This is a genomic window from Megasphaera sp. NM10, from assembly GCF_000417505.1.
Taxonomy (GTDB): Bacteria; Bacillota; Negativicutes; order Veillonellales; family Megasphaeraceae; genus Megasphaera; species Megasphaera intestinihominis.
In genome coordinates this window covers 1-56,116 of the sequence record NZ_APHY01000020.1, presented here as the reverse complement: position 1 = coordinate 56,116, position 56,116 = coordinate 1, and the positions used below count along the sequence as shown (strand labels likewise).

General features: G+C 55.0%; 58 protein-coding genes, 4 tRNA genes, 1 pseudogene and 1 other annotated feature (1 of these 64 cut by a window edge). Of the genes and pseudogenes, 14 read left to right on the top strand and 49 right to left on the bottom strand.

Annotated elements, in window-relative coordinates; all coding sequences use genetic code 11:
• On the top strand, positions 1-501 hold the 3' end of the coding sequence (locus NM10_RS04500; protein WP_020310413.1) for a hypothetical protein. The gene continues 978 nt to the left of window position 1, outside the view; only the last 501 of its 1,479 coding nucleotides appear in the window; the start codon falls outside the window, past its left edge; its stop codon occupies positions 499-501.
• Here NM10_RS04500 and NM10_RS04495 read toward each other — a convergent pair.
• From NM10_RS04495 to NM10_RS04485, 3 genes are read right to left on the bottom strand one after another with little or no spacing between them, the layout of a single operon-like run.
• Positions 498-1,331 (bottom strand): Asp23/Gls24 family envelope stress response protein, encoded by an 834-nt coding sequence (locus NM10_RS04495; RefSeq protein ID WP_020310412.1) that lies wholly within the window; start codon positions 1,329-1,331, stop codon positions 498-500. The two genes, NM10_RS04500 and NM10_RS04495, sit on opposite strands and share 4 nt — an antisense overlap.
• A gap of 4 nt (positions 1,332-1,335) precedes the next feature.
• Positions 1,336-2,160: a PHP domain-containing protein gene (locus tag NM10_RS04490; RefSeq protein ID WP_020310411.1), complete on the bottom strand. Its 825-nt coding sequence runs from the start codon at positions 2,158-2,160 to the stop codon at positions 1,336-1,338.
• Entirely contained in the window at positions 2,150-3,613 is a 1,464-nt protein-coding gene (locus NM10_RS04485) for a leucyl aminopeptidase (RefSeq protein ID WP_020310410.1), read from the bottom strand. Before NM10_RS04485 ends, NM10_RS04490 begins: the two co-directional genes overlap by 11 nt.
• A 213-nt stretch (positions 3,614-3,826) precedes the next feature.
• On the opposite strand from NM10_RS04485, the gene NM10_RS04480 reads away from it, so the two are divergent.
• Positions 3,827-3,902, top strand: a tRNA-Lys gene (locus NM10_RS04480).
• 290 nt (positions 3,903-4,192) lie between these two features.
• On the opposite strand, the gene rlmH is transcribed toward NM10_RS04480, so the two are convergent.
• From rlmH to NM10_RS04450, 6 genes are all read right to left on the bottom strand, one after another.
• The gene (rlmH, locus tag NM10_RS04475) at positions 4,193-4,672 is read right to left on the bottom strand and encodes a 23S rRNA (pseudouridine(1915)-N(3))-methyltransferase RlmH (RefSeq protein WP_020310409.1); all 480 of its coding nucleotides are present in this window, start codon (positions 4,670-4,672) and stop codon (positions 4,193-4,195) included.
• A complete protein-coding gene (locus NM10_RS04470) occupies positions 4,672-5,805 on the bottom strand; it encodes a S1C family serine protease (RefSeq protein WP_020310408.1) in 1,134 nt (377 codons plus the stop codon). Before NM10_RS04470 ends, rlmH begins: the two co-directional genes overlap by 1 nt.
• Positions 5,802-6,740, bottom strand: coding sequence for an MBL fold metallo-hydrolase (locus NM10_RS04465; RefSeq protein WP_020310407.1), 939 nt, complete (start codon positions 6,738-6,740; stop codon positions 5,802-5,804). Before NM10_RS04465 ends, NM10_RS04470 begins: the two co-directional genes overlap by 4 nt.
• A 65-nt stretch (positions 6,741-6,805) precedes the next feature.
• Positions 6,806-6,882 (bottom strand) — tRNA-Ile (locus NM10_RS04460).
• Between the two features lie 55 nt (positions 6,883-6,937).
• A tRNA-Ile gene (locus NM10_RS04455) sits at positions 6,938-7,014 on the bottom strand.
• A 75-nt stretch (positions 7,015-7,089) separates the two neighbouring features.
• Entirely contained in the window at positions 7,090-8,277 is a 1,188-nt protein-coding gene (locus tag NM10_RS04450; protein WP_020310406.1) for a pyridoxal phosphate-dependent aminotransferase, read from the bottom strand.
• Between the two features lie 119 nt (positions 8,278-8,396).
• Between NM10_RS04450 and NM10_RS04445 the strand changes: the two genes are divergently transcribed.
• Complete coding sequence (locus tag NM10_RS04445) at positions 8,397-9,566, top strand: MFS transporter (protein ID WP_020310405.1); 1,170 nt, start codon at positions 8,397-8,399, stop codon at positions 9,564-9,566.
• A gap of 123 nt (positions 9,567-9,689) precedes the next feature.
• Here the strand turns inward: NM10_RS04445 and rplT are convergent, their stop codons facing one another.
• The 5 genes from rplT to NM10_RS04420 all read right to left on the bottom strand — a co-directional run bounded on the left by rplT (position 9,690) and on the right by NM10_RS04420 (position 11,898).
• The gene (gene rplT / locus NM10_RS04440) at positions 9,690-10,040 is read right to left on the bottom strand and encodes a 50S ribosomal protein L20 (protein ID WP_014015987.1); all 351 of its coding nucleotides are present in this window, start codon (positions 10,038-10,040) and stop codon (positions 9,690-9,692) included.
• A 43-nt stretch (positions 10,041-10,083) separates the two neighbouring features.
• Positions 10,084-10,281 carry a 50S ribosomal protein L35 gene (gene rpmI, locus NM10_RS04435; protein ID WP_014015986.1) on the bottom strand — a complete coding sequence of 66 codons (198 nt, stop codon included), beginning with the start codon at positions 10,279-10,281 and terminating at the stop codon, positions 10,084-10,086.
• 16 nt (positions 10,282-10,297) lie between these two features.
• Entirely contained in the window at positions 10,298-10,810 is a 513-nt protein-coding gene (gene infC / locus NM10_RS04430; protein WP_071601828.1) for a translation initiation factor IF-3, read from the bottom strand.
• A gap of 13 nt (positions 10,811-10,823) precedes the next feature.
• Positions 10,824-10,933 (bottom strand) — a sequence feature (ribosomal protein L20 leader region).
• A 42-nt stretch (positions 10,934-10,975) separates the two neighbouring features.
• Entirely contained in the window at positions 10,976-11,206 is a 231-nt protein-coding gene (locus NM10_RS04425) for a DUF1653 domain-containing protein (protein WP_020310403.1), read from the bottom strand.
• 59 nt (positions 11,207-11,265) lie between these two features.
• Entirely contained in the window at positions 11,266-11,898 is a 633-nt protein-coding gene (locus NM10_RS04420; protein WP_020310402.1) for a hypothetical protein, read from the bottom strand.
• A 1,123-nt stretch (positions 11,899-13,021) separates the two neighbouring features.
• Between NM10_RS04420 and NM10_RS04415 the strand changes: the two are divergent.
• From NM10_RS04415 to potE, 3 genes and pseudogenes are all read left to right on the top strand, one after another.
• Positions 13,022-14,217: pseudogene (locus NM10_RS04415) on the top strand (acetyl-CoA C-acetyltransferase).
• Positions 14,218-14,429: 212 nt separating this feature from the next.
• Positions 14,430-15,611 carry an acetyl-CoA C-acetyltransferase gene (locus NM10_RS04410; protein ID WP_020310399.1) on the top strand — a complete coding sequence of 394 codons (1,182 nt, stop codon included), beginning with the start codon at positions 14,430-14,432 and terminating at the stop codon, positions 15,609-15,611.
• A 375-nt stretch (positions 15,612-15,986) separates the two neighbouring features.
• Positions 15,987-17,312: a putrescine-ornithine antiporter gene (gene potE, locus NM10_RS04405; protein WP_020310398.1), complete on the top strand. Its 1,326-nt coding sequence runs from the start codon at positions 15,987-15,989 to the stop codon at positions 17,310-17,312.
• 154 nt (positions 17,313-17,466) lie between these two features.
• Here potE and NM10_RS04400 read toward each other — a convergent pair whose 3' ends face one another.
• Both NM10_RS04400 and NM10_RS04395 read right to left on the bottom strand, forming a co-directional pair.
• On the bottom strand, positions 17,467-18,345 hold the full coding sequence (locus NM10_RS04400) for a hypothetical protein (protein WP_020310397.1): 879 nt from the start codon (positions 18,343-18,345) through the stop codon (positions 17,467-17,469).
• Positions 18,345-18,767, bottom strand: a complete 423-nt coding sequence (locus tag NM10_RS04395; RefSeq protein WP_020310396.1) for a hypothetical protein — start codon at positions 18,765-18,767, stop codon at positions 18,345-18,347. Before NM10_RS04395 ends, NM10_RS04400 begins: the two co-directional genes overlap by 1 nt.
• A 147-nt stretch (positions 18,768-18,914) precedes the next feature.
• Between NM10_RS04395 and NM10_RS04390 the strand changes: the two genes are divergently transcribed.
• Entirely contained in the window at positions 18,915-20,174 is a 1,260-nt protein-coding gene (locus tag NM10_RS04390; RefSeq protein ID WP_020310395.1) for a DEAD/DEAH box helicase, read from the top strand.
• Positions 20,175-20,187: 13 nt separating this feature from the next.
• Entirely contained in the window at positions 20,188-20,739 is a 552-nt protein-coding gene (locus tag NM10_RS04385; protein ID WP_020310394.1) for a hypothetical protein, read from the top strand.
• Positions 20,740-20,987: 248 nt separating this feature from the next.
• On the opposite strand, the gene NM10_RS04380 is transcribed toward NM10_RS04385, so the two are convergent.
• The 24 genes from NM10_RS04380 to NM10_RS04265 all read right to left on the bottom strand — a co-directional run bounded on the left by NM10_RS04380 (position 20,988) and on the right by NM10_RS04265 (position 38,655).
• Positions 20,988-21,064 (bottom strand) — tRNA-Arg (locus tag NM10_RS04380).
• 229 nt (positions 21,065-21,293) lie between these two features.
• Positions 21,294-22,112 carry a 4-hydroxy-tetrahydrodipicolinate synthase gene (gene dapA, locus NM10_RS04375; RefSeq protein ID WP_020310393.1) on the bottom strand — a complete coding sequence of 273 codons (819 nt, stop codon included), beginning with the start codon at positions 22,110-22,112 and terminating at the stop codon, positions 21,294-21,296.
• 24 nt (positions 22,113-22,136) lie between these two features.
• Positions 22,137-23,174 (bottom strand): aspartate-semialdehyde dehydrogenase, encoded by a 1,038-nt coding sequence (locus NM10_RS04370; RefSeq protein WP_020310392.1) that lies wholly within the window; start codon positions 23,172-23,174, stop codon positions 22,137-22,139.
• Between the two features lie 27 nt (positions 23,175-23,201).
• Positions 23,202-23,999, bottom strand: a complete 798-nt coding sequence (gene dapB / locus NM10_RS04365; RefSeq protein WP_020310391.1) for a 4-hydroxy-tetrahydrodipicolinate reductase — start codon at positions 23,997-23,999, stop codon at positions 23,202-23,204.
• 122 nt (positions 24,000-24,121) lie between these two features.
• The gene (recN, locus tag NM10_RS04360) at positions 24,122-25,804 is read right to left on the bottom strand and encodes a DNA repair protein RecN (RefSeq protein ID WP_020310390.1); all 1,683 of its coding nucleotides are present in this window, start codon (positions 25,802-25,804) and stop codon (positions 24,122-24,124) included.
• Positions 25,805-25,811: 7 nt separating this feature from the next.
• The gene (argR, locus tag NM10_RS04355) at positions 25,812-26,267 is read right to left on the bottom strand and encodes an arginine repressor (RefSeq protein WP_014015971.1); all 456 of its coding nucleotides are present in this window, start codon (positions 26,265-26,267) and stop codon (positions 25,812-25,814) included.
• Entirely contained in the window at positions 26,239-26,853 is a 615-nt protein-coding gene (locus NM10_RS04350) for a class I SAM-dependent methyltransferase (protein ID WP_020310389.1), read from the bottom strand. The genes argR and NM10_RS04350 overlap by 29 nt, the downstream gene beginning before the upstream one ends.
• Positions 26,846-27,718 carry an NAD(+)/NADH kinase gene (locus NM10_RS04345; protein ID WP_020310388.1) on the bottom strand — a complete coding sequence of 291 codons (873 nt, stop codon included), beginning with the start codon at positions 27,716-27,718 and terminating at the stop codon, positions 26,846-26,848. Before NM10_RS04345 ends, NM10_RS04350 begins: the two co-directional genes overlap by 8 nt.
• 9 nt (positions 27,719-27,727) lie before the next feature.
• Entirely contained in the window at positions 27,728-28,531 is an 804-nt protein-coding gene (locus NM10_RS04340; RefSeq protein WP_020310387.1) for a TlyA family RNA methyltransferase, read from the bottom strand.
• 21 nt (positions 28,532-28,552) lie between these two features.
• Positions 28,553-29,437: a polyprenyl synthetase family protein gene (locus NM10_RS04335; protein ID WP_020310386.1), complete on the bottom strand. Its 885-nt coding sequence runs from the start codon at positions 29,435-29,437 to the stop codon at positions 28,553-28,555.
• The gene (xseB, locus tag NM10_RS04330) at positions 29,434-29,688 is read right to left on the bottom strand and encodes an exodeoxyribonuclease VII small subunit (protein ID WP_020310385.1); all 255 of its coding nucleotides are present in this window, start codon (positions 29,686-29,688) and stop codon (positions 29,434-29,436) included. The genes NM10_RS04335 and xseB overlap by 4 nt, the downstream gene beginning before the upstream one ends.
• Positions 29,689-29,742: 54 nt before the next feature.
• Positions 29,743-30,879: an exodeoxyribonuclease VII large subunit gene (gene xseA / locus NM10_RS04325; protein WP_020310383.1), complete on the bottom strand. Its 1,137-nt coding sequence runs from the start codon at positions 30,877-30,879 to the stop codon at positions 29,743-29,745.
• Positions 30,876-31,829 (bottom strand): metallohydrolase, encoded by a 954-nt coding sequence (locus NM10_RS04320; RefSeq protein ID WP_020310382.1) that lies wholly within the window; start codon positions 31,827-31,829, stop codon positions 30,876-30,878. The genes xseA and NM10_RS04320 overlap by 4 nt, the downstream gene beginning before the upstream one ends.
• The gene (gene nusB / locus NM10_RS04315) at positions 31,829-32,275 is read right to left on the bottom strand and encodes a transcription antitermination factor NusB (protein ID WP_020310381.1); all 447 of its coding nucleotides are present in this window, start codon (positions 32,273-32,275) and stop codon (positions 31,829-31,831) included. Before nusB ends, NM10_RS04320 begins: the two co-directional genes overlap by 1 nt.
• A 21-nt stretch (positions 32,276-32,296) precedes the next feature.
• A complete protein-coding gene (locus NM10_RS04310; RefSeq protein ID WP_020310380.1) occupies positions 32,297-32,593 on the bottom strand; it encodes a hypothetical protein in 297 nt (98 codons plus the stop codon).
• A complete protein-coding gene (locus NM10_RS04305; RefSeq protein ID WP_020310379.1) occupies positions 32,586-32,954 on the bottom strand; it encodes an Asp23/Gls24 family envelope stress response protein in 369 nt (122 codons plus the stop codon). The genes NM10_RS04310 and NM10_RS04305 overlap by 8 nt, the downstream gene beginning before the upstream one ends.
• A 98-nt stretch (positions 32,955-33,052) precedes the next feature.
• Positions 33,053-33,610 carry an elongation factor P gene (efp, locus tag NM10_RS04300; protein ID WP_020310378.1) on the bottom strand — a complete coding sequence of 186 codons (558 nt, stop codon included), beginning with the start codon at positions 33,608-33,610 and terminating at the stop codon, positions 33,053-33,055.
• Positions 33,611-33,623: 13 nt separating this feature from the next.
• Complete coding sequence (locus tag NM10_RS04295) at positions 33,624-34,691, bottom strand: M24 family metallopeptidase (RefSeq protein WP_020310377.1); 1,068 nt, start codon at positions 34,689-34,691, stop codon at positions 33,624-33,626.
• A gap of 92 nt (positions 34,692-34,783) precedes the next feature.
• Positions 34,784-35,494 carry a pseudouridine synthase gene (locus NM10_RS04290; RefSeq protein WP_020723808.1) on the bottom strand — a complete coding sequence of 237 codons (711 nt, stop codon included), beginning with the start codon at positions 35,492-35,494 and terminating at the stop codon, positions 34,784-34,786.
• Positions 35,495-35,503: 9 nt separating this feature from the next.
• Positions 35,504-36,157, bottom strand: a complete 654-nt coding sequence (locus NM10_RS04285) for a histidine phosphatase family protein (RefSeq protein ID WP_020310375.1) — start codon at positions 36,155-36,157, stop codon at positions 35,504-35,506.
• A gap of 51 nt (positions 36,158-36,208) precedes the next feature.
• A complete protein-coding gene (gene cobS, locus NM10_RS04280) occupies positions 36,209-36,961 on the bottom strand; it encodes an adenosylcobinamide-GDP ribazoletransferase (protein ID WP_020310374.1) in 753 nt (250 codons plus the stop codon).
• Entirely contained in the window at positions 36,958-37,533 is a 576-nt protein-coding gene (gene cobU / locus NM10_RS04275) for a bifunctional adenosylcobinamide kinase/adenosylcobinamide-phosphate guanylyltransferase (protein ID WP_020310373.1), read from the bottom strand. The genes cobS and cobU overlap by 4 nt, the downstream gene beginning before the upstream one ends.
• Positions 37,534-38,010 carry a MogA/MoaB family molybdenum cofactor biosynthesis protein gene (locus tag NM10_RS04270; protein WP_020310372.1) on the bottom strand — a complete coding sequence of 159 codons (477 nt, stop codon included), beginning with the start codon at positions 38,008-38,010 and terminating at the stop codon, positions 37,534-37,536.
• Between the two features lie 33 nt (positions 38,011-38,043).
• Positions 38,044-38,655 carry a hypothetical protein gene (locus NM10_RS04265; protein WP_239639607.1) on the bottom strand — a complete coding sequence of 204 codons (612 nt, stop codon included), beginning with the start codon at positions 38,653-38,655 and terminating at the stop codon, positions 38,044-38,046.
• A 163-nt stretch (positions 38,656-38,818) separates the two neighbouring features.
• Between NM10_RS04265 and NM10_RS04260 the strand changes: the two genes are divergently transcribed.
• The gene (locus NM10_RS04260; RefSeq protein WP_020310370.1) at positions 38,819-39,259 is read left to right on the top strand and encodes a hypothetical protein; all 441 of its coding nucleotides are present in this window, start codon (positions 38,819-38,821) and stop codon (positions 39,257-39,259) included.
• A 34-nt stretch (positions 39,260-39,293) separates the two neighbouring features.
• Entirely contained in the window at positions 39,294-40,250 is a 957-nt protein-coding gene (locus NM10_RS04255; protein ID WP_020310369.1) for an exonuclease domain-containing protein, read from the top strand.
• Positions 40,251-40,528: 278 nt separating this feature from the next.
• Here NM10_RS04255 and rpsD read toward each other — a convergent pair whose 3' ends face one another.
• Complete coding sequence (rpsD, locus tag NM10_RS04250; protein ID WP_014015950.1) at positions 40,529-41,116, bottom strand: 30S ribosomal protein S4; 588 nt, start codon at positions 41,114-41,116, stop codon at positions 40,529-40,531.
• Positions 41,117-41,509: 393 nt separating this feature from the next.
• On the opposite strand from rpsD, the gene NM10_RS04245 reads away from it, so the two are divergent.
• Positions 41,510-41,911: a nitroreductase family protein gene (locus tag NM10_RS04245; RefSeq protein ID WP_020310368.1), complete on the top strand. Its 402-nt coding sequence runs from the start codon at positions 41,510-41,512 to the stop codon at positions 41,909-41,911.
• A gap of 201 nt (positions 41,912-42,112) precedes the next feature.
• On the opposite strand, the gene NM10_RS04240 is transcribed toward NM10_RS04245, so the two are convergent.
• The 8 genes from NM10_RS04240 to NM10_RS04205 all read right to left on the bottom strand — a co-directional run bounded on the left by NM10_RS04240 (position 42,113) and on the right by NM10_RS04205 (position 53,250).
• Positions 42,113-42,385 carry a GNAT family N-acetyltransferase gene (locus NM10_RS04240; RefSeq protein WP_020310367.1) on the bottom strand — a complete coding sequence of 91 codons (273 nt, stop codon included), beginning with the start codon at positions 42,383-42,385 and terminating at the stop codon, positions 42,113-42,115.
• 13 nt (positions 42,386-42,398) lie between these two features.
• The gene (locus NM10_RS04235) at positions 42,399-42,974 is read right to left on the bottom strand and encodes a histidine phosphatase family protein (RefSeq protein ID WP_020310366.1); all 576 of its coding nucleotides are present in this window, start codon (positions 42,972-42,974) and stop codon (positions 42,399-42,401) included.
• Positions 42,975-43,136: 162 nt separating this feature from the next.
• Positions 43,137-43,508, bottom strand: coding sequence for an endonuclease domain-containing protein (locus tag NM10_RS04230; protein WP_020310365.1), 372 nt, complete (start codon positions 43,506-43,508; stop codon positions 43,137-43,139).
• Positions 43,509-43,845: 337 nt separating this feature from the next.
• Positions 43,846-47,376, bottom strand: a complete 3,531-nt coding sequence (gene nifJ, locus NM10_RS04225; protein ID WP_020310364.1) for a pyruvate:ferredoxin (flavodoxin) oxidoreductase — start codon at positions 47,374-47,376, stop codon at positions 43,846-43,848.
• A 418-nt stretch (positions 47,377-47,794) separates the two neighbouring features.
• On the bottom strand, positions 47,795-48,961 hold the full coding sequence (locus NM10_RS04220; RefSeq protein WP_020310363.1) for a class I SAM-dependent methyltransferase: 1,167 nt from the start codon (positions 48,959-48,961) through the stop codon (positions 47,795-47,797).
• 17 nt (positions 48,962-48,978) lie between these two features.
• Positions 48,979-49,830: a bifunctional 5,10-methylenetetrahydrofolate dehydrogenase/5,10-methenyltetrahydrofolate cyclohydrolase gene (locus NM10_RS04215; RefSeq protein WP_020310362.1), complete on the bottom strand. Its 852-nt coding sequence runs from the start codon at positions 49,828-49,830 to the stop codon at positions 48,979-48,981.
• Between the two features lie 20 nt (positions 49,831-49,850).
• Positions 49,851-51,845: a penicillin-binding protein gene (locus tag NM10_RS04210; protein WP_020310361.1), complete on the bottom strand. Its 1,995-nt coding sequence runs from the start codon at positions 51,843-51,845 to the stop codon at positions 49,851-49,853.
• Positions 51,820-53,250 (bottom strand): CCA tRNA nucleotidyltransferase, encoded by a 1,431-nt coding sequence (locus tag NM10_RS04205; protein WP_020310360.1) that lies wholly within the window; start codon positions 53,248-53,250, stop codon positions 51,820-51,822. Before NM10_RS04205 ends, NM10_RS04210 begins: the two co-directional genes overlap by 26 nt.
• A gap of 176 nt (positions 53,251-53,426) precedes the next feature.
• On the opposite strand from NM10_RS04205, the gene NM10_RS04200 reads away from it, so the two are divergent.
• The 3 genes from NM10_RS04200 to NM10_RS13765 form a co-directional block, all read left to right on the top strand.
• Positions 53,427-53,954 carry a cob(I)yrinic acid a,c-diamide adenosyltransferase gene (locus tag NM10_RS04200; protein WP_020310359.1) on the top strand — a complete coding sequence of 176 codons (528 nt, stop codon included), beginning with the start codon at positions 53,427-53,429 and terminating at the stop codon, positions 53,952-53,954.
• 19 nt (positions 53,955-53,973) lie between these two features.
• Positions 53,974-55,233: a M20 metallopeptidase family protein gene (locus NM10_RS04195; RefSeq protein WP_020310358.1), complete on the top strand. Its 1,260-nt coding sequence runs from the start codon at positions 53,974-53,976 to the stop codon at positions 55,231-55,233.
• 573 nt (positions 55,234-55,806) lie between these two features.
• A partial coding sequence (locus tag NM10_RS13765; protein WP_192813545.1) for a transposase occupies positions 55,807-56,116 on the top strand: 310 nt, incomplete at its 3' end.

The following is a 56,116-nucleotide window of genomic DNA, read 5'->3' as shown; positions in this document are numbered from 1 at the left end:
TGGGTCCGGCGCATCCAGTACATCTGGTACCGCATCATCGAACAGGGGCGCATGAAAATCATCATGCCCAAGAATTCCATCATCCGCTACCTGGAAACGGGCTGCTTCTACCTGACCGACATGAACTACCAGATGACGCCAGACGAAAGAAAGGCCCAGCTCAACCTCATCGTCGAAAAGATGAAGCAGAACCCGGCCATTACTTACGGGATTCTCCTCCCGGCATCGGGAGAAAGCAGTTATACGAATTTTTCTAATCTCGCTTTTTACGGCAATCACACGTCAGCTTTCTTCAAAAAGAACACGCACCACATATTGCCCCAGACCAAGCCCATTTACTTGCTCAATAATTCCCAGCTCATCGGCTGTATGCATGATTTCTTCGACGGCCTGAGCCATTCTCCTCAGTACAAGGGCTTCTCGGCGGAAAATGTCGACGCCCTGCGGGGCCTGATTACGCCGCTCATGATGGTCCTGACCGAAGAAAACGGCGACGCCTAGTCTTCAGGCTGGGAAATGCTACGGACCGTGATTTTGAGGATCTCGACGGACATGCCCGTCGTGTATTCCACTTCCTGCTGGATGTCCCGGCGGATACGGCTCATGAGCTTCTTGATGTTCTGGCCATAGGCGATGGTCAGGGACAGGATGATGGCCAGGCCATTGCGCGTCGAGTTGTAATTGATGGCCACCCGCAGGCGGTTGATCTTGGTGACGCCGTCGTTCTTGGCCAGGGCATGGCGCACCAGGGCTTCCAAGACGTCGTTGGAAAAGGTCAGTTTCCCGTAATAACTGAAGACGGGCCGGACGACGGACCGTTCAAAAGGCGATATCTTCTTGCCGTTGCGGCCATAGAAGAAGGAACGGATCGGGTCCAGGAGATAGCCCTGGAAATGGGGCTTCAGTTCCATCGTCGGCACGGGGATGATGTGCTTGCCCTCTTTGATGCGGATGGCCCGGGCCTTGGCGATTTCCGACGGGCACGACACATCTTCGATGCGGATGAACTGCGACGCTTCCGGCAGGTGCAGGGACTCACAGATGCGGTGTATCATGTGCTTCGACGTGCCCAGGATGAGCAATTTATCGGGATGTATCTTCTCCAGCGCCGCCCGCATGGCCGCTGCGTCTTCGGGCTTGTTGAAGATAGCTCGGCGCACGGCTTTCAGGCGGTTCGTCTCTTCTTTGGCCGACCGGCCGGCGACGATGCGGTTGTGGTCGATGAGCAGGCCGTCGTCGATGATGGCCTGGATATCGTGGTCATAGGCGACGACCAGGGCGTGATGGCTCTTGCCCGTGCCGCTGGCGCCGATAAAACCGAAAACCTCCATAATCTCACCTGCTTTTCTTTAGGTTCCCTTCTACATGGTCGAGCAGAGCTTTTACCGCCTTGGCATCGACGGTAAAGACGCCGACCTTTTCGGGGAAACGGCCTGTCGTGCCGTGGAAATCTGAGCCGCCGCTGACGTACCCATGGCGGTCCTCAGCCAGTTTCAAGAATTCTTTATAGCGGCCGCGGTTCTTGGGATGATAGACTTCGACGCCGTCAAAGTCATGGGCCAGGACCTGGTCCAGCGTCCGCTTGAGCAGGCCCGGATGGGCCAGGATGGCCGTACCGCCGGCCTGGCGGATGAGGGCCACGCAGTCGTCGATGCTGCGGCGGTGATAAGGGACGTAAGCCGGACCGCCGCGGTAGAGCAGTTTATCGAAGACCGTCTTGACGTCGGGGAAATAGCCCTTGGCCACGAGCAGGCGGGCAATGTGGGGCCGGCCGACAGTCCCGCCCTGGCGCAGTGTCGCTTCGATGCCGCTGCGATTGATGTCATAGCCTAAGCTGCGGCAGCGGTCGACGATTTCCAGGGCCCTGTTGAAGCGCCGTTCCTTGAATTGTGCGCAGTAAGCCTGCAAGCCGGCGTCAGCCGTGTCGATGCCGTAGCCCAGGATGTGCACATCTTCGCCGTCACATTCCGAGCTGATTTCAATAGCCGGGATGACGCGGACGCCTGCGGCGAAACGATGGCTGCCGTCATAAGCCGCTACCGTATCGTGGTCGGAAATAGCCATGACGCTGAGCCCGGCGTCGACGGCCATCTGTGTTAGTTGTTCCGGTGTATATACGCCGTCTGAACAAGTCGTATGCATATGTAAATCAACGATCATGGGACGCCACGCCTCCCTGCAATAAGTGAAGAATGGATTTGATGCCGACGCCGGTCGCCCCGATGAGGCCCGTTTCGTCGGCCTTTTCATTGAAGGCCGGGCCGGCGATGTCCAAGTGGATCCACGGCGTGCCGTCGTGGACGAACTGCTTGAGGAAGAGGCCTGCCGTGATGGCTCCCGCTTCGGAGCCGCCGACGTTCTTCAAATCGGCGACGTCGCTTTCCAGGAACTTTTCATATTCTTCATCAGCCGGCAGCTGCCATATCTTTTCGTGAACTTCCGTCGCAGCGCTGAAGAAACGGTTCATCCATTCCTGGTCGTTGCCGATCATGCCCGTCCGCACGGTCCCCAGGGCCGTCACGCAGGCACCGGTCAAAGTCGCCAGGTCGATGAGACGCGTCGCCCCCTTTTCCTGAGCATACGTCAGGGCATCGGCCAGGATGAGCCGCCCTTCGGCATCGGTGTTCTTGACTTCGACCGTCTTGCCGTTGTACATGGTCAGGATGTCGTCGACGTGATAAGCCATGCCGGAGGGAATATTTTCGACCAGCGGGAGGACGGCCAGGACGTTGACGGGATATTTGAGCAGCATCAAAGCCCGCATGACGCCGACAGCCGCTGCGGCACCGGCCATGTCGTCCTTCATGAATTCCAGATTGGCATGGCTCTTGAGGGACAGGCCGCCGCTGTCATAAGTGACGCCCTTGCCGACGATGCCCAGGACTTCCCGGCTGTTAGGGTCGCCCTGGTAGGCAATGGACAGGAGCTGGGGCGGGTTCATGCTGCCCTTGCCGACGGCGACGATGCCGCCCATATGGCGTTTTTCCAGGGCCCATTTATTGAGATTCTCTATGAGGATGTTGTCGCCTTTGAGCATGGCCCCGACGATATCGGCAAACTTGCGCGGCGTCAAATCATTGGACGGCATGTTGACCAGGTCCCGCGCCGCGTAGATGCCTTCATAGATGGATGTATACATGTAGCACATGGAATTGAATTCCTTCGGGCGCAGGCTGTGGGTCAGGATATTGATATTCCCGATAGTCCGGCTCTTGGCCTGGCGTTTATAGTGATTGAATTCGTAATTACGGTAGAGCAGGCCATCGATGAGGGACCCCAGGTCCATATCCAGGGTATCGGCCATGACAGCCAGTTCGCTGACGCCTTCTTTCATGGCTGCGGCCATGAGGCGCCGGGCCATGCGGAAATCTTCATACGTCGAATAGCGGATGGGCTTCCCTTCCAAGCCGATGAGGAAATAGGTCCTGGCCCGGCCGTCAGACAGGCAGTGGAAGACGTGAAGGGACGTATGCTGCAAAATCTCCGGGTGCTGTCCGGCATAGGCCCGGATGAGCTGGACATCCCCTTCGGGCAGCTGGCGCAGCGTCGACCCCCGTTCATTCAGGCCGACAGCGACAGTGTCCATGCCGCCATTGCCATTATAAGTAATCATACACATCGCTCACTTTCAATCTATCAACAAACGAGTAGTTTTTGTAAAATATCACTTCTTTCATTATACATTCGCCGTGTCGCCAAAATCAAGAATCGGGGGAAATTCAAGATTCTGTAAATTTTCTTAAAAAAGCGCTTGCATTTCTCTGAGGTTTAGTGTATTATATTACATGTGCTCAGGAAACAGCGAGTACGAAGGACAACAAAATATGGACCATTAGCTCAGCTGGCAGAGCACCTGACTCTTAATCAGGGTGTCCAGGGTTCGATCCCCTGATGGTCCACCAGAATGAAAAAGGCTTGTCGCATGTGCGGCAAGCCTTTTTTAAGCTGTAGGGGCTCGCACGTGGCGAGCCCGCTCTAGAAATATATACGATTTACCGCCCAGTTTGCTAGAATAATCATCCAAATCCAACGGGTCGCCCACGCGGCGACCCCTACGAACTATAAAACAACAGGGACCACGCATGATGACATAAGTCTTCGTGCGTAGTCCCTGTTTAAGTTATTCATTGTTAGCAGTTCGTAAAAACCAGACGCCCAAGCTGCTAACGGCTAACTGCTAGCTGCCAGCCCCTTACAAATGATAGGGTTCGTGCCGGTCGATTTTGATGGCGCGGTAGATTTGTTCTAATAAGAGGAGGCGTATCATCTGATGGGTCAGGGTGATGCGGCCAAAGGAGATACAGCTGTCGGCTCTGCGGCGGACGAGGTCGCTCAGGCCGAAGGGGCCGCCGATGATGAAGGAGATTTCGCTGCAGCCGTACAGGGCCAGTTTGGCAAAGGACGCCGCCAGGTCTTCAGACGACACGAGCTTGCCCTGCACGTCCAGAGCGAAGAGGTGCGAGCCCTGGCGGACGTGGCGCAGCATCTTCTCCCCTTCCCTGTCGAGGACCTGGGTCTTCTGGGCCGGCGACGGGTTGTCGGGCATCTTCTCTTCGGGCAGGACGGTGAGCTCGACCTGGCCGTACGGGCGCAGGCGCTTCAAGAACTCATCGATGCCGGCCGTGAGGTATTTCTCCTTGATCTTGCCGATGGTAATGACGTGGTACTTCATCAGTTGGTCCCGTCTTCCTGGTCGGACGAATCATTCTGCGGGCTTTCCTGGAGGACGACGGTGACTTCGTGGTCCGAGCCGTTGCGCGTGTAGTCGAGGCTGACCGAATCGCCGACGTTGTGTTTATCCATGACGCTCTGGAGAGCGCTGAAGTCTTTGACATCCGTGCCGTCGAGTTTCAGGATGACGTCGCCATGGCGGAGGCCTGCCTGGTCGAGAGGACCGCCGGCAGCGACTTTATAGACGTAGATGCCGGCTACGTTCAGCTTCATGCCGAAACGGGCTGCCATCTGCTGGTCCAGACCGTATAAGCCGAGGTACGGGCGGACGACTTTGCCGTTCTTGATGAGGTCCTGCAAAATCGGACGGGCTGCGTTGATAGGAATGGCAAAGCCCAGGCCTTCGACGCCTTCCTTGGAAATCTTGGCGCTGTTGATGCCGATGACCTTGCCGTCGGCGTCGACGAGGGCGCCGCCAGAATTGCCCGGATTGATGGCTGCGTCGGTCTGGATGAGCTTCATGCTCTGGCCTTCAGCCCCGATGGTCCGATTGAGGGAGCTGATGACGCCGACTGTGACTGTGCCCTGGAATTCCAGGCCCAGGGGGTTGCCGATAGCAATGGCCGGTTCGCCGACCTGGAGGGAATCGCTGTCGCCGAATTCAGCGACGGGCAGGTTGTCCATCTTGATCTTGACGACGGCCAGGTCCGTCTTTTCATCGCGGCCGACGACAGTCCCTTCGGTACTCTGGCCATCGGCCAAAGAAACGATGACCGTCTTGGCCGTGCCGACGACGTGGTTATTAGTGACGATATAGCCGGCCTTGTCGAAGATGACGCCAGAGCCGACGCCTTCACCGACCAGGACTTTGCGGTTGAACATATCGCGGTTATAGACTTTCGTCGTAATGCCGACGACAGCCGGGTTGACTTTCTTAGCAGCCTGGACGACGGCCGTATTGCGGGCATCGGAAATGGAATCCGATTTCGACGGTTCCTGGAGCTGGTTCACCGTCCCGTTATAGGTACCGCTCGGCGTAAAAAAGGCATCGTGGATCTTGAAACCGCCGAAGACGCCGACGGCGATGAGGACGACGGCGGCTGCCGCCGTAATGACATGTTTGCGTTGCATCATAATTCATGACTCCTTTCCTGGAAGCGGACGCTGCCCTTCTGGCAGGCCAACCGCAATAAAATATCCTGGCCGATGACCCGTCCGGCCTGAGACAGGATAGTGCGCATCGTGTGCAGCGCCAGGGCCGGCGTGTTATTCTTTTCGCTGCGGTGTGCCAGGAGGACCCGCATGACGCCCTTCGTCGGCAGACCGGCCAGGAAAGCGGCTGCCGTCTTGTTGGACAGATGGCCCCAGCGGCCGAGGATGCGCTGCTGGAGCGGATAGGGATAGGGCCCGTTGCGGACCATGCCTTCGTCGTGATTGGCTTCTAAAATGAGGATGTCCGCATAAGCCGCTGCCGCCGCGACGTCAGGGCTGACACAGCCTAAATCTGTCGCCAGGGTGATCTTCGATTCGCCGTGGCAGACCGTATAGCCGACGGGCCGCACGGCATCGTGGGATATGGCAAAGGGAATGACCTGGATATCCTTCAGGCCGACGCGGCGTGTCAGGCGGACGAAGCGGTCCTGGAAGCCTTCCACTTTCCGGCCTATGGCCTGCCAGGTCTCGGCTGTCGTATAGACGGGCATGTCCGTCCGCTTGAGGAGCGTCGCCAGGCCGTTGACGTGGTCCGAATGTTCATGGGTGATGAAGACGGCATCGAGGTCCCCTAAAGCGCAGCCGTAGCGCTTCAATCCCTGTTCGATGCGGCGGCAGCTGATGCCGGCATCGATGAGGATATTCGTCTTGCCACAACGGATATAAGCGGCATTGCCCTTGCTGCCGCTGGCCAGCATGCTGACCAGGCAGTCTCCTGCCCGAGCTTCACCGCCGAGATTGGGAATCGTATCGGCCGCTGTCGGTGGTGCCGTGACGGCCGCCCTGCACCCGGCCTGCTGCCGGGCCGCCTGGATAGACAGGGCCATTTCCTGGAGCTGCCTTTCACTTTCCGTCATGGTCTTCCCTCCTTCTGTTGAAAAAAAAAACCATCGTTCCGGAATAATCCAAACGATGGTCTGTGTGGTGGGCCTAGGTGGACTCGAACCACCGACCTCACGCTTATCAGGCGTGCGCTCTAACCAGCTGAGCTATAGGCCCATGTCATGGGACTTGCTTAGTATAACATACCGCAGGAAATTGTCAAGTGAAAAATTGGTGGGCCTAGGTGGACTTGAACCACCGACCTCACGCTTATCAGGCGTGCGCTCTAACCAGCTGAGCTATAGGCCCATTTCCTAACGACTCGTTTAGTATACCACAGATACAGGACGTGTCAAGGAAATTTTTCCAATTTCTTACATCTTTTTACTTATACTGTTCCATCAGTTTCTTAAAGGCAGCAAAGGACCGTTTAATCATATCCGGATCGACGCAGTACGATACGCGGACATAGCCAGGGCAGCCAAAGCTGTCGGCCGGTACGATGAGCAGATTCAGCTTCTTGGCCTTGTCGGAGAAAGCCTTGGCATCGGCTTCAGGCGATTTGACGAAGAGGTAGAAAGCGCCGCTCGGATAGACGCAGTCGTAGCCCATTTCTCTTAAACCATTATATAAGAGCTTGCGGTTTTCGTCGTAAATGTTCATGTCGCCAGTCTGGCCCAGGCATTTGAGGACGACGTCCTGGAAAAGATGAGGTGCGCAGACAAAGCCCATGGAACGGGCGGCACCGCAGACAGCTGTATAGACTTCCTGGGCATCGGCAGCGCAGTCCGGAACCAGGACATAGCCGATACGTTCGCCCGGCAGGCTCAGGGATTTACTGTACGAATAGCAGATGATCGTGTCTTTGTAGAATTTCGGGACATAGAGGATGGGAAGGCCATCGTAAATGATTTCCCGGTACGGTTCATCTGAAATGATATAGATAGGATGGCCGATTTCCTGGGACTTCCGCGTCAGCAGGGCCGCCAATTTTTCATAGGTATCAGCCGAGTAGACGACGCCAGACGGGTTATTCGGCGAATTGATGATGATTGCCCGTGTATGCGGTGTAATGGCCTTTTCCAGGGCGTCCAGAGAAATCTGGAAGTGTTCCGTATCCGGCGGCAGGACGACGGCTTTGGCATTGGCATTGTGGACAAAGACCGTATATTCCGGGAAGAACGGCGCAATGAGGATGATTTTGTCATCCGGGCCTTCGACGAGGGCTTTGAGGCTGATGGTCAGCGAAGCTGCAGCCCCGCAGGTCATGTAGAAATTATCGGCCCGTACCTGGGCGTCATAAGTCTGGTTCATGTAATCGGCCAGGCCCTGGCGGACAGACGCATCACCGGAAGCTGCCGTATAGCCGTGGATGGCCACGGATTCCCGCGTTTCCAAGATGTCTTCAATGGCTTCTTTGACACAGGCCGGGGCCGGGACGGTCGGATTGCCGATGCTGAAATCGAAGACATTTTCCTTACCGACGATAGCCGCTTGTTCCTGTCCATAAGCGAAGAGGTCACGGATGACCGAAGCCTGGGAGCCCAAGGCGTACATTTCTTTTGATGCCATAATAACAACTCCTTTTAATATATATTGATTAGTTTGTTATTATTATAACACCAATATGAAAAGGAAAACAGCCTATGCTATAATAGATATGATTTCAACTTCCTGAAAGGAGAATTTGCATGAAGAAACTGAGTCCTTATGTATACCTATTCGCTACGGGCCATTTTTCCGTAGACTGGGCGCAAGGCGCCATTCCGGCCCTCCTGCCCTATTTCATCTCGTCGTGCAACCTGAACTATCAGGACGCAGCGACGCTCATCTTTGCCAACATGCTCTTATCATCGGTTTCCCAGCCTATTTTCGGTTATTATTCCGACAAGGTGTCCAAGCCCTGGTTCGCTCCGCTCGGCCCCATCCTCTGCGGCCTCTGCCTGACGATGCTGGCCTTTACGCAGAACTACTGGCTCATCTTCCTCTGCTCCATGTTCAGCGGCTTCGGCTCTTCCATCTATCATCCCGAAGCGGCCCGCATGGTCAATAACATCGCCGGCGACCGCAAGGGACAGGCTATGGGGACCTTTTCCGTCGGCGGCAATGCCGGCTTCGCCATCGGCCCCATGGTTGCCGGAGCCTGTGCCTATGCCTTCGACATCCACGGTCTGGTCGTCTTCGGCATCGTCAACGCCCTCATCGCCTTCGTCCTCTACCATCAGATGCCGCACATCTTATCTCTGGTCAGCGAAGCGGCGACGGCCGAAAAGAAAGCCCATCCCGGGGAAGTCCGGACCAACGACTGGAGTGCCTTCGCCCGCCTGTCCGTCGTCATCTTCGTTCGTTCCATCGGCTTTACGGTCTGCAATACCTTCATTCCCCTCTACTGGATCCACGTCCTCCATGCCTCGCCGGCAACGGGCAGTCTGGCCCTGTCCATCCTCTTTTCCATGGGCGTCGTCATCACCTTCATCGGCGGCGTCCTGGCAGACCGCTTCGGCTTCCTCCGCGTCCTTCGCGGCTCTATGGTGATCATGATTCCGTCCATGTTCTTCCTGGTCAACAGTACGGACATCGTCACGGCGACGCTGCTGCTCCTTCCCGTCGCCTTCTCGCTCTTCGCCGCCTACAGCCCCATCGTCGTCCTCGGCCAGACTTACCTCGGCAAGAACGTCGGCTTCGCTTCTGGCGTCACCCTGGGCCTGACGACGACCATCGGCGGCCTCATCTCGCCCATCGTTGGCTGGGGTGCCGACCAGTGGGGCATCTCCCCGGCCCTGCAATGCCTCTGGATCAGCGCCATCTTCGGCGCCATCTTCGCCTTCCTCATCCCCGTGCCCAAAGCCTGGCGGCATTGATTGTAGGGGTTAGTGGCTAGTGGTTAGTGGTTAGTGGCTAACTGCTGACCGCTGACTGCTGCAAAGCAAAAATCCCCTGCATGATGGTGGAAACCTTCATGCAGGGGATTTTATTTGCATAGATTACTGTGCTTTTGCGACTTCTACGAGTTTTGCGAAAGCAGCTGCGTCGTTGACAGCGAGGTCAGCGAGCATTTTGCGGTTTACGATGACGCCAGCTTTGGTCAGGCCGCAGATGAAGCGGCTGTAGCTGAGGCCGTTAGCACGGGTTGCGGCGTTGATACGGGCAATCCACAATTTACGGAATTCGCGTTTCTTGGCGCGGCGGTCACGACGAGCGTAGTAGAGCGCTTTCATGACGCTTTCGTTAGCTTTTTTGAAGAGACGGCTGCGGGTACCGCGGTAGCCTTTAGCCATTTTTAAGATTTTTTTATGACGAGCGTGTGCTGTAACGCCAACTTTAATTCTTGCCATTAGTCTATTCCTCCGAATCTATATCAAAAAGTATATTACGCTATTAGATGAACGGGCACATCTTGCGGACGGCTTCGGTCATGGTCTTGGAAACGAGCGTAGCTTTTCTCAGGTTACGTTTACGTTTCGGGCTCTTGCTTTCCAGGATGTGGCTCTTATACGGTTTCATGCGTTTGATTTTACCTGTACCAGTTGTGTTAAAGCGTTTTGCCGCAGCACGGCGAGTTTTCAATTTCGGCATAATAATTGTCCTCCTGTTACTTCTTGTTGACAGCGATGACCATGGTCATGTTTCTGCCTTCAATTTTAGGTTCTTTTTCTACATGGGCGGTGTCTTTCAATTCATCAGCGAATCGAACCAGCAAATCACGGCCCAGTTCCGGATGGCTCATTTCGCGGCCGCGGAACATGATCGTAACTTTGACTTTGCTGCCTTCACCCAGGAAACGCTGCGCAGCTTTCATCTTAACGTAGAAGTCATGGTCTTCGATATTGGGACGAAGTTTTACTTCTTTCAATGTCAAGACTTTCTGTTTTTTCTTGGCTTCCTTTTCACGCTTCTGCTGTTCATAACGGTATTTACCGTAGTTCATGATGCGGCAGACAGGCGGTTTGCCATTCGGTGCGACTTCTACCAGGTCTAAATGCCGTTCTTCCGCAATCTGGCGGGCCGAACGGAGAGACATAACACCGAGCTGTTCGTTAGAATCACTGACCACGCGTACTTCACGGGCTCTGATTTGATCGTTGATACGTAATTCCTTACTAATCGTCTTTCACCTCCGAAATAAAAAAGAACGGATAGCATCGCTATCCGCTCTACGTTTCCGTCATAGACCTTAGTGACTCCAGCGCCTTGTAAGGTGAGAAGCGGATAGCTTCTGCTTTATTTTCAACAGTACATATTATATCAGCCTTCACAGGCCTTGTCAAGATTATTTAACTTTGACGAAGCGGTAATCCTGTTCGGCACGGGGATATTTTTCCTTATCGACTTCGCTCATGAAATCCTTCAGCGGACGGGCATAGGTCTTCATCGTGTCGTGCAAGGCTTTGTAAATGACGAATTTTTCACCTGTCTCCGTATGTTCGGCAATGGTAATAATTTCATAGGTATTCTTCTTGAAGTGGCGCCAAATTTCATGTGCTTTCGGTAATTCTCTCATCGATAACCCTCCTAATAATCTACATTACTAACCTGGTGTAATTATACCATAGTTTCTCTTTATTTCAATGGCTTCATGATGGGAGCCGCCGGCCTTTTCTGCCGCAGCTGGTCCAAAGCAGCCTGTACGGCCGGCACATCGATGCAGTCGCTTTCCTTTTCAGCGACGTCGATGCCCAGGCGCAGCTTGGCTTCCTTCTTGATGGCCTTATAGAGGCCTTTGGGGAAATCGGCCAACGTCGTCGTCACGCCCCGCGGGAAGACGGCTTCCCGTTCCAGCGTATAGCCGTCGGGATAACGGCGGGAACAGCGGGGATGATACATGTCGACATACAGGCGGTCGACGAACTTGCCACTGACATTGGTCAATTCAAAGACGTCCAGGTTCCCGACCTGACCGGCCTTGTGGAAAAAGACCATGGAACCCGTCCGGCGCAGGCGCAGGCGCGACAAATAGACGAATTCACCGCTCGGTCCGTTGACGGGGATGGGATTGGTCGCATCATGGCCAAAACGGCCGTAAGCTCCGGGAAGGACATCGCAGTCTTCCCCATGCCGTACCTTGTCGGCCAGCTCTCCCGATAAAGCCTGGTTCTGCAATTCCGGTGAATTAAAGATCTGCAAGGCATTGTCATAGATCTCCTCGCTCTTCGTCCGCTGATGTTCTTTAAAAAAGGCATCAAAAAATCCCATAGTCTTCCTCCTAATATATATAATACATTAATAATAGCATCTTTAATGGATATCATCCGCCAAACACTCAACCTGTCATCTGGCAGATATACTTATTATAAGGCATTTCACGCCATGCCGCTAGTGCCGAGAAAAGCGTCTTTTACTAAGTTTTAAGTTCTTCCTTTATTTAAACATAAATTTTAATATTTTTCTGTTATGAATAAATATCTATTTTACAGTGCTTTATACTTCCTGTTTTTTACCTCATCTTTCTTCTTTTTAAAAAATCAGCTCCCCCATTTTCTTGATTTTATATCGTCATTTAGCCATTTATTGCCTTTAAATCATTTATCAGCCTGTCGTTGCATTTTTCAGCCATTGATTTTATTTACTCGTATGTTATTATATTTATAGATAAAGAGTTCTCCTACAGGTAGAACGAATATCTGGTAATCATTTAAAATTATTAAGTATCGTCATATAATAAGGAAGAAAAGAGGTAAGAACTATGAACTTAAGTGCCAATGCAAAAATCATCATCTCCATGAGTGCTTTACTTTCATACAGTTTCATCGCTCATCTTCTTTAAGAGGGATAGGAAAAGGGCTTGCCGCGACGCGGCAAGCCCTTTTTTAGTGGCTCGTGGCTAGGGGCTAGGGGTTCGTAGGGGCCGTCCCAAAGGGCGGCCCGCCTAGGAAATGTGCGATTTCCCACTCCGTTTGCTGAGAGAATTTCCAAAATTCATAACGGGCTCCCCACGTGGCGCCCCTACAAACTCCGTACTACAAACTATGTTGAAAGAGCAACCTCTCAGTCAGCTTCGCTGACAGCTCTCCTATGAGGAGAGCCGGGCCGCCCGCTGGGACGGCCCTTACATAACTATACGCATAGCGAATTATTCGTCCACTTTATTCTTTTCGCATCTGCTTCTTCCTTTAGCATGAGTATCTAGCATAAGAAAAATTCATTTTCCTCTTGCATTTCATTGTGAAAAAATGTACTATATAGACATGGAGATTGTGAAATTTAGAACTCAAGTTCTTCATTTCAGCGTAACCCCCAAGGAGCTGCGTAAGCGGCGGCTCCGTCAAAAAAGTCTTATATACTATATTATTCTATACTCTGTTCCACATCAGAAAGGATGGTTTTTCTAATGAGAGATGCTGTTATCGTAAGTGCTTGCCGTACGGCCATCGGCAGTTTCAATGGCCAGTTCGCAGACGTCACCGCTATAGACCTCGGTGTCGCTGCTGTTACTGAAGCAATCAAACGCGCAGGTATTCCTGTAGATCAGATCGACGAAGTATCATGGGCCACGTACTCCAGGCTGGCTGCGGTGAAAACACGGCCCGTCAGGTAGCCCTCCATTCGGGTATTCCTCAGGAAGTTCCTGCTTTCACATTGAATAAACTCTGCGGTTCCGGTATGCGTGCCATTTCCCTCGCATCCCAGCAGATCAAACTCGGCGATGCCGACATCATCGTAGCCGGCGGTATGGAATCCATGTCCAACGCCCCCTACTCCATCGCTAAAGGCCGCCGCGGCTACCGTATGGGTAACGGCGTCCTCGAAGACTTGCTCATGCGCGATGGCCTGTTCTGCACAGAAAACAATTACCACATGGGCGTAACGGCTGAAAACGTCGCTGCCCGCTTTGGCGTAACCCGTGAAGATCAGGATAAATTGGCTTGCCGTTCTGAAAACCTGGCTTACAAAGCTCAGCAGGAAGGCAAATTCGACAGCCAGATCGTTCCGGTAACGGTTCATAAGAGAAAAGGCGATGTCATCGTCGACAAAGACGAATTCATCCGCCCGAACTGCACCATGGAAACCTTGGCTAAACTCCGTCCGGCCTTCATCAAAAACGGCACGGTTACCGCTGGTAACGCCTCCGGCATCAACGACGGCGCAGCTGCTGTTGTCGTAATGTCCGCTGAAAAAGCTAAAGAACTCGGCATCAAACCGCTGGCTCGCATCATCGACTGGGCTTCGGCTGGTGTTGAACCGGCTATCATGGGTACCGGCCCGGTTCCGGCAGTCCGCAAAGTCATGAAGAAGACCGGCATGAACGTCGACCAGATGGACCTCATCGAATTGAACGAAGCTTTCGCAGCTCAGTCCGTATACTGCTGCCGCGAACTCGGCCTCAACATGGACAAAGTCAACATCCACGGCGGCGCTATCGCCCTCGGCCATCCGATCGGCTGCTCCGGCGCTCGTATCGTCGTCACCTTGCTCTACGCATTGGCTGAACCGGAAATCAACGGTAAATATGGTCTGGCTTCCCTCTGCATCGGCGGCGGCCAGGGCACGGCTATCATCGTAGAACGTCTGTAATTTAACAAAATTCCCTATTCCCTAGCAATAAGTAATGGAGATGTATAGAGTACGTAATTTTTGGAACGTTCTCTATACATTTTCTTTAAAATGGTGTATGATAGCAATATCAGAGTGTCATTTATAATATGACGCTTTCGCACGGTGCATCCTCTCATACTGATACACCGGCATCTATTTCAATACGTAAAAATTTTCAAGGAGTGATTCCAATGAAAGAAGTAGTTATCGTAAGTGCTTGCCGTACGGCAATTGGTAAATTCGGCGGCGGTTTCAAAAACACACCGGCTGTAGAACTCGGTGCTGTCGTCATTAAAGAAGCGCTCAAACGCGCTGGTATCGAAGGCAAAGATGTCGACGAAGTCGTAATGGGCAACGTCCTCCAGGCTGCTCAGGGTCAGAACCCGGCTCGTCAGGCTATGATCAAAGCTGGTATGCCGATTGAAGTCCCGGCTCTTACGGTCAATAAAGTTTGCGGTTCCGGTCTCCGCTGCGTATCCTTGGCAGCTCAGATGATCAAAGCCGGCGACGCTGACGTCATCGTAGCAGGCGGCATGGAAAACATGTCCATGGCTCCCTTCGCCGTTCCGAAAGCTCGTTATGGCTATCGCATGGGCAATGGTGTCCTCGTCGATACGATGATCAAAGATGGCCTCTGGGACGCATTCAACGACTATCATATGGGCATCACGGCTGAAAACGTTGCTGAACGTTTCGGCATCACTCGTGAAGACCAGGACGCACTCGGTGTCCGTTCTCAGGTCAAAGCTTGCGAAGCTATCAAGAGCGGCGCATTCAAATCCCAGATCGTTCCGGTAACGGTTCATCAGAAGAAACAGGACGTCGTCATCGACACGGACGAATTCCCGCGTGAAGGCACGACCCTGGAAGGCCTTGCTAAATTGAAACCGGCCTTCAAAAAAGGCGGCACCGTTACGGCTGGTAACGCTTCCGGCATCAACGACGGCGCAGCTGCCTTCGTAGTTATGTCCGCTGATAAAGCTAAAGAACTCGGCCTCAAACCGATGGCTAAGATTGTAAGCTATGCTTCTGCTGGCGTAGATCCCGCTATCATGGGTACCGGCCCTGTTCCTTCTTCCCGTAAAGCATTGGCTAAAGCAGGCCTGGAAGTCAAAGACCTCGACCTCGTCGAAGCTAACGAAGCATTCGCAGCTCAGGCTGTATACTGCTGCCGTGAACTCGGTTTCGATATGGACAAAGTCAACATCCATGGCGGCGCTATCGCCCTCGGCCATCCGATTGGTGCATCGGGCGCTCGTATCCTCGTAACCTTGCTCTATGGCTTGAAAGAAGTCGGCGGCAAATACGGTTTGGCTACACTGTGCATCGGTGGCGGCCAGGGTACGGCTTGCGTCGTAGAAAACATCGACTAATTTCATCTCTCATGTGTAAAAAGGCTTGTCGCTTCGGCGGCAAGCCTTTTTTAGCAGTCAGCTGATATTTTTAAATTTCTGTAGGGGCAACCACGTAGCGCCCGCTTCAGGATTATGCAATCTTCCATTCAGATTGCTGGGAAACTCATTCAAATTCCCAACGGTCCCCACGTACGATTCCTACAGTGCTACGAGCCACGAAACACGAACCACTAAACTCTATTCCCATTTGGAATATAGAGCGTGAAAAGTGGCCCAAATACATATAACGTTTTTTCAAAAAGTATTTAATTTTCCCGGCAAAAATGATAGAATTAATTTGCTAAAAATTTCAAGCCATGCTTATACGCATCACTAACGAAAGAAGGACTGATAATGAAAACTACATGTCGTAAAATGTCTGTGGTACAGTTGACCTTTGTCACTGCTGCCAACATGCTTGGCGCCGGTATCATCATGCTGCCGACCAAGCTCGCCGAAGTCGGTACGATCTCGATTATTTCCTGGATTATTACCTCACTAGGCTCTTTAGCCCTGGCCATGGCTTTTGCCCGATGTGGCATGTTCACGACAAAGCCAGGTGGTATGGGCGGTTACTCCGAATACGCTTTCGGGCGTGTAGGACATTTTATGGCTAATTACGCCTACTCTGTTTCCATCGTAATTGCAAACGTCGCTATCGCCATTACGGCGGTCGGCTACGGCGCCGGTTTCCTTGAGACAACCTTTACGCCGTTACAGACGTGTTTATATACGATCGCTTTATTGTGGATCGCGGCAGCCCTCAACTTCAGCGGCTCCCGTTATTCCGGCAAGCTCAGTGCCATCACCATCTGGGGTGCCATCATCCCGGTCCTGGGCATTTCCATCATCGGCTGGCATTGGTTCAGCCCGGCTACCTGGCTGGCTTCGTGGAACCCCAATAACCTGGGACTCAGCGATGCCGTCGGCAATTCCATCGCCCTGACCTTGTGGTCCTTCTTGGGACTCGAATCGGCAGCAGTCAACATGGATGCCGTTGAAAATCCGAAGAAATCCGTTCCTATTGCCACTTTCGTCAGCACCCTCGGCGTCGCCATCATCTACGTCGCCTCGACGAACGTCATTGCAGGCATCGTCCCCAATGCGGAAATCCTGGCATCGAGCGCTCCCTTCGGCCTGGCCTTCTCGTACATGCTCGGCGATACGGCCGGCAAAGCCGTCATGGGCCTGATGGTGTTCTCCTGTGCCGGTTCCCTCTTGTCCTGGCAGTTCACCCTGGCCCGCGTCTTCAAGACCAGCGCCCAGCGCGGCCTGTTCCCCAAGATTTTCGCCAAAGTCACAAGCGCTGACGTCCCGGTCAAAGGCATGTTGTGCATCCTCTGCATGCAGAGCCTCCTGGCCCTCATGACCATCAGCCCGACCCTGGCCGCCCAGTTCGAACTCCTGGCCAACCTGGCCGTCGTCACCAACGTCATCCCCTACATGCTCTGTGCCGGGGCCCTGACGACGATCCTCACCAAGGAACATATCCCCAATGAAGTCTGTAACAGAAATACGTCGATATTCCTGGCAGGCGTATCCATTATCTATTGCGTATATGCATTGACCACCACCGATGCCACGACCTTCCTCGGCGGCTGTTTCGCCGTCTTCCTGGGATGGCTGGTATACGTCATCCGCTTCACCATCATGAAGCAGACCATCGTGGAAATTAAATAAAAAAAAAGGCTTGTCGCCGTGCGACAAGCCTTTTTACTGTAGGGGTCGCCACGTGGGCGACCCGCTGGATATCAGGCGACGTTCTCCTTGAACCGGAAAATCATTCATATTCTGAGACGGGCTTGCCACGGCAAGCCCCTACAATTTCTACAAACTACAAACTCCTCTTCCCCTCAAAGGCCGCCAGGACGACGTTGCGCATGGCTACGCAGCCGATGATGGTCAGGGCGGCTACGACGAAGGGCGTGACGAAGACCAGGGGATTGTTCTGGAGGATCGGCATGGCCTTGAAGATGTACGTAAAGACGTGTATCTGGCTGTCGAAGAGGATGTGCTGGACCAGGGCCCACATGAGGACCATGACGACGATGGCGGCAATGTGGACCAGCCGCTTTTTCCCCTGATAACCATAGCGCTTATACGGGAAGAAATAGAAGGCGAAGGTGGCAATGACGAAGATGCTCATGCCGATGAAGCAGAAGCCCATGATGGCCATGATGCCGACGACCAGGCTCTGCGTCACGGACGAGTCGCTGACGGCTGGGAAGAGGAACATGCCCAGCACGGCACACGGCAGGGGCAGGCTGTAGACGATGGGATCGATGAACTGGGAGTACCAGTATTTCCGCCGGCGCCCTTTCCAGAAATCGACGGCCCGTGCCGCCAGATACTGTATGGCGACGGTCAGGAACATCCACAGGGCGAATAATCCGACCCGGACGGGATAAGAATGCCAGCAGTCCAGGCCGGTCAGGCCGTTGAGCAGGCCGACAGCGACGAGCAGGACGACGGCGCCGCCATACAGAGTCGCCCCGGATGACGCATAATCGCCGTCCCTGCCCGCACGACGGCGGCGATAGCCCAGCCACAGGGGAATGGCAAAGGATAAGATAAAAAAGGCCAGAATCGACGCTGAGGCGATATATGGCCTATCTGAAGCAAAGGCACCAAGGGGCAGCGGCAGGATGCCGCACGACGCCCAGACGACGGCCAGCAGCCGATCGTGCCATGTCTGTTTTTGTAAGTTGTCCATTAACCTACTTCCTTTCGGCCCGGCAGGAGCTGGGATATGGCGTAAGCCAGGAGCATGGTCAGGCTGATTTCTGCGTACATGCCGACGATGAATACGATATCACGGCCAATGGTCGGCCATTCCCAGAAAGGCGCAGCCTTCCAATAGACACCCATGAAGGCCGTAAAGGCCCCGATAGCCGCAAAGACGATGAACCACATGAGGGCCATGACCCAGCGGCGGATACGCCCGCCCTTGGGGCCAAACGTCGCATCGCGGCAGCCCACGTAGGCTACGGGGATGACCAGCGATAAAAAGACATAACTTACCATGGCTACGACGGCACTGGAGCCGCTGTGGATCGTATAGGCACCGATGGGAATGGGAATGATAAAGAAACACATGAAGACACATTGCCGCAAGATATCGCGCCACCAACTCATTTTCTGCAAGACCTCCTAAAATAATGCAAATGAAATCACTTTAGTATACCATATCCCTAAAAGAAAAAAAAGTTTGCACAAGGCCTGGCTTTTGTGTACAATAGAAATTATAGCAAGTGATTTTAGTCCGCACAGAAAGGAACATACATGACAAAGAATTTTGAAATCCTCGGCATTACGCCGAAGATTTGTGAACTCCTCCATAAGCAGGGCGTCGACGAACCGACGGCCATCCAGGCCCAGGCCATTCCGCCGCTGTTCAAGGGCCGCGACATCCTGGCCCAGGCCCAGACCGGCACGGGCAAGACCTTTGCCTTCCTCCTGCCGTCGCTGCAGCAGATCAAGACGGATATCCACGCCGAACAGGTCCTGGTCATGGCACCGACACGGGAATTGGCCCGTCAAATTGCCGACGTCGCCGATACGCTGGCACCGGAACTGGGCATCGACGTCCTCAGCCTCATCGGCGGCAAGACCATCGAGAATCAGCTGCAGAAACTGCACCGCCATCCGCACGTCATCATCGGCACACCAGGCCGGCTTCTCGACCACTGCCGCCGCCATTCCCTCGACCTCAGCGGCGTCCGCCGGGTCATCGTCGACGAAGCGGACCAGATGCTCCAGGCCGGCTTCCTGGAAGACGTCGATACCCTCATCGGCCTGACGCCGAAACGGCGGCAGCTCCTCTTCTTCTCGGCCACTGTCCCGGATAAGATCAAAGGCCTGGCCAAGAAGCACATGCAGAGCCCGCTGGTCCTGAATATTCTCGAAGGCCAGACCATCGCCCTGGAAAACATCGAACAGCGCATCTACATGATGACAGAAGAACAGAAACTGCCGAAGCTCTGCCAGATGCTGACCGACATGAACCCCTACCTGGCCATCGTCTTCTGCAACACCCAGGAATGGACTTCCCTCCTGGCAGGCAAACTTATCGCCAAGGGCTTCAACATCGGCGAACTCCACGGCGACATGTCCCAGAGCCGCCGTAACCAGGTCCTGCGCGACTTTGCCAAAGCCAAGACGCAGATCCTGGTCGCCACGGACATCGCCGCCCGCGGCATCGATATCGAAGGCATTACCCACGTCTTCAACTTCGATGTCCCCCACGACGTCGACTACTACATCCACCGCATCGGCCGCACGGGCCGGGCCGGCAGCGAAGGCTTGTCCATCATGTTCGCCACGGCAGCCGATGAAAACTGGGTCCGCCGCATCGAACACAACATCCACGCGACGATCACCAAATATACCCTGACCGGTCAGGTGAAGGTCAAGGCCAGCAGCCGTCCGCCGAAAAAGAAAAAGACCTACAAGGACAAGCTGCCTGCCAGCACCTACCAGACGACCAAGGAAAAACGCCATAAACAGCGCCATAAGGGCGGAGACAACCGCCGGCGCCGCTAAGGAGGTCTTACTCATGAAAAGTTATCTCACGATAGTCCTCATGCTCTTCACGCTCATAGCCGCAGGTTGTACGCCGGCGACGCCGACCAATTCCCAGCCGCAGAAACAGCAGACCCAGACCCAGCAGCAACAGCCTGGCGAAAGCAAGCAGAGTCAGGATACGAAGAGCCAGGCCGACACGAAAGAAACGCCGGTCGCCAACTTGCCGACCATCGGCGATACCCAGGCCGATTGGGAAAATGAATGGGGCCATCCCTACTCCCAGGGCGACACGATCCGCGTCTTCCATAATGGCCGCTACCAGGTCGTCTTCCAGAACGGCCGGGCCGTTACAGTGACTATCAAAGTCCAAGACGGTGAAAACGTCAATATCAGTGACCTCCTGCCGGAAGATGCCCAGAAACAATCGGCATCGTCAAAAAATATCGGCGGTTCCCAGATGGGCGTCGAAAAATGGCACAGCAAGACCCTGGAAAAAGCCTTATCCTCGACAAAAGGCAACTTCACGGTCATGAAACAACCGGGCAGCATCATCATCGACTGCACTCCGGATTTAAAAAAATAATCAATGTAGGGGCGCCACGTGGGGCGCCCGCTTCTGAAAAATAGTGTAAAAAAAGCTGTCGCCTCAAGGTGCGGCAGCTTTTTTTGTGCTGTAAGGATCGCCACGTGGACCCCATTAGGAATGTGAATGACTTTCTTAGCAATCTGGCTGGGAAATCCTACAACTTCTGAAACGGGCTCGCCACGTGCGAGCCACGAACAACGGGCCACAACAAAAAAGCTCACGCAAAATGCGTGAGCTTTTTTCTATGGTGACCCGGTAGGGATTCGAACCCTAGACCTACTGATTCGTAGTCAGTCACTCTATCCAGCTGAGCTACCGAGTCATATCTTGTCGTTCCTGACGACTCATATATAATAACAAGAAATCGGGGATATGTCAAGGCTTTTTTTAATATAAAACCAAGTTTATAGAAATCTCTCCGGCCCACTGGGCCACCTCCCTATAAGGGAGGCTTGAGTACAGGTCGGAGAGGTTTCCGTTTATCAGCACTTATAATCTGCCGATGTCTTTCAGGTATTGTTCGCACTTGGCCTTTATTTCCGGTGTGGCGTCTACCAGGGCAGGCGGAACGGGCCGGCCGGGAAGCCGAGCATGTTGAGCATAGTTTTGACCGGGACCGGGCTGACCGTGCAGAAGCAGCCTTTCATGAAGGGCAGGTACTTCTGATGGAGGGCCGCTGCCTTCTTGACGTCGCCGTCTTTGTGGGCCTGGATCATTTCGTTCATTTCCTTGCCGATGACGTGAGCAGCGACGGAAATGACGCCTTCGCCGCCGACAGCGACGATAGGCAGGGTCAGGTTGTCATCACCGCTGTAGAGATGGAACCCTTCCGGTGCATTGGCTGCGACGTAACCGGCGTAGTCCAGGTCGCCGCTGGCATCTTTGAGACCGATGATGTTCGGGAAGTCATGAGCCAGCTGGCAGACCGTCTGCGGTTCGATTTTGCCGCCTGTACGGCCCGGTACGTTGTAAATGAAGATAGGCATGTCCGTCGACTTGGCGATAGCTGCAAAGTGGGCGTAACAGCCTTCCTGGTTCGGTTTATTGTAATACGGGACGATGCACAGCAGGGCATCGATGCCCGTATCTTTCGCTTTCTGAATCATGGCGATGGTCTGAGCCGTATTGTTGGTCCCGACATTGCCCATGACCAGGGTCTGGCCTTTCAGGGCATCGGCTGTGACTTTGAAGAGCTTGAGTTTTTCTTCTTCCGTCATGACAGCCCCTTCACCTGTAGTAGCACCGACGAGGATGGCCGATCCTTCGTCAGCATATTTCTTAGCCAGTTCGACGGCAGCTTCGTAATTGACGGAGCCATCCTGATGGAACGGCGTAATCATAGCGACAATAACATTGGGAAACGTTAACATAAAGGATTCTCTCCCCTCTTCGTACTAGTGGATCATGTCGTGGGCCAGCATGTATTCGGCAATCTGCAGGGCATTGAGCGCAGCGCCTTTGCGGATCTGGTCACCCGATACCCAGAGGTTGATGGCTTTCGGGTTGTAAAGATCCTTGCGGATACGGCCGACGTAGCAGTCATATTTTTCCGACGTGAACAAAGGCATAGGATATTCCATTTCAGCCGGATTATCCTGGACCTGGGCACCCGGGAAAGCATCGATGGCTTTGCGGACGGCATCAACTGTCAGTTCATCGGCCGTTTCGACATAGACCGATTCGGCATGGCTGCGGAAGACCGGGACGCGGACCGTCGTAGCCGTAATGGCGATGGAGTCATCGTGGAGCATCTTGTGCGTTTCGTTGACCATCTTCATTTCTTCTTTGGTGTAATCTTTTTCTACGAATTTATCGATCTGCGGAATGAGGTTGAAGGCGATGGGATAATGCTTGGGCAGGCTCTTGCTGGGCAGGATCTTGGGCTGCATTTCTTCGCCTTTGAGGTACGCTTCCGTTTCATCGCGCAGTTCGTCGATACCTTCTTTGCCGGCACCGGATACAGCCTGATAGGTGCTGACGATGATGCGTTTGATCGGCGACAAGTCGTGAATCGGCTTGAGTGCCATGAGCATGATGATCGTCGAGCAGTTCGGGTTGGCAATGATGCCCTTGTGCCAGGCAATATCTTCAGGGTTGACTTCCGGTACGACCAGGGGGACATCCGGGTCCATACGGAACGTGCTGGAGTTGTCGATGACGACGCAGCCCCGTTTAGCAGCTTCGGGTCCCAATTCCTTACTGATCGAGCCGCCGGCGAACAAGCCGATATCAACACCGTCGAAAGATTCTGGTTTGGCTTCTTCAACCGTATATTCCTGGCCGTTGACGGTCAATTTCTTGCCAGCCGAACGGTACGATGCTAATAACTTCAACTTGCTGTACGGGAATTTGCGTTCTCCGATCAAGCGGATAAATTCCTGGCCTACGGCACCTGTGGCACCTAAAATCGCTACTACCGGTTCTTTTGTCATAACAAACTTCCTCCCCTAATGGTTCTTTTATAAATAGTTTTCCAGTCCAAAGGTCAAGCCCGGACGGGAGCTTACTTTTTTGACGGCTAAGACGACGCCGGGCATGAAGGACTTGCGGTCCATCGAGTCGTGGCGGATTGTCAGCAGTTCGCCGTACCCCCCAAATAAGACTTGCTGATGTGCGACGTACCCCGGCAGGCGGACGCTGTGGATAGGGATCCCGGCGACAGAGGCACCGCGGGCGCCGTCGAGGCTTTCATGGGTCTTGTCCGGAGCCGGTTTAGCACCAGCGGCCTTGCGGGCAGCTTCGATTTTATCAGCTGTCATGATGGCCGTACCAGACGGCGCATCCAGTTTATTGTTGTGATGGAGTTCGATGATTTCGACATCCGGCAGATACGGAGCGACTTCTGTCGAGAGCTTCATCATCAGGACGGCACCGATGGAAAAGTTCGGCGCAATGAAGATGCTGGTCTTCTTTTCCAGTGCCAGGGCGTTGAGTTCATCGCGCTGGTCTGCCGTCAGGCCCGTCGTACCGACGACCATGTTGATACCGTGTTCGATGCAGGTCTTGGCGTTGTTGAAGATGACTTTCGGCGTCGTGAAATCGACGACGACATCCGGTTTGATGTCGTCCAGGGCGGCGCCCAGGTCATTGCGGATGGCCAGGCCTAAGTGGCCGACACCGGCGATATCGCCGACATCTTCACCGACATGAGTGATGCTGATACCGCCAGCGACTTCCAATTCCGGATCTTCAAAGACAGCTTTGACGACCTGGCTGCCCATGCGGCCATCGGCACCATTGACTAATACACGAAGCATATCTATCCCTCCTATGGGTTCGTTTTCGTAGAACTTCTATTTTTTGAAATTATAATTAACTATATACCTATCACGGACATTCGTCAACCCGTAAAGCAATGTCGAATCGCAAGTCAAGGGCATTACATGCCCTTGACTTGTTTTACGATCTGGCGGGCGGCTTCGATGCTGGCCTTGGTCGTATCGTTGCCGGCGAACATGCGGGCGATTTCCAGGACGTGTTCCCCTTCCGAGAGGCCCCGGACCTGGGTGACCGTGCGGCCGTCCATTTCTTTCTTATATATGAAATAATGGTGGTCGGCAATGGCCGCCGTCTGCGGCAGGTGGGTAATGCAGAAGACCTGGCCCTGGCCGGAGAGCTGGCGGATGTGGTCGGCGACCTGCAGGCCCGTCTGGCCGCTGATGCCGACGTCGATTTCGTCGAAGATCATCGTCTTGCCCGTCGTCCGTTCCGGACCGGCCGTCTTCAGGGCCAGGGCAATACGCGATACTTCGCCGCCCGATGCTATCTTGGCCAGGGGCTGCATATCTTCGCCCGTATTGGCCGAGAAATAGAGCTCGATACCGGCTGAACCATCCGCTGTGATGTCCTTCATCGGTTCGATGTGGAAGGCGATACGGCTGTTCAGCATGCCCAGCTTGTTGAGCGTCGCCGTCATGGTCTGGCTGAACTGGCTGTCGGCGTCACGGCGCGCGGCCGCCAGGACCTGGGCCTGCTGGCGCACAGCCGCGGCCTGACGGGCCAATTTCTCTTCCAGCTTGGCCAGGTGGCTTTCGGACTGGTCGAGCCGTTCGTAATCGGCCTTGGCCTTGGCCAGGAATTGCAGAATATCGGCGACGGTGAAGCCGTATTTGCGCTTAAGCTTTTCAATCGACGCCAGGCGGGACTGCATGGCATCCAGGGCCCGTTCATCGAAGTCGAAAGAATCGGCATAGCTCAGGAGGCCGTCGTGGACGTCTTCGATTTCATAGGACAGAGTCTCGACTTTGCCGGCCAGGGCACTGAAAGCTTCATCGTAAGCCGACGCCTTTTCCAGGCTGCGGTGGATGGTCTCGATCTGTTCGATGACGCCGGGCTGGCGTTCGCCCCCTTCCAGGGCAAACATGGCTTCTTTCAGGTTATCCTTGATGTGTTCGGCATGGGAAGCCTTGTTGATTTTCTGTTCCAGTTCGTCGTCTTCCCCTTCTTTCAGGGCGGCCCCTTCGATTTCCTTGATCTGGAAGGCCAGGATACTGAGCCTCCGCGCCTTTTCGCTTTCATCGTGGCGCAGGGCCTTGATTTCGCCTTCCGTCTGATGCCACTGGCGATATAGTTCGTCATAGTCCTGGCGGGCCTGACGGACGTCGGCCGTGAGGCCGTCGAGGATGGCCACGTGGTAAGACGAGTTGAAAATCAGGCTGTTGTCGAACTGGCCGTGGATATCCAGGAGGTATGCGCCGAGGCGCCGCAGGACTGTCGTCGGCACCAGCGTGCCGTTGACCAGGATCGTCCCGCGGCCGCTGCGCTGGAACTGGCGGGAAATGATGAGCTGGCCTTCATCGACTTCGATGTGATTATCGGTCAGCAGCTGTTCCAGCCCTTCTGGCAGGGGAGAAAAAAAGAACGCGCCTTCGACAAGGAATGAGTCCGTCCCGTGACGGACGAACGATGCCGATGCGCGTTTGCCTGCCAGCATACCGATGGCGTCGAGGAGAATCGATTTGCCGGCGCCGGTTTCGCCGGTAAAAATCGTCACCCCGTCGCCAAAAGTAAGGTGCAGGTCTTCAATCAGAGCAAAATTGTGGATGTGCAGGGACTGCAGCATAAGGGCCTCATTCCTTCATCAGCGATACGATAAGTTTGACCAGTTTCGGAACCGTTTCCGTGTCCTTGACGATGAGGAGGACCGTGTCGTCGCCGGCCAGGGTGCCGATGACATTTTCCCAGCGGGCATGGTCGATGGCGGCGGCAATGGGATTGGCCGAACCCGGCAGGGTATGGACGATGATCTGGTTATACGCCGAATCGACGCGGACGATGGAGTCCTGGAACAGGCGGGCCATGCGGTTCTTGGACATGAGCATGTTCTGTTCCGGCGACAGGGCGTAGCGGTAATGGCCATCACTGGTCGGGACCTTGATGAGCATGAGCTCTTTGATATCGCGGGAAACCGTAGCCTGTGTGACTTCGATGCCTTCTTCCTGCAAGGCCTTGGCTAATTCTTCCTGCGTTTCGATAGGACGGGACTGGACAATTTCTTTAATCTTGGTGTAACGGAATCTCTTCATAATGACGTTTCCCTCTTTTCTGTACAATATATAATACGGGTGGACAATGCACCTCATTGACGGGTTGCCAGGACGAAATATGGAAGTCCTGCTGGGGTATGGTCTGTAAGAACGACCGCAGCGCCTGTTCTTCACAAGCCCCGGCCTCCGTACCGGGATAGGCTGTTATCATAATTATCCCATTTATCGCAATTTTATTCAAGCCTATTTTTATAGCTTTTAGTGTTATTTCACAATTTGTATGGATTTTATGGTCACCAGATGGCAAATAGCCTAAATTAAATACGATAATGTCAATGTCTGACTGTACATCAGCCAGCAGTTGTTCATGGGACCCGCAGCGGCAGCGGACGTCCTTGTCCCCCAGGCCTTCGTCCTGCAGGCGCTGGCGCGTGCGCTCGATGGCACAGGGCTGGATATCGAAGGCGTAGAGGACGGCGTCATCAGGCATGGTGCGGGCCAGGAAGGCCGTGTCGTGGCCGTTGCCGCAGGTCATGTCGACGAGGACATGGGCCTGGCGGGCGTAGGGTTCAGTCATCATATGTGATACCGTAACGGCATTGCGGAATGGATACATGTCAATCATTTCCCATCATTTTCGTAAATAAGTTGCTATAGAAATAATTCTTGTTGAAGCGGATGATCTTCAAGACGTGGTCGGACTTGCGGACCTGGAGGGTCATGTTGCGCATGAGTTCCTGGTCCATCATGCCGTCGACAGAGACGCGGACGCTGTTGCGGCTGTTGGCCACGGTCACCGACACCTGGTCGTCATCGCGCAGGACCAGGGGCACTTTCAGCAGCAGATGCGGGCAGATAGGCGTAACCATGATGCAGGGCACGCTGGGCGCGACGATAGGGCCGCCGCTGGAGAAAGTATAGCCCGTACTACCCGTCGCCGTGGCCACGATGAGGCCGTCGCCGGGATACTGCTGGATGAAGTGGCCGTTGATGCTCAAGTCGATGCGGATGAGCTTGCCCACGTTGCCGTGGCCGATGACGATGTCGTTGAGGGCATCGGGCAGGGACTGGACCAGGCCGTCTTCATAGCACAGTTCCGAATGGAGCATCATCCGTTCTTCCAGGAAATAGCGGCCGGCCAGGATGTCTTCCATGCGCTTTTCCAGGGTCTTGGTCTCGACTTCGTAGAGGAAGCCCAGGGAGCCCAGGTTGATGCCGCAGACCGGGACATCGGCTTCAGCGAACTGCTTGGCCATCTTGAGGATCGTCCCGTCGCCGCCGAGGATCATGGCCACGTCGATGGTGCTGTAAATGGTCATGCGCGGCCGCAGGTGTTCAGCGCCGATGCGCTGATACGCCGGCTGTCGGCTCTCGCTGACGTAGGCTGGCAGGTAATATTCAATGCCATGTTTTTCACAAATCTTGATCATCTGCTGGACAATGGCAGCACTTTCACGTTTGACGAGGTTCGGGAAAATACCGATACGCATGGGGATCACCTACATTTCATGGGATTTACCGACGATATCATCGACGACAGCGTCGGTGATATCGTTATGGCACGGGTCATCTTTACGGCTGTACAAGAGATATTCAATATTGCCGTCAGCCCCTTTGATGGGCGAAAAGGTCAGGCCCAGCGGCGACAGGCCGCAGTCGGCGATGCCGTCCGTGACGTGGCGGATGACGTCGCGGTGGACCTGGATGTCGCGGACGATGCCGCCTTTGCCGACGTGTTCCCGGCCCGCTTCGAACTGCGGCTTGATGAGCGTGACCATCGTGCCGCCTGCCTTGAGCAGCGGTTCGACGGCCGGCATGATCTTGAGCAGGGAAATGAAGGAGACGTCAATGGAGATGAAATCGACGGGCTCGCCGATATCTGCAACAGTGACGTTGCGGATATTGGTCCGTTCCATGTTGACGACGCGGTCATCAGTCCGCAGTTTCCAGGCCAGCTGGCCATAGCCGACGTCGACGGCAAAGACCTTGGCCGCGCCGCGCTGGAGGGCGCAGTCCGTGAAGCCGCCTGTCGAGGCGCCAATATCCATCATGGTCTTACCCGTCAAGTCGATGGGAAACGTTTCCATGGCCTTTTCCAGTTTCAGGCCGCCCCGGCCGACATAGGGAATGGGATTGCCCTTGACGGTAATATCTACGTCGACGGGCAGCTTCGTGCCCGCCTTGTCGACGCGCTGGTTGTCGACGAAGACCAGGCCGGCCATGATGGTCGCCTTGGCCTTTTCCCGGCTTTCAGACAAGCCGCGGCTGACGAGAAGCACGTCTAATCTTTCTTTATGCTGCATACCTGTAATACCCCTCTCACATTAATGAACGCGGACCAGCAGATGTTCGACCAGTTCTTTCAGGAACCAGGCCTGCGGCCCTAACGGTTCCAGGGCCTGGACGGCCTTGCCGGCCGCTTCGCGGGCCATGCGCCGGGCTTCGTCCAGGGAAAAGATGGTCACATACGTGGCCTTGTCGTTGCGGGCGTCGCTGCCGACGGGTTTGCCCAGCAAAGCTTCATCGCCGACGACATCGAGGATATCGTCGGTGATCTGGAAGGTCAGGCCCATGTACGACGCATAGGCTTCCAGGGCCTGCCGCTGCTGCGGCGACGCATCGGCGACGATGGCTGCCATGTCGATGGCCGCCTTGAAGATGACGCCCGTCTTGGAACGGTGCAGGAGTTCCATGCCTTCCCGGCCGATGGCCATGTCGCCGTCCGAAGCCAGGTCGAAGGCCTGGCCGCCGACCATGCCGGCCGGTCCGGCCGCTCTGGCGATGACGGCGATGCAGCGGTTCAGTTTGTCCGGTGCAATGCCTTTCTGGCTGGCCATGAGCTCGAAGGCAAAGGTCAGCAGGCCGTCACCGGCCAGGGTAGCCAGGCCGGCACCGTAGACGACGTGGTTCGTCGGCTTGCCCCGGCGCAGGTCGTCGTCATCCATACAGGGCAGGTCGTCGTGGATCAAGGAATACGTATGGATACATTCCAGAGCGCAGGCCAGTCCCGTATAGGGAGAGGCATCCTGTTCCAGGGCTTCGACCGTCGCCAGCAGAAGGACCGGGCGGATGCGCTTGCCTCCGGCCAGGAGGCTGTAATTCATGGCTTCATAGAGCCTGGAAAAACACGGCTGGTCCGTCGTCAGTACGTGGGACAGGTAATCGTCGACGCGCTTACGCTGTCCTGCCAGATAGTCTTGGAAGGTCATAAGTCCAACACCCCTTCAGCCGGCGCCTCGTCGCTGCTGTCCTTATCGGCCCGGACATCGGCCAGGGCCTGGGCCTTCTGGCGGGCATATTCCAGGGCGCCTTCGCAGGACTGGGATAATTTGATGGCCTTTTCATATAAATCGAGGGACTGCTTCAGCGTCAGGTCCGGTGCGTCCAGTTCCTGTACGAGCTGTTCCAATTTTTCATAATTGCTTTCAAAACGCTTCAATTTATCAGTCGTTCTTGCCATATATGTCCACCTCTTTAACAGCCGTCGTAATCGTCCCGTCGACGACTTGTATCGTCAGCGGGGCCTCTTTCGACACGCTGTGGATATCTGTAAGGATCTTGTCATGCTGCATGAGCTGGCCGTAGCCGCGGCGCACGAGGCTGCCGGGTTCAGGGCCTGCAGGGAAGCCGTCAGGGTATTCAGCTTCCCCTGCTTCTGTTCCAGATGGAGGCGCAGCTGGCGGTCGGCCTGTTCCATCAGGCCTGCCAGGCGTGCTTCGCGCATGGCCAGGAAGGCATCGTAGCGCTGCAGGTTCAGCCGGCCCGCCGCCTGTTCGACCCAGCGCTGCCGGTCTTCGATGCAGGCCATGACCCGTTCGTAAGCCCGGTCCGCCAGTGCGGCCAGGTCCATTTCCGCTTCGCTGACGTCAAAGAAAGCCATCTCGGCCGCGTGGGTCGGCGTCGCCGCCCGCACGTCAGCGGCATAATCGGCCAGGGTCGTATCCGTTTCATGGCCGATGGCCGTAATGACCGGTACGCTGGCATGGTAAATGGCCTTGATCACAGCCGGGCTGTTGAAGCACCACAGGTCTTCCATGGAGCCGCCGCCGCGGCCGACGATGAGGACGTCCAGGTCCTTGCGCCGGCCCATCTCGCCGATGGCCTTGGCGATGGCCGTATCGACGCCGTCGCCCTGGACGGGGATGGGATGCAGGATGATTTCGGCATAAGGATTGCGCTCGCCGGCAATCTTATAGATGTCGTGGAGCACGGCGCCGGTCTTCGACGTCAGGACGCCGATGCGCCAGGGGAAGCGCGGCAGCTCCTTCTTGTGGCTGCTGTCGAAATAGCCCTGAGCCGCCAGTTCATTCTTGATGCGTTCGTACTGGGCCTGCAGAGACCCTGTCCCCTGGGAAAAGAGCTGTTCAATGATAAAGGAAAGGGCGCCGCCTTTTTCATAGACGTTGACGGCGCCGATGACGACGACATGGTCCCCTTCGCGGACGGCCCGGACCGCTGCCGTCACGCGGCTGCGGAAGACGATGGCCCGGATGGAGCACTGATCATCGCGGATATTCATATAATAATGGCCGTTCGACGCCCGCTTGAGGCCGATGATGTTGCCTTCCATAGCGATGCTCTGCAAGCGGTAATCGCCGTGGATATCATCTTTGATGCGGCGGACGACGTCCGTAACCGATGCATATTTCATGATTTCTTCCCTTCCTGTACGGCAGCCCAGAAGGCGGCGCCCGACGCGTTGTCGGCACTGAAGCCGTCGGCTGCCAGATTCAGGTCTATCTGATGGCGGCGGCAATAATCGCTCATCTGCCGGCGCAGGTAGCCATTGGACATGACGCCGCCAGCGGCGACGAGATGTTTCATGCCATCGGCAGCGGCGTAATCGAGGAGGCTCTCCAAGCCGCGCCAGACCGTCGACAGCGTCCAGCTGCAAAGGCGGGCCGGGTCTTCCCCACCGGCGGCGATGCGCCGCTGGCCCTGCGATTCGGGCCCGGAAAAGCTGACCTGGCCATCGCGGCAAAAGACATGAGCTTCCTTGACGGGCGGATTTACCGTCTGAGCCAGCTTGTCGACATGGACGCCAGCCGGAAAGGGCAGGTCCAGGGCGACGCCCATGCGGTCGATGAACTGGCCGGCACTGATGTCGCTGGTGCCGCCGATACGGGTGATATCGAGGCCTTTTTCATCGGGCACGGCCCGCAGCAGGTCCGTCGTCCCGCCGGACAGGTGGATGCCGTAGAACGGCTCGCTGCCGATATAGCCCATGCTGCGCAGGACGGCGAGGAGATGGTTTTCCTGATGACTCAGGCGGTACAAGGGCACGCCCAGAACGGCGGCCAGGGCCCGGCCATAACCGAGGCCGGCCAGGAAAGCTGGCATGTACGAATCACCGCGGCGCCGGGGCTGGTCAGTCACGGCAATGGCCCGGATATGGGCACTGGCCAGGACGCCAGCCAGCCGTTCAAAGAGGACCGGCAGGTTGCGTGTATGCTGATAGACCATGTTGGACTGGGACAGGCCGCGGCCGCCCTTGGCGACGCTCAGGATGATGCGTTCGTCGGCGATGACGTCATAAGCCGCGTCGACGAGGCACAGCGACGTCGTATAACAGCTGGTATCGATGCCGAGAAAGACGTCCATCAGGCCTGGGACCTTACATAAGCGCCCAAAATACCGTTGACGAACCGCGCCGACTTGTCGCCGCTGAATTCCTTGGCCAGGATGACCGCTTCATTGAGGACGATGGACGGCGCCAGGCTTTCCTTGGGGTATACGAGTTCGCACAAGGCCAGGCGCAGTATATTGCGGTCCGTGCGGTTCATCCGTTCGATGTCCCAGCCCTTGGCAAAGGAGCGGATGATCGTATCCAGTTCGTCCCGGTGTTCCGTCGTCGTTTCGACGAGATACGTGCAATAGTCATTGCGTTCCTGATCACTCAGTTCCGGGCCGTCTTCGGTCAAGGCGTCGGTCGTGACGTAATCATTTTCCAGGATTTCCTGTTCGCTGTACTGGATATCATTTTCTCCGTGGAATTCACGGGAATATAAAAGTTCGAGCGCCTGCTGGCGCGCTTTATGTCTGCTCACGAGTTTCCTCCTGTAATAACTTTATTCAGCCGGCAGTACCGCCAGGTCTTCAATGGTAACGGAAATATCAAGGCCCTCTGGTTCGACCATGGCGTCGATGGCCTCAGCCGCCCGCTGCTGGACATCCAGGGCCAGGCCGTGCAGGTCGCTGCCATAACGGGCGCGGACGGCCAGATGGAGATGGACGACGCCGTCCGTCACGGCCGCGCTGCGGCTGCGTATAGCGACGACGCCAGAGGCCTGGCGGCCGGCCGTCTCGGCGATATGGCCCAGGGCCTTGGCACTGACGGCATAGGCAAAATCCTGTTCCTCATCCATGGCGGTCCTCCTCTCCAAACACTAACTGTTGTACAATGATGTGGACCGCCGTAACCGTGCAGGTCGTCGCCTTTTCGACGGCATCCTTGACGGACTTCTGCACTTCCAGGGCTACGTCGGGAATACGGCAGCCATAGCGGACGACCAGGCGGACCGTCAATTCGATGCGCCGGCCGTCGATAGAGACGTCGACGCCGCGGCCCGGAAGGGTACGCCCCAGCTTTTCCGCTGCCACTTCGGCGATATTCGTCCCCAAATCAGCGACATAGGCCGATTGGGCCGCCGTCAGAGCCGCAATAGAGGCAATGACGCGCTGGGAAATATGGATACTCCCCCATTCATTTACTTCAGTCGTTTCCATGGGAATCACCCCTTTAGTCCACAAAAGGGGCTGTCGCACGTGCGAAGCCCCTTTGATACCCTATGCTAGCGGCTGGCGGCTAACGACTTGCGTTAACCTTATGCTCTGCCGATATACTGGCCGGTTCTCGTGTCGATCTGGAGAACTTCGCCTTCATTGATAAAGAGCGGTACTTTGACGACATAGCCCGTTTCCAATTTAGCCGGTTTGCTGCCGCCTGTAGCTGTATCACCGCGGACACCGGGATCGGTTTCGACGACTTTCAATTCGACAGCAGCCGGGAGATCGATGCCGATGACTTTGCCTTTGAACATCATGACGGAAACGTTCATTTCTTCTTTGAGGAAATGGACAGCGTCGCCGAGGTTTTCTTTGTTCAATTCGATCTGTTCGTATGTTTCGTTATCCATGAAACAGTACATGCCTTCGTTTTCATAGAGGTACTGCATCTGGCGGCGGTCGACGTGGCCGTCCTGTACTTTTTCGCCAGCGTTCCAGGTACGTTCAACAACAGCGCCCGTTTCGAGGTTCTTGATCTTAGCGCGGACGAAAGCAGCGCCTTTACCCGGTTTTACATGCTGGAATTCAACGACCTGCCATACCTGGCCGTCGATTTCGATAGTTACGCCTGGTCTGAAATCATTACTTGTAATCATGTGTAAACTCCTCCTATAACAGCTCCATCAAATCTTTGGGTGTTTTGGTTAAAATTTCACAGCCGTTGGCTGTAACGGCAACGGAATCCTCAATGCGGACGCCAAACTTGCCTTCTATGTACAGTCCCGGTTCTACCGTGACTATCATATTCTCTTCGAGTACGCCTGTCGAACGCGGCGACAGGACTGGTTGTTCGTGGATCTCCAGGCCCGTACCGTGGCCCAGGGAATGAGTGAAATACTGGCTGACGTGATAGCGGGCGAAGTAGTTGCGCACGGCAAAATCGACTTCGCGGCGGGAAACGCCGGCCTTGATGAGCGATACGCCCAGCTTCTGACCCTCCAGGATGAGATTGTAGAAATCCTTCTGGGCCTGCGACGCCTTGCCGACGACGACAGTCCGGGTGATATCCGAATGGTAGCCTTCCCAGACGGCGCCGAAATCAAAGGTGACGAAATCGCCGGCTTCGACGACTTTCGGGCTGGCCGTACCGTGGGGCATGGCCGAGCGCTTGCCGGATGCGACGATAGTCGTAAAGGACTTTTCTTCCGAGCCTAAGAGCAGCATATTGCTTTCCAGGCGGGCAGCCAGTTCCTTTTCGGTGACACCGGGCTTGATGTACGGCAATAAATCAGCAAAGGCCCGGTCAGCGATGTTGCTGGCCTTGCGCGTCGCTTTCAGCTCATACGGTTCCTTCACCGCCCGCAGGCTGGTCAAATCGCAGGGCAGGAAGCCGCATAAGGCTCCGTCGGAAATATTTTCGTACATGAAATGGGTCAGGAAATTTTCTTCATACGCTGCCACGCCGATTTCCATGTCGTTCAGTGACGAACGGATGGAGGCCGATAAGGCATTGTGGTGGTTCTTGATATCGTACCATGCCCCGGACTGGTTGGCAGCTTGTTCCGTATAGCGGGAATCAGTCCATAAGACGGCCTGGTCCAGGCCGATGACCAGTGCCCCTTCACCACCCGTAAAGGCACTGAAGTAGCGCAGGTTTTCAGGTTGGACGATAATGACGCCGTCTGCATCGTGTTCCTGGAGAAAAGCGCGCAGGCGGGCGATTCGTTGTTCTATCATAGTATCCCCCTATCACCCTATAGTAATTCAATCATATTTTATAATACCATATTTTCCACTGGCTGAAAAGATAAAATTGCAAATCACCGGCTCTAGCTGCGCAACGCTTCCCGTTCTTCATCGGTCAGGGGCCGGAACTGGCCTGGCTCCAAACCGTCATCGAGGACGACGCTGCCGATGGAGCGGCGGTGCAGCTGGACGACTTTCAGGCCGACGGCGGCACACATGCGCTTGACCTGATGGAACTTCCCTTCCTGGACGACGACCGTCAGGGACCGGGGGCCGGTCTGGACAGCTTTGGCCGGCAGGCAGTGCAGGCCATCGTCGAGGACGATGCCGCTGGCAAAGCGGTCCCCTACATCTTCAGGGATATCCCCTTCGACGACGGCGTCGTATATCTTATCGGTATGCTTCTTCGGTGACGTAATGCCATGAGCCCAGGTCCCGTCATTGGTGATGAGCAGGAGGCCCGTCGTATCCTTGTCGAGGCGGCCTACGGGAAAGAGGCCGGCCCCCTGGTACTGGCGCGGCAAGAGGCCGATGACCGTCGGCGACACGTTGTCTTCCGTAGCCGATACGACGCCGGCCGGCTTGTAGAGCATGAGATAAATAGACTCTTTATAATGGACGGCCTGACCATCGACGGCAACGGCATCGGCTGCCGGGTCGATTTTCTGGCTGCTGTCGCGGCAGACGGCGCCATTGACAGTCACGTGCCCGCCTTTGCACAATTCCTTGAGTTCCCGCCGCGTCCCCCAGCCCGTATGGCCCAGGAGCTTGTCGAGGCGCATTGTCTTTGCCATGATGCCTCCTTATAACGACGGCATCTTGTCCCACTGGGGCTGGTACCCCGTCAGGCCTTCCAGATGCTGCGTGCAGTTCATGAGGGTCATGACATTGCGGTCGCCGTAATATTCGATGATGTTAAAAGCTGTATTGAACTGCTGGAAGCACCAGATGCGCTTCATATCGAGGCCCAGCAGGCCGAAGAGCAGGCAGCGGATGGCCGCCCCGTGGGATACCATGAAGACGCTGTCGCCGTCCTTGTGATGCGACAGGATTTCCCGCGTCTTCTTCAATGTCCGGTCCCGGACCTGGCAGAACGATTCGCCGCCCCGGGCCGGCAAGGTCCCGTCCGACGCATAGACCGCTTCCAGTTCGCCTGGCCACTGAGTCGTGATTTCCTGATACGTATGGCCTTCCCAGACGCCGAAATCGGCTTCCTTCAATTCATCGTAAGCGACGACATCCAGATGATGCGGCGCAGCGACACATTCGGCCGTCACCTTGGCGCGCTGGAGCGTGCTGCTGTAGACGGCATCGAGATGGACATGGCGGAAAAATTCACCCAGGCACCTGGCCTGTTCCAGGCCGTGTTCATTGAGGGGGACGTCGGTCGACCCCTGATACCACTGCTGGACATTGCCTTCTGTTTCACCATGACGTGCTAAATATAATTTTATCATCGTAATCCTCCGTAAGTTCCCTATAAGTAATTCAACATTCGTGCCGTCCCATTATAACAAGAAATCGGCCAGCTTGCTACCGACGGCCGTCATCAGGAGCAGGGCCATTTCGCTGCCCTCGAGGACGGCGCCATACGTATCGCCCGTGACGCCGCCCAGCTTGCGGCTGATGCGGCTGTTGGCCCACAAAGAGAGGAGCATGGCCGCACCTAAGAGGGCCAGATAAAAGGGCCCGCAGAAAAAGACCGGCACCAGGGCCAGGACCAGGGCTTTTTCTACAGTATGAGCCGGTGCGTAAGTGACGAAGGCCCGGCCCAGCCCCTGCTCGCGGGCATAGGGAAATTGGAAGATGCTGATCAAAGTCCCGAAGCGGGCCGCTGCCGGGATACCGACGAGGGCCGGCAGGGCTGCTTCCGGTGCCAGCTGACTGAGGAAGGCTACCTTCAAGAGGACCAGGAAGACGAAAGCCGTCACACCGCCGGCGCCGACGCGGCTGTCCTTGAGGATTTCCAGCATCCGCTCGCGGCTGCGGCCGGAAAAGAGGCCATCAGCCGTATCCATATAGCCGTCGGCGTGGAGGCCGCCGGTCAGGTAGAACCAGAAGGCGACGACCAGGGCCGACCGGCCAAAGGCGTCAAAAAGGAAAGACGACGCCCAATAGAGCGCCGCCAAAAGCAGGCCGATGATCAAGCCGACGAGGGGAAAGAACAGGACGGACCGGCCGAAATCCTCATCGCGCCAGACGCTCTGCGAAGCCAGGTGGATGCGCGATAAGAACTGCAGGGCAATGAGAAAGGCCTTCATGACTTCACCTCCGGCAGGCAGACGGTCTGATGCTTCAGTTCCGTCGTAATACCGCAGACCGATAAGTAAACTTCATCGGCTTCGGCCGCAGCGGCCTGGTTGATCTTGCCCATGAGGTCGCGATACAGGCGGCTCACGTGTTCCATGGGCACGATGCCGCAGCCCAGCTCGTTAGTGACCAGGACGGCCGTCACGCCGGCCTGGCGGAAAGCCGCCAGGACCGCTTGCAGTTCGGCCAGGGCGCCGTCGATGATAGCTTCGTCGTCTTCGCCGTCGTGGGCAAAGAGATAATTAGAAAAATAGAGGGTCAGGCAGTCGACGAGGGCCACGTCCGACGACTGGCACAGCCGTTCCATCGTCTCTGGCAGGTCCTGCGGGATTTCCCAGGTCTGCCACGACGACGGGCGGCGCTTGCGGTGGATGGCGATGCGCTGGGCCATTTCTTCATCGAAGATGCGGGCCGTCGCGACATAAGCATGCCGCCCGGGAAGGGCGGCAGCATAGCGTTCGGCAAAGGCGCTCTTACCGCTCCGCGCCCCGCCGGTGACAAGTATGATTTTAGACGTATCCATTTACTTCTTGATTTCCGAATACAAATGAAAGGCTTCCGGCAAAATGACCTTTTCCATGCCGATTTTGATGAGGCTCGGCAGGCCCGGCAGGCAGTAGACCTGGCACTGGTGGATGATACCGGCCGTCGTCCGGTAGGCCATGGCCTGGACGCCGCAGGCCCGGCGATAGGCGAAATACGTCATCATCGACTGGAAAGCCGGGATTTTCTTATCGAACAGGGCTTCTACCGTTTCGATGGTCACGTCGCGCTTGGCCATGCCCGTACCGCCGCTGGTGATGACCAGGTCGACGCTGCAGACCCATTCATGGAGATGGCGTTCGATTTCGGCCTTGTCGTCTTTGACGATCTGATAGTCGACGACCTGATGACCGTAATTGGCCAAGGCCGACTGGATGAGCAGGCCGTTCGTATCGTCTGAAAAAGTGCGGCTGTTGCTGATAGTGAGAATGGCCGCCCGCAAAGGATGTTCTTCCATTTTTTTTACTGTTCAAGATAAATACCTCCTAACTTAAGATACATAAGATTCTATGATGGAAAAGGGATCGCGCCCTTCCAGCAATCCTTGTAAAAACGAAGGGATGAAACATTCACTGACGACCTGGACGTCATAGGTCCGTTCTTCGCCCTGGCTGGCAATGGTGATGCCCCTGCCCAGGGCCAAGCGCACGGCACAGGCCGGACCTCCCGATGGCAGGATATCGCCGCGGGACCAGAGGACCGTCGCCTTATCGCGCCATGGATACGGGTCTTCATCGTCGCCGTCGACGACTTCCGCTGCCACGACGAGGCCGCTCTCTTTGGCGAACTCTGCCGTATGACAGACGAACTGCGTGTATTCGTCTTCCGACGTAGCCGCAGCTGCCGAAATATAGAGCAGGCGGAAGTCGTCCCACAAGACATGCTCTGAAATGAATTCTTCCGACGGCGTAATGTCTTCGTCTTCATCGACAAAGGATGTATGCCAATTATAAGCCGAACAGATTTCTTCCGCGTCGTCGCCGGCATTGAGGGGGTACACGTGGGAACCCAGCTTCTGGAAGCCTTCCGTCACGTGGACATCGAGGCCGTGCTCCGACTCATCTTCCTGCCAAAAGAAGAAAGGCAGGCCAATATATATCACATCCAATATGATCACCTCTTCTATCTTATATTATTTATTATTCGACCCGAAAGGGCAAAAGTCCTACTTGAAAAATATACGTTCTTGTAATGTTTCATGATTCCGATATAATATATGTATAAACTGCCTCGATTGGAAGAGACAGGGAAAGGAAGTATGTCTTATGTTCAAAAAAATTGCCGCTCTGGCAGTCACATTTGCCTGCGTCTTCAGTTTCATGGCATCCGCCACATTTCTCGATGACAACCCCCGCTTCGTCCAGGTCGGCCACGATGACACGACCGAATCGTATATCGACATGAACACCATCCAGTCCGTCCGCTACGATCCGCCGTACTACATCATCCGGGCTACGGTCGTGACCTATGACTATGCCAACAACACGGTCCAAGGTTATGATAACAATTTCTTCTACAATTTTAAAGCCCAGACCGTAAAAACACAGACTCTCGGCGATGTCGGCTACGATTTGCAGGGCAACGTCGTGTCCACCTTGTCCCTGCCCAATCCGGAAGTCAAGACGACAGACCGCCTGTCTGCCAACGGCAATGCGGCCAACCGCGCTTTCCGGGCCTGTTACGACATGAATTTCTTCCAAGAATAAGGCTCAAAAATTATTGAAAAGGATTTGATATTCCATGGATTCCCTGATCCACATCATTACGACGATCGTCACTATCGTCTTCATCGCTGCCGTCCTCTATTCCCTCACGTCGGCCCTGCGCAAGCGCCATCGCAAGGCGAAGGTCCAGCAGGAACTGGCCAAGAAGGAACACGTCAAAGTCGCCAACCTGCACCAGTACGACATCAAGCCCAATGACGGCTATTACAAATATCCCATCGAAGAAAAAGGGAAACTGCGCCGCTTCCCGCAGCACTTCACGGCCGTCGCCCTGGAACTGGCCAACGAACAGCCCTATTCCGTCTGTCTCCTGGCCCTGGCTGAATTCGACCACGGCGAACTGAAGGATACGCGTTACTTCTACATCCGTCCGCCAGAAAACAACTTGTCTGCCGTCAAAGGCCGCTATCAGTGGGACGAACTCTCCAAGGCCGATGAATTCGGCGAATACTGGCAGGCCGGCCTGAAAAACCTCATCGAAAGTCAGACCCTGGTCGCCCACAACGCGCCCTTCGTCATGGGCTGCCTGACCCACGCCCTGCACATCTACGGCATCGACGCACCGGCCTTCTGCTATGCCGATACACTGGAAGTCGCCAAGAAACTCTATCACTTCCCGTCGAACCAGCTCGACGTCATCTGCGATGAAATGGATATCCAGACCGAAGAAGGCAACCTGTTGAGCCAGGCCATCGCCATAGGCCGCTTCTTTCTCCTGGCCCACAAGGAATACCCCATGTTCCTGCCCGACCTGACGTACGTCCAAAAAGCACCGACGACAGACGACAAAGAAGCCGCCCTCATCGCCGCCGTCGAACGCGAAGAAGGAACGCCGAAAGAAATGTTCGCTCCCGGAACACCGGACCCGGCCCTCATCGACGACCTGGTACAAAAAGGCTACGTAGAAGCCGGCGAAAAACCAGGCACATACTACGCCACCGACAAAGGCCTGGACTTCTCTGAAGGACGGTAAGTTAGTGGCTAGTGGTTCGTGGCTCGTGGCTCGTGGCTCGTGGCTCGTGACATGAATGTTTGACGAAAGGCTCCCATTATAGGGGAGCTGGCCGCCGAAGGCGGTCTGAGAGGTTGCCTTTAACATCAAACAAAAAAAGGGGACTATCGCATGCAGTCTCATATCACCATGCGTAGTCCCTTGTTTTATAAAATCATCAGCTAGCCACTAACTGCTAACCCCCAAAAAAAGGCGCTGTCTTCATGCGACAGCGCCTTTTTGTTACCATCAAACAGCTCTTATTTGGAGTACAATTCGACGATAAGTGTTTCGTTGATTTCTACCGGAATTTCGTCGCGTTCGGGCATACGGGTAAGTGTGCCTTCGAAGCCGTCGAAGTTCTTTTCGATGTACGGTACATCGAAAGTCTTCAATTCCTGGAAAGATTTTTTGTACATTTCGTTGGAACGGGAAGCTTCTTTCAAAGCGATAACGGAACCAACTTTAACGTGTGCCGACGGGATGTCGCAGCGTTTGCCATTGACCAGGATGTGGCCGTGGTTGACCATCTGACGTGCCTGGCGGATGGAGTTTGCAAAACCGATACGGTATACCAGGTTATCCAAACGGCATTCCAGCAATTTCAGCATGTTCTGGCCAGTAACGCCTTCCATCTTCTTGGCTTTATCATAATAACGGACAAACTGACGTTCGAGCAAATTGTAGTATGCGCGAAGTTTCTGTTTTTCCAATAACTGTGTGCCATATTCAGACATTTTTTTCTGACGCTGATCTTTACGTACGCGTTTTAATGCCTTAGGGTGTCCGTACACATTAACTCCGAACCGGCGACATTCCTTAAAACGCGGGTCTCTCCTCGTTGCCATTTTCTACATCACCTCATATTAGTAATTCAAGAAATTAAATTTTGCTTACGCAATGTATAAATAATATCATGAAAAAAGCCTTGCTGTCAAGGGGTCATGATTCTTGACTTCTTTTCTTCACTATGGTATACTTTAGTCAATAAACAACTAATAATTACTATCAATTAGGAAATGATTTGTAAATTCAGGAGGTGCTCTTATGACCAACTTCATCACAGCCGTCAGCAACCGGCGCACGAACTACACCCTCAGCAAAGACGTCACGATTCCCCAGGAAACCATTACCAAGACTATCGAAGACGTCATCCGCGAAGTACCGTCGGCCTTCAACATGCAGTCCGGCAAAGCGTCATCGCCTTTGGCGAAACGCACGACGCCATCTGGAAAATCACCATGGATACGCTCCGCAAAATCGTCCCGCCAGCCAACTTCGCCACGACGGAAGCCAAGATCAACTCCTTCGCCGCAGCCTATGGCACGATCCTCTACTTCGACGACACGACCATCGTCGACAACATGGCCTCCCAGTTCCCGCTCTACGCCAAGAACTTCCCCATCTGGGCCCAGCAGGCCAACGGCATGATGCAGTTCGCCGTCTGGACCGCCCTGACCGACCTGGGACTCGGCGTCAACCTCCAGCACTACAACCCCCTCATCGACGACGAAGTCAAAAAACTCACAGGCGTTCCCAAAGAATGGCAGCTCATCGCCCAGATGCCCTTCGGCCATCCCACAGAACCGCCAAAACCCATCGTAAAAGTCCCCATCGAAGAACGGGTGAAAGTCCTTCAGTAAGAAAAAAGCTGCCATACGAAGGCAGCTTTTTTCGAGTGTTAAGCAAGCGATAAACTTGTAATATGAAAAAAAAACGCGTACTTGTGGTACACGGCCTTCTTCAAACACTAAAACTAGAGGAGAGCCGATGTCCCACCACCGAGCTAGCTCTATTCTCATTCTATCATGAATGTAGATAAATCAAGTGGATTCTCGTCCTGATTATCCAAGTAAATCCTGTTCGTCTTTGTGGCGGCGGAACCAGGCGTCGGCGTAGGAGCAACTGGTGGCCGTTTTTTTATGGCGCCGCCGTATTTCGTCAGCTGCGGCTTTGACGAGTTTGCCAGCGGCACCTTGGCCGCGCAGGCTGTCGTCGACAAAGGTGTGGACGATGTCGTAATTGCCGTCTTCCCGTTCGACGAAGTCCACTTCAGCTACGACCGTTCCAGCTTCATTTTCCATCCAGATTTTATTGGGTCCATATTGTAATTCCATGGTAATTTCTCCTTTACATCGTAATTTCAACAATCTGTCCATTATGGACCGGGCGGCTGCGGCGGAAAGCGGCCATGTATTCTTCTACAGGCCTGCCCGGATTTTCATAGACCAAGAGCAGGTTGCGGATAAACTGGGCGTGCGTAAAGACCAGGATGAATTGCTCCGGCCGCCGCTGCAGCAGAGATAAGGTCCGTTCGATTCGCCCGATGAGCTGGCGATAACTTTCGGCCCCTTCGCCGTCGACATAGTCCGGGTCGAGTTTGCGCCAATAATTGATGACCCGCGGCCGCCGCTGCTGCGACGTCGTCCCGACACACGTCGCCGGTGCCAAATAAACAAATTCATGGACACAGTCCCAAATCCCCGTCACCGTATCAGGAAACCGCCCTATTGTACACATGGCCGTCTGCTGCGCCCGAAGATAAGGCGACGTGACAATCAGGTCCGGTTTCTTAGGAATCTGTAAAGCCAAGGCCTGCGCCTGCTTGAGCCCCAATTCCGACAAGGGAATATTGCGATGATCCTGCGTCGCTTCGCCGGCATTGGCAATACTTTCGCCATGACGGATGAGCCATATTCTCTTCACATTATCACCTGCTTTTTTCTTTTATTTTATCACAAAAAAAGGAGAATTTGAAAGACAACTTCTCCGGCCTGGCGACCACCTCCCCTATGAGGGGAGGCTTTCCCAATGGCTCTCCACATAGGAGAGCTGTCAGCGCAGGCTGACTGAGAGGTTGCTTTTTAATCACCAGGAACAGCCTTTATGCTCACTGACGTATTGATGAATAGTTTGGCAAACTCCGCTAAAATTTTTATGGATATCCAAATTGGTAAAACGGATGACCGTCAATCCATAGAATTCCAATACAGCTGTCCGTTCCTGATCTGACTTCATACCGGCTTCATCATAGTGCTGCCCACCGTCTAATTCAATGATGAGCCCTGCTTCTTTGCAATAGAAATCGGCAATATAATTACCAATTCGTCGTTGTTTATAAAATTTCACTGGATACGTCCGTAAAAAATCATACCATAAGTGACGTTCTTCTTTGGTCATATTTTTCCTTAATAAACGGGCAAATGATATATTTTCTTTAGAATAGGGAAGCGTTTTCATAGAACCTCCTTTTAAAATATATTGAACTTCAACCTCTCCGGCCTAGCGGCCACCTCCCCTATGAGGAGAGGCTTTCCCAATGGCTCTCCTCATAGGAGAGCTGTCAGCGCAAGCTGACTGAGAGGTTGCTTTTTGATCATCGATAGACATTGGTGAACTTCAGCCTCTTCGGCCTGACGGCCACCTCCCCTATGAGGGGAGGCTTGGTTTCCGAGGCGATGTCCTTCTTTTGAGTCTGTCGCGGCTCTGCCGCATCTGAGTCCGAGTGTGCGAAAACAGGGCCGCCTTTGGGGGCAGCCCTGTTTTCGGGTGTGTATATGGCATTAGCGTGTTTTACCTATTTATCAGCCAATTCCTTATAAGTTTCGTATTTCTTCTTAGCGAATTCTTCGGCCTTGGCAAAGAGTTCTTCGGCGATATCCGGGAAGGTTCTCGTCAGGGCAGCATATCTCGTTTCACCCATGAGGTATTCGCGGAAGGATTGCTGCGGTTCTTTGGAGTCGAGGATGAAGGGGTTCTTGCCTTCTTCTTTGAGCAGCGGGTTGTAGCGATAGAGGTGCCAGTAACCGCAGTCTACGGCGCGTTTCATTTCGTGCTGGGCGTTGCCCATGCCGCCTTTGATGCCATGGTTGATGCACGGTGCATAGGCGATGATGATGGACGGGCCATTGTAGGCTTCTGCTTCTTTGATGGCTTTGATGAGCTGGTTCGGGTCAGCGCCGAGGGCGACCTGGGCGATATAGATATGGCCATAGGTCATGAGCAGGCGGCCCAAGTCTTTCTTGTTGAACTTGCGGCCCGATGCAGCGAACTGAGCGACAGCACCGATTGGCGTAGCTTTCGACGACTGGCCGCCAGTGTTGGAGTAGACTTCCGTGTCGACGAGCATGATATTGACGTTGGCGTTCATAGCCAGGACGTGGTCCAGACCGCCGTAGCCGATATCATAAGCCCAGCCGTCGCCGCCATACATCCAGATGGTCTTCTTGATGATGTGTTCTTTATGAGCCAGGATTTCTTTCTGCAAGTCTGCAGCCCGGCCGGTGAGATGAGCAGCCATCAATTCTTTGATGTATGTCCGGCTGATGCCTTCTGTGACTTCGCCTTCGTTAGCGACGCCGATGGAATCGATCCAGGCTTTGATGGCGTCGTGGAGGGCACCGTCAGTCAGGCCCAGGAGTTCTTCCGATTTAATGCGGATAGCATCGCGCTGCTGTTCCATGGACAGGGACATGCCGAGGGCGAATTCTGCGTTGTCTTCAAAGACCGAGTTCGACCAGGCCGGCCCGAAGCCTTCACAGTTCGTCGTGTACGGGATGCTGGGCATTGCCGAGCCCCAAGCCTGGGTACAGCCCGTAGCATTGGCGACGATCATGCGCGGCCCGAAGAGCTGGGTCAGGATCTTCATGTAAGCCGTTTCCGTACAGCCTGCACATGCGCCGTTGAATTCGAGGAGCGGCTGATGGAACTGGCTGCCTTTGACGGAGAATTTATCGAGAGTCGTATGTTTTTCAGGGAGTGTCTGGGCATAATCCCAGTCGACGCTTTCATGACGCTGCGTTTCCAGCGGCTTCATGGTCAGGGCCTGAGCCGGGCAGGCATTGACGCAGGCACTGCAGCTGTAGCAGTCGAGCGGCGAAACCTGGATGCGGAATTCATAGTCTTCCAGGCCCTTGCCGATGGCTTTCTTGGTCTTGAAGTCAGCCGGAGCCTTGGCTTTTTCGTCAGCCGTTACCAGATACGGACGGATAGCGGCGTGCGGGCAGACCAGGGAGCAGCGGTTACACTGGACGCATTTTTCCAGGTCCCATTCAGGAACGGTCGATGCGATGCCGCGTTTTTCATATTTCGTCGTGCCCAGGGGGTAGGAACCGTCGGCATAGGGGACGAATTCACTGACCGGGATGGTATCACCGAGCTGCAGGTTAGCCGGTTCGACGACTTTCTTGATGAATTCCGGAATATCGCGGGTATCTTCGACGACGGGGTCAGACGGCAGGTCTTTCCATGCTTCCGGTACAGTGACTTCGACGATATCCGAAATGCCGCGGTCGACGGCAGCCTGGTTCATGGCGATGACTTGTTCGCCTTTGGCCAGATAGGTCTTGGCAATGGCGTCTTTCATGTATTTCACGGCATCGTCGATGGGCAGGATGTTGGCCAGTTTGAAGAAAGCTGCCTGCAGGACCGTATTGGTGCGGTTGCTGCCCAGGCCGATTTCTTCGGCGATCTTGGTGGCATTGATGATATAGAAGCGGACGTGCTTGGAAGCGAGCTGGCGTTTTACTTTATTGCTGAGGTGGTTGGCGACGTCGTCTTTATCCCAGCTGCAGTTGAGCAGGAAGATGCCGCCGTCCTTGATTTCACTGACAATATCGTAAGTCCCCATGTATGCCTGTTTATGGCAGGCCAGGAAGTCCGCCGATTTGATATAGTACGTAGCCCGGATCGGATTCTTGCCAAAGCGCAGGTGCGACTTGGTGACGCCGCCGGATTTCTTGGTATCGTATTCAAAGTAAGCCTGGACATACATATCCGTGTTGTCGCCGATGATCTTGATGGAGTTCTTGTTGGCACCAACCGTGCCGTCCGAGCCAAAGCCCCAAAACTTGCAGCTGATGGTCCCTTCCGTGTCGACTGTGATAGGTACGTCGGCCAGGGAATGATGGGTAACATCGTCGATGATGCCCAGGGTGAAGTGGTTCTTCGGCTGGAGCGAATCCATGTTGGTGAAGACGGCGTTGATCGATGCCGGCGGTACGTCTTTCGACGACAGGCCATAGCGGCAGGCCAGGACGGTGACGTCCTGTTTGACGTGGGACATGGCTGCGCAGACATCTTCGTAGAGCGGTTCGCCCAGGGCGCCCGGTTCTTTCGTGCGGTCCATGACGGTAATCGTGCGGACCGTGTCAGGCATGGCTTTCATAAAGTGTTCCAGCGAGAACGGACGATAGAGGTGGACCTGGATGAAGCCGACTTTCTTGCCTTCTTTGCAGAGCTTGTCGATAGTTTCCTGGATGGCACCGGTGACAGAACCCATGGCGATGACGACGTGTTCTGCGTCAGGAGCGCCGTAGTAATCGAAGAGGTGGTACGGACGGCCCGTCAGTTCGCTGATCTTGTCCATGTAGTCCTGGACAATGTAGGGCAGGCGCTGATACCAGGGGTTATTGGCTTCGCGGGACTGGAAGAACATATCCGGGTTGGTAACGGTACTGCGCATAACCGGATGTTCCGGGTTCAGGCCGGTGTGTTTGAAATGATAGAGAGCATCGCGGTCGATGAGTTTGCCCAGTTCTTCAGCCGGCAGCATCTTGATTTTCTGGATTTCGTGGGATGTGCGGAAGCCGTCAAAGAAGTGCATGAACGGAACGCGGCCTTTGATGGTCGACAGATGGGCAACGGCTGCCAGGTCGGCACATTCCTGGACGCTGGCACTGCAGAGCATAGCCCAGCCCGTGTTGCGACAGCCCATGACGTCGGAATGGTCGCCAAAGATGGACATGGTGTGAGTCCCAACGGTACGGGCGGCAATGTGCAGGACGACCGGTTTCAATTCGCCCGACAGGCGGTGCATGACCGGAATCATCAGCATCAGGCCCTGCGACGCCGTAAAGGACGAACAGAGGCTGCCCGTTTCCGAAGCGCCGTGGACGGCACCGATAGCGCCGGCTTCGGACTGCATTTCAACTAATTTGACGGGCTGGCCAAAGAGATTCTTACGGCCATTGGCCGACCAGACGTCGACGTGTTCTGCCATCGGCGACGACGGAGTAATCGGGTAAATCGTAGCGACTTCAGTAAAATTATACGCAACGTCAGCAGCTGCTTCGTTGCCGTCTAAGGCTTTCACGATCTGTTTAATCATAAGAGACACTCCCCTTTTCTACTATTCAAAGATAATTCATCCGGATTCGTATAACGTTTAACTCTTTCTGTACTTTTAGTATAGCCGTTGTAGATATAAAAGTCAAGCATACTATTTATGCTATTTTATCATCAAAGCAGCTGTGGTTATACGTTTTACGCGTATATAGGAGAGTGAAAGTGGTTCGTGGCTCGTGGTTCGTAAAAAAAGAGACTGCCGCATGTGCGACAGTCTCTTTGGGAGTATTAAATTTTCAGTTTGTAGTGAATAGAAAATCAACCTCTCAGACCGCCTTCGGCGGCCAGCTCCCCTATCAGGGGAGCCGCGGGGACGTCCCTGCGACCGGCGACCTGCGGCCTGCGAACTGCGAACTGCGGCCTGCGACCTGCGGGACGCCCTTTGGGCGTCCCCTACTACATTAGTACCAACGGGTCATGGGCAGGTCGTTCTTGGTGCCTTTGGTCATGAGGATCTGGTGGATGTCGATGTTGCCGATGTAGAAGGATACGGCGCAGCCGCAGAGGTAGAGGTCCCACATGCGGGCGAATTCTTCGCCGCGGGCAGCGATGACTTCATCGCGGACGTTCTGGAAGTTATTGAACCAGCACATGAGGGTCTTATAGTAATGGCGGCGCAGGCTTTCGACGTCGATGACCTGGAAGTCATCGTCGTAAGCGAGGCTGACGATTTCGCGGAGCGACGGCAAGGTTCCGCCCGGGAAGATGTATTTGCGCATCCACGGGTTGCCGATGCTTTCGTCGTGGCCGCTGATGTAATGGAGGAGGAACATGCCGCCGTCCTTCAAGAGGTGGCTGGCTGTTTCCATGTACAGCGGATAATTGGAGCGGCCGACGTGTTCCAGCATGCCGACGCTGACGATGCGGTCGTACTGACGGCCTTCGGCGACAAGGTCACGGTAGTCGATGAGGTCGATCTGTACCAGGTCCTGGAGGCCCAGTTTTTCAATGCGTTCCTGGCCTTTTTTCCACTGTTCTTTACTGAGTGTGCAGCCATAGCCTTTGACGCCATATTTCTTGGCAGCTTCGATAAGCAGATAGCCCCAGCCGCAGCCGATATCGAGGAGGGTCATGCCTTCTTTGAGGTAGAGTTTTTCCAGGATGTAATGGACTTTATTATGCTGTGCCTGTTCGAGGCTGTCGTCTTCATTCTTGAAGTATGCGCAGGAATAGCTCATGGACGGATCGAGCCATTTGGCATAGAAGTCATTCCCCAGATCGTAGTGGGACGAAACCTGTTTCTTCTGAGCCGATTTCGATTCCGACGGATAGAGGATGCGTTTGAACAAGGATTTATCCAGCGAGAACTGGCTCGTCTGGGATAAGAAGCAGCGAAGAGCCGTGAACAAATCGCCTTGGATTTCGACGTCTTTGCGCATGTACGCTTCGCCCAGTGCCAGCGACGTCGACGCCAGCAATTCTTTTTTCGGAATGTCTTTGTGAATAATAACGTTGAACAACGGCTGGCCTTCGCCAATGATGTAGGTCTTGTCGTGAAGTTGTACCGTAAAGCAGTGTTTATCGAAGCGACGTAAATAATGAATCATGAAATTATCTAAGATATGCATAGATTACTCCCTCACTTTTATAAAATAGTTTCTGTCCGGGCGATGCCGCAGACGACGTTTTCCAGTACCATCATCGTCGTCACGGCGCCAACACCGCCCGGCACGGGTGTCACGGCCCCGGCCACGGCGGCCGCTTCATCAAAAGCGACGTCGCCGACAGTCTTGCCATCGACGCGGTTGATGCCGACGTCGATGACTACAGCACCGGGTTTTATCATATCGCCTGTCACTAAGCCGGCTCTCCCGGCAGCGGCGATGACCAGGTCTGCCCGGCGGCAGACGGCTTTCAGGTCTTTCGTGCGCGTATGACAGTGCGTGACCGTGGCGTTGCGGTTCAGGCAGAGCTGAGCCAGCGGTTTCCCGACGACGTTGCTGCGGCCGATGATGGCTACATCCTTGCCACTCAGAGAAATATGGTAATAATCGAGGATGGCAATGACTGCCCGCGGTGTACAGGGCACGAACCCCGGTCGTCCCGTATATAAATGGGCGATGTTGACATCGGTCAGGCCATCGACGTCTTTCTTCGGGTCGATGCAGTCGATGATGCGCTGGCTGTTCAAGTGGCGCGGCAAGGGCATCATGGGCAGGATGCCGAAGACAGAAGCCTGTTCGTTGAGCTTATCGATGAGCGATAAAAGCTCTACTTCACTGATGGAATCCGGTTTCTGATAGATTTCTGCCTTCAAGCCGACGGCCCGGGCCGTCTTCTGCATGGATCTGGCATACATGGCCGACGGCGCATCATCCCCGACGAGGATGATGGCCAGTTCCGGCTGGATATGGAGTTCTTCCTGGATATCGGCCAGGCGGCGTTCCACCCGTTCGCGATGAAATGCGGCCACTTCCCGGCCGTTGAGTAATTGCATAACTAGTTCCCCCTGTTATTCTATGGATTCCGTTTGAAAATAACGGTGACATTACTGCCCTGCGGTGCATAACTGCCCGCCTGCGGCGATTGCTGGATGGCCTTCCCCATCCCCTTGGGGATAAAGCCTAAGCCCGCTTCATTGAGCCAGTCGTTGACTTCCCTCGTACTCCAGCCGATGAAAGACGGCATGAGGACGCCATCACTGGAAATATGGACGGGCGGAATGGCATGAGCCGGCGTCATGACGACGGAACCCAGCGGTTTCTGGTCCATCGCTTCCGTCGGACGGATGCCTTTCATGCGGACGATTTCGGTCATCATTTCCTTGAAGACCGGCGCAGCGACCTGGGCGCCGTAATAGACGCCCTGCGGGTCATCGACGACGATGAGGACCAGGAACTGCGGGTCTTCCAAGGGACCAAAGCCGATGAAGGAGCCGACATACTGGCCTTCGGCGTAGCCCGTGCTGTCTTCGGTCTTCTTCTGGGCCGTGCCGGTCTTGCCGCCAAAGCGATAGCCTTCGATTTTGGCGCTCTGGCCGCCGCCGATAGCGACTTCTTCGCCCATGAACTTGCTAATCGTTTCAGCCGTACCGGCATTGATGGGCTGCCTTACTTCTGTCGGTTCTGTCTTTTTATAAATGGAACCGTCAGGATTATCGATTTCCTTGACCAGGAAAGGTTTCATCATGTGGCCTTCATTGGCGATGGCACTGAAGGCCTGTACCATCTGAAGGGGCGTGACGGCGACGCTCTGACCAATGCCCATCGTGGCTGTATCGACGATGGACATCTTATCGGGATCGAACAGGATGCCCTCTTGTTCACCGGACAATTCGATGCCCGTAATCGTCCCAAAGCCAAAGCGGCGGGCGTAATCGGTCAGCGTCTTGCCGCCTGTCGTCACGGCAACATGGGCCATGCCGGTATTGATGGAATACATGATGATTTCCCGCAAGGTCACGTCGCCCATGCCCTTGTGGTCCCAGTTGTAAATCGTCCGGTCGGCGACGTGGACAGAACCCGTGTCGTGATAGACATCGCCGATGTGCCATTTCCCCGAATCCAGGGCGGCAGCGGCCATGAGGGGCTTGAAGGTCGACCCCGGTTCGTAGACGTTGACGACAGCCCGGTTCTTGTAAGCTTCTTTATTTCCCTTACTGTAATCATTGGGATCATACGTAGGCCGGCTGGCCATAGCCAATATCTCACCGGTCTTGGGATTCATGACGATAATGGATGCACCTTGAGGATGACTGCGGGCCATGATGCCGTCCAGGCCCTTTTCGGCGACGTACTGGATGGTACTGTCCAAAGTCAGGCAGACGGACCGTTCCTTGTTGGGCAGGATCCGTTCCAGGGCTGACGAAAAGACAGGGATGTTATGGTTATCGGTCTGCAGGCGGAAAGTCTGTTTGCTGCCGCGGATTTCATCGTCCAGCATCATTTCCAGGCCTTCCAGGCCGTGGTCATTTTCACCGACAAAACCGATGACCTGGGCAGCCATCGAACCGTTCGGATAGAAACGGCGGTTTTCATCGCGGAAAGCCAGGCCGTGCAGCTTGTCTTCCTTGATGAGCGATTCGACGGCTTCATATTTTTCGTGGTCCATCTGGCGGTCGAGCCAGACGAAGGCCGTATCTTCTTTCAGGCGCCGTTCAATTTCATCCTTCGAGATGCGGAGATAAGGCGCCAGTAAATCGGCTACCATGGCCGGGTCTTCATTGAGCATGGTCGGGTCGGCATAGAGTGACTTGGACATCTCGCTGATGGCCAGGACCTTGCCATTGCGGTCGAGTATCATGCCCCGCGGCGATTGCAGGTTCCGTTCAATCTGACTCTGTTCCTGGGCAGAGGCCACGTTTTTGTCATGATGGATGACTTGCTCTATAAACAAGCGGGTAACGGTGCCAAAGCCGATAGCCGCCAAAATAGCCATGCAAATGACCATGCGGCTGCAAATGCGATGGGTCAGGTTCTTTTCATTTTTATTCATGATGCCCTTCCCCTTCATGGCGCTTCATCCAGCGCCGGGCTGCATCGGCCAGTACATCAGCCTCATTTTCCAGGTCCTGGTTCTGGACCCGCTTCAAGAGGATCCGCAGGCAGTCGCCTGTACGGCGGCCGCACGCATCGGGAATCCGTCGGTCGTAGTGCAGGTCCTTGGTACTGACTGGCATGGCCTCAGCCAGCATGGCCATATAGGCCCCGAAGGATTCCGTCCCTTCTGTGCTGGCGTCGGCATGGCCGCAGCCTAAAATATCGCCGCAGGCCACAGCCGTAGCCTGGCCGACGGCTTCGACTAGTTCTTCTGTCCGATGGAAAGGGCCATCGAGGGCTTCATGGCGAAGCCATTTCTCGACGTCGCCTTCGGCCGTATTGGCAAAGAAATGGAATTTCATATGCGTCTTGACCAGCCAGGCCACGCGCTGGGCAAAGGCCGGTTTCTTGTGCCAGCGCAGCAGGATGGCTTCGGCCAGTTCTGCGCCCTTGGCATCGTGGCCGTAATCGGTATAGCGGCCCTTATGGACGCCGCGGATACCGGGTAGGCCTTTGGCGACATCGTGAAACAACGCCGCATATCGGATGGTCAGATCCGGCGGCGTGTTGGCGACGGTCGCCAGGGTGTGTACCCAGGCATCGAAGAGATGGAACGGTTTCGACTGCGGCGTGTCGGGCAGATGACTCAATTCCGGCAGGATGGGGACAGCTTCATAACAGCCGTTCACCTTCTGGCGGCACGAGCAGGCGCCGAGGCCGGTGCGGACGAGGATGTCCAGTCCCCGGTACGCCGCCGGCGTGACCATGAGGCGGTCCATTTCGTTGACGACTCGTTCCAGGGATAGGCCGGGGACGCGGCCAAAGGCCTGGGGCATGGCTTTGACGAGATCTTTCGAGGCCATGAAATCGAGCTGTCCCGCAAAGCGGCAGGCCCGAAACAGACGCAGGGCATCTTCCTGGAAGCGGCGGACCGGATTGCCGACGGTGACCAGCCGTTTCCTGCGCAAATCCTTCTGACCGCCGACGTAGTCGTAAATATCGCCGCGGCAATCCATGGCCATGGCGTTGACGGTGAAATCACGGCGCAGGACATCTTCGCGCAATGTATCAGCATACCAGACCGTATCCGGCCGGTGGCTGTCCTCGCCATAGGCTTCGCCGCGGAAAGTCGCGACTTCAAAGGTCTGGCCGGCAATGACGACGACGACGATGCCAAAGGCTTCGCCGTGGATCTCGACGGTGTGCCAGTCCTCTTTGGCGGCGACGGCCCGGATATCATCAGGCCGGGCAGAGGTGGCGATATCATAGTCGTGCGGTTCTTTTCCCATAAGCAGGTCGCGCACGGCACCGCCGACGACATAGGCTTCAAAGCCTGCATCCTCTAAAGCTGTCAATAGCTGTCGGGCTCGTTCTTCCATCTTCCCGGCCTTCCTTTCTAAAAAAAATTAACTGATGTTATATTATATCACGAATGGATGGGCCTGACCACTACCTGCCATTTTTTGATTATGGTATAATAACCCCCGTAGGGGCGCCCACGTGGGGCGCCCGCCACAGTATAGTGAATGACTAACAGTTAATGAGAGGTGATATGATGGATACAGGCTTAATACATATATATTGCGGCGACGGCAAGGGCAAGACGACGGCCTCGCTGGGCCTGGTCCTGCGCTGTGCCGGCCGGGGCGGCAAGATTCTTTTCGCCCAGTTCCTCAAGGGCCGGCCGACAGGCGAGCTGGAGTCTCTCAAGGCCCTGCCGCAGGTCACGGTCCTGCGGGGCAAAGCCATCCTGAAATTCACCTTTCAGATGACTGACGCCGAAAAACAGGCCACCTGTGAGGCCCAGACGGCATTGTTGCAAAAAGTCCGGGACTTCTGCGAAATGCACCATCCCGACCTGGCCGTCTGCGACGAACTCGTCGGCGCCTGCGCCCTGGGCCTCGTCCCGGAAGAGCAGGTCCTCGATTTCTTAAAGGACAAACCGGCCCATACGGAAGTCGTCCTGACTGGCCGCGACCCCAGTCCGGCCCTCCTGGACTTGGCCGATTACGTCTCAGAAATCAAGAAAATCAAGCATCCCTTTGACCGGGGCCTTGCCGCCCGCATAGGGATTGAAGAATAACACAGAGGGGGAAGCAAAGATGATCGATATTCTCGAAGAAGTACGCAAAGAACAAGGTGAACTCGTCGCCTTGCGCCGCCATTTCCACGAACATCCGGAACTGTCCAAAAAGGAAGACCAGACCCTGGCCTATATTGCCAAAAAGCTGGAGGAATATGGCATTTCTTACCGCCTGGTCGACAAGGGCGGCCTCATCGCCTGGATTGACGGCAAAGGCCCTGGCAAGACGCTGCTCTTACGGGCTGACGTCGATGCCCTGCCCATTGAAGAAGGCGAACGGAATTTATCGTGCCCGCGCGTCTGCCGCTCTCAGAATCACGGCGTCATGCACGCCTGCGGTCACGACGGCCATATGGCCATGCAGCTCATGGCTGCAAAATGCCTCCAGCGCTGGAAAGACCAGTGGGACGGAACCGTCGTCTTGATGTTTGAACGGGGCGAAGAAGAATCGGGCCCTCTGGAATATCTCCTGCGCTATTTGGAAACAGAAAGCCCCTGGCATATCGACGCCTGCTATGCGACCCACGTCCGCTGGGACATCCCGGCAGGCAAAGTCTCTGTCTGCCACGACGCGCCCATGGCCGGCGGCTTCGGCTTTGAAATCCGCATCGACGGCCACGGCGGCCACGGCTCCCGGCCGGACCTGGCTGAAAGCCCTATCGACTGTTTCCACGACTTCTACGGCAACATGCAGGCCCTGCGGATGCGGGCCGTCCCGCCGAAAGAATGTCTGACCTTCTCCATCGGCAGCCTGCACAGTGGCGACGTCCTCAACGTCATCCCCAACAGCCTGACCTTTGCCGGTACGTGCCGCTTCTTCAGCTACGACCATGCAGGCAGGCGCTTCTACGAAGAATTCAAGCGCATCCTGGCCAATGCCTGCCAGACCTATGACTGCCGTTACGACATCCTGCACATGCCGGAGCCGCTCTTTGAAGTCCAGAACAACCCGGTCTGCGTGGCCATCGCCGAAAAAGCCGTCGAAAAGTACATAGGCGCCGACGCCCTGACGGACTGCACACCCTGGATGGCTTCGGAAACTTTTGCCATCACGTCCCGCCTCTATCCCGGCGTCCTGACCTTTACGGGCATCGAAAACAAAGAAAAAGGATGCGGTGCCAATCACCACACGCCGGAATTCGACCTCGACGAAGACGGCCTGACCTACGGCGCTGCCACCTGCCTGGGCTTTGCCCTGGATTACCTGGCAGAAAAACCGGATATCCCCTTCCAGCGGCCAGACGAACCACTCGAAAAACTCGTCGCACGGAATATATGAAAAAAAAGGGCCTGTCGCACGTAATCGTGCACAGGCTCTTTTTATGTATGCAAAAACATCATAGCTTTATGGTCGTTCTTCGTGGACGGTTTGCTCGGACTCAGAAGCGGCTTTGCCGCAATAGACTCTGGAAATCAGGCGCAGGAGCGACCAAAAGGCTCCCCTGTGAAGGGGAGCTGGCCGCCAACGGCGGTCTGAGGGATTCTTCTGAAGAGGTTGGCATCGGCCACCTGGCCCCTAGCTGGTTCGCGTGCTCCACTCCTCTTGCCGAGAGTGCCATTTGCTGGCGTGCTGAAACTCGCTGCGCTCAAACAAAGCAGCACGCCGGACGCAAATAGCACGCACGGCATCCGGCACGGCCTACCCGGACCGCGCCGGACCGAGGTCGTTCCCGCAATGTCACCCGCCAGGGGCCAGGCAGCCGTATCCATTAGGGCTGAACAAAAAAATCTGAAAAAAACAAATCCCGGACTGTAAAAAGCCCGGGATTGCGCGTAAAATAGAGTTATGACGACACTAAATACGCATGTCAATTATACAATATGGGAAGCGCCTTATCAACTATCACTTCCCTTGAATATTTCATTTCAGATTCCGGATGACGATCCCGTGCGGTTAGTGAAGCTGCTCATAGAAAGGATGGATTTATCACCGCTGTACCAGACGTATTCTCGTATCGAGAAAAATCAGGCTTCACCACGCCAGTTACTGGCCATCGTTATTTATGCCAGCATGAACCAGATTTTCAGTTCCCGTCGTATTGAATCGGCTTGCCGGAGAGATTTGAATTTCCAATATCTGCTGGAAGGGAAACCGTTCCCGATCATGCGACTATCGCCCGTTTCCGTTCTCATCATATGGCGGCATGCCCGGACCTTGTTGC

Excerpts from the sequence above, each read along its gene's own strand:
- NM10_RS04495 (WP_020310412.1), bottom strand. The coding sequence starts at position 1,331 with ATGGAGGTTTTCGGTTTTATCGGCGCCAGCGGCACGGGCAAGAGCCAT.
- NM10_RS04490 (WP_020310411.1), bottom strand. The coding sequence starts at position 2,160 with ATGATCGTTGATTTACATATGCATACGACTTGTTCAGACGGCGTATAT.
- NM10_RS04485 (WP_020310410.1), bottom strand. The coding sequence starts at position 3,613 with ATGATTACTTATAATGGCAATGGCGGCATGGACACTGTCGCTGTCGGC.
- rlmH (WP_020310409.1), bottom strand. The coding sequence starts at position 4,672 with ATGAAGTACCACGTCATTACCATCGGCAAGATCAAGGAGAAATACCTC.
- NM10_RS04470 (WP_020310408.1), bottom strand. The coding sequence starts at position 5,805 with ATGATGCAACGCAAACATGTCATTACGGCGGCAGCCGCCGTCGTCCTC.
- NM10_RS04465 (WP_020310407.1), bottom strand. The coding sequence starts at position 6,740 with ATGACGGAAAGTGAAAGGCAGCTCCAGGAAATGGCCCTGTCTATCCAG.
- NM10_RS04450 (WP_020310406.1), bottom strand. The coding sequence starts at position 8,277 with ATGGCATCAAAAGAAATGTACGCCTTGGGCTCCCAGGCTTCGGTCATC.
- NM10_RS04445 (WP_020310405.1), top strand. The coding sequence starts at position 8,397 with ATGAAGAAACTGAGTCCTTATGTATACCTATTCGCTACGGGCCATTTT.
- rplT (WP_014015987.1), bottom strand. The coding sequence starts at position 10,040 with ATGGCAAGAATTAAAGTTGGCGTTACAGCACACGCTCGTCATAAAAAA.
- rpmI (WP_014015986.1), bottom strand. The coding sequence starts at position 10,281 with ATGCCGAAATTGAAAACTCGCCGTGCTGCGGCAAAACGCTTTAACACA.
- NM10_RS04425 (WP_020310403.1), bottom strand. The coding sequence starts at position 11,206 with ATGAGAGAATTACCGAAAGCACATGAAATTTGGCGCCACTTCAAGAAG.
- NM10_RS04420 (WP_020310402.1), bottom strand. The coding sequence starts at position 11,898 with ATGGGATTTTTTGATGCCTTTTTTAAAGAACATCAGCGGACGAAGAGC.
- NM10_RS04410 (WP_020310399.1), top strand. The coding sequence starts at position 14,430 with ATGAAAGAAGTAGTTATCGTAAGTGCTTGCCGTACGGCAATTGGTAAA.
- potE (WP_020310398.1), top strand. The coding sequence starts at position 15,987 with ATGAAAACTACATGTCGTAAAATGTCTGTGGTACAGTTGACCTTTGTC.
- NM10_RS04400 (WP_020310397.1), bottom strand. The coding sequence starts at position 18,345 with ATGGACAACTTACAAAAACAGACATGGCACGATCGGCTGCTGGCCGTC.
- NM10_RS04395 (WP_020310396.1), bottom strand. The coding sequence starts at position 18,767 with ATGAGTTGGTGGCGCGATATCTTGCGGCAATGTGTCTTCATGTGTTTC.
- NM10_RS04390 (WP_020310395.1), top strand. The coding sequence starts at position 18,915 with ATGACAAAGAATTTTGAAATCCTCGGCATTACGCCGAAGATTTGTGAA.
- NM10_RS04385 (WP_020310394.1), top strand. The coding sequence starts at position 20,188 with ATGAAAAGTTATCTCACGATAGTCCTCATGCTCTTCACGCTCATAGCC.
- dapA (WP_020310393.1), bottom strand. The coding sequence starts at position 22,112 with ATGTTAACGTTTCCCAATGTTATTGTCGCTATGATTACGCCGTTCCAT.
- NM10_RS04370 (WP_020310392.1), bottom strand. The coding sequence starts at position 23,174 with ATGACAAAAGAACCGGTAGTAGCGATTTTAGGTGCCACAGGTGCCGTA.
- dapB (WP_020310391.1), bottom strand. The coding sequence starts at position 23,999 with ATGCTTCGTGTATTAGTCAATGGTGCCGATGGCCGCATGGGCAGCCAG.
- recN (WP_020310390.1), bottom strand. The coding sequence starts at position 25,804 with ATGCTGCAGTCCCTGCACATCCACAATTTTGCTCTGATTGAAGACCTG.
- argR (WP_014015971.1), bottom strand. The coding sequence starts at position 26,267 with ATGAAGAGATTCCGTTACACCAAGATTAAAGAAATTGTCCAGTCCCGT.
- NM10_RS04350 (WP_020310389.1), bottom strand. The coding sequence starts at position 26,853 with ATGATTGACATGTATCCATTCCGCAATGCCGTTACGGTATCACATATG.
- NM10_RS04345 (WP_020310388.1), bottom strand. The coding sequence starts at position 27,718 with ATGCGTATCGGTATTTTCCCGAACCTCGTCAAACGTGAAAGTGCTGCC.
- NM10_RS04340 (WP_020310387.1), bottom strand. The coding sequence starts at position 28,531 with ATGCAGCATAAAGAAAGATTAGACGTGCTTCTCGTCAGCCGCGGCTTG.
- NM10_RS04335 (WP_020310386.1), bottom strand. The coding sequence starts at position 29,437 with ATGACCTTCCAAGACTATCTGGCAGGACAGCGTAAGCGCGTCGACGAT.
- xseB (WP_020310385.1), bottom strand. The coding sequence starts at position 29,688 with ATGGCAAGAACGACTGATAAATTGAAGCGTTTTGAAAGCAATTATGAA.
- xseA (WP_020310383.1), bottom strand. The coding sequence starts at position 30,879 with ATGAAATATGCATCGGTTACGGACGTCGTCCGCCGCATCAAAGATGAT.
- NM10_RS04320 (WP_020310382.1), bottom strand. The coding sequence starts at position 31,829 with ATGGACGTCTTTCTCGGCATCGATACCAGCTGTTATACGACGTCGCTG.
- NM10_RS04310 (WP_020310380.1), bottom strand. The coding sequence starts at position 32,593 with ATGGATGAGGAACAGGATTTTGCCTATGCCGTCAGTGCCAAGGCCCTG.
- NM10_RS04305 (WP_020310379.1), bottom strand. The coding sequence starts at position 32,954 with ATGGAAACGACTGAAGTAAATGAATGGGGGAGTATCCATATTTCCCAG.
- efp (WP_020310378.1), bottom strand. The coding sequence starts at position 33,610 with ATGATTACAAGTAATGATTTCAGACCAGGCGTAACTATCGAAATCGAC.
- NM10_RS04295 (WP_020310377.1), bottom strand. The coding sequence starts at position 34,691 with ATGATAGAACAACGAATCGCCCGCCTGCGCGCTTTTCTCCAGGAACAC.
- NM10_RS04290 (WP_020723808.1), bottom strand. The coding sequence starts at position 35,494 with ATGGCAAAGACAATGCGCCTCGACAAGCTCCTGGGCCATACGGGCTGG.
- NM10_RS04285 (WP_020310375.1), bottom strand. The coding sequence starts at position 36,157 with ATGATAAAATTATATTTAGCACGTCATGGTGAAACAGAAGGCAATGTC.
- cobS (WP_020310374.1), bottom strand. The coding sequence starts at position 36,961 with ATGAAGGCCTTTCTCATTGCCCTGCAGTTCTTATCGCGCATCCACCTG.
- cobU (WP_020310373.1), bottom strand. The coding sequence starts at position 37,533 with ATGGATACGTCTAAAATCATACTTGTCACCGGCGGGGCGCGGAGCGGT.
- NM10_RS04270 (WP_020310372.1), bottom strand. The coding sequence starts at position 38,010 with ATGGAAGAACATCCTTTGCGGGCGGCCATTCTCACTATCAGCAACAGC.
- NM10_RS04260 (WP_020310370.1), top strand. The coding sequence starts at position 38,819 with ATGTTCAAAAAAATTGCCGCTCTGGCAGTCACATTTGCCTGCGTCTTC.
- NM10_RS04255 (WP_020310369.1), top strand. The coding sequence starts at position 39,294 with ATGGATTCCCTGATCCACATCATTACGACGATCGTCACTATCGTCTTC.
- rpsD (WP_014015950.1), bottom strand. The coding sequence starts at position 41,116 with ATGGCAACGAGGAGAGACCCGCGTTTTAAGGAATGTCGCCGGTTCGGA.
- NM10_RS04245 (WP_020310368.1), top strand. The coding sequence starts at position 41,510 with ATGGATACGCTCCGCAAAATCGTCCCGCCAGCCAACTTCGCCACGACG.
- NM10_RS04240 (WP_020310367.1), bottom strand. The coding sequence starts at position 42,385 with ATGGAATTACAATATGGACCCAATAAAATCTGGATGGAAAATGAAGCT.
- NM10_RS04230 (WP_020310365.1), bottom strand. The coding sequence starts at position 43,508 with ATGAAAACGCTTCCCTATTCTAAAGAAAATATATCATTTGCCCGTTTA.
- nifJ (WP_020310364.1), bottom strand. The coding sequence starts at position 47,376 with ATGATTAAACAGATCGTGAAAGCCTTAGACGGCAACGAAGCAGCTGCT.
- NM10_RS04220 (WP_020310363.1), bottom strand. The coding sequence starts at position 48,961 with ATGCATATCTTAGATAATTTCATGATTCATTATTTACGTCGCTTCGAT.
- NM10_RS04215 (WP_020310362.1), bottom strand. The coding sequence starts at position 49,830 with ATGCAATTACTCAACGGCCGGGAAGTGGCCGCATTTCATCGCGAACGG.
- NM10_RS04210 (WP_020310361.1), bottom strand. The coding sequence starts at position 51,845 with ATGAAGGGGAAGGGCATCATGAATAAAAATGAAAAGAACCTGACCCAT.
- NM10_RS04205 (WP_020310360.1), bottom strand. The coding sequence starts at position 53,250 with ATGGAAGAACGAGCCCGACAGCTATTGACAGCTTTAGAGGATGCAGGC.
- NM10_RS04200 (WP_020310359.1), top strand. The coding sequence starts at position 53,427 with ATGGATACAGGCTTAATACATATATATTGCGGCGACGGCAAGGGCAAG.
- NM10_RS04195 (WP_020310358.1), top strand. The coding sequence starts at position 53,974 with ATGATCGATATTCTCGAAGAAGTACGCAAAGAACAAGGTGAACTCGTC.